This window comes from Paucimonas lemoignei (assembly GCF_004342585.1).
In the GTDB taxonomy this organism is placed as follows: domain Bacteria; phylum Pseudomonadota; class Gammaproteobacteria; order Burkholderiales; family Burkholderiaceae_D; genus Paucimonas; species Paucimonas lemoignei.
On record NZ_SLZQ01000013.1, the window covers coordinates 1 to 57,671 of the forward strand.

The window sequence follows — 57,671 nt, forward strand, 5'->3', positions numbered from 1 at the left end:
TACAACGGTGAAAGCATCAATGTCTCGCTCGACAAGAATGGCGTTACCCGCTCCGCTCCTTGGGATCTCGGTATCTACAACTACTAATTAAATAGCGATGTTGGCCGCATGACCTGAAAATCCAACCAGGTCATGCGGCAATAACAAAGCAACTGGGAAGCTTCCGGCTGAATGCTGGCACCAATTGATCGGTGTCCACCAAGCCGAAGCTTCCCAGTTTTTTATTTTCGTTCCAGTTTATTGCGCGGCGTTCCACCGCCGGCGTGCCTGCTTAGCCATCTTTCGATTTCAGATCGGCTGCATCCACCGCGACAGCTTTTTTACCGAAGTAGCGTGGCAATGCGGACATGTCAGCCAGCTCGGCGAGTTTCGGATCGACATACACCGATCCTGGAGAAGTCGACACCGAGGGATTGGAAATGATGCGCCCGGCGAATCTGCCGCTTATGCTTCCACGCAAGGCGATGTTTTCCCAGACACGCGTGGTTTTTTCCTGCACACGGCTCGTTTCATGGTCGAACAGGAAAAGATTCGGTTTGTCGCTGACATTGACGACATTGATCGTCGCATCGATATTGCGCATGCTGCCGGCAGCTTCCGGACCCTGGTGGTAAAAATGCACATAGCCGCTGTAAATACCCGCGCCGGATGCCTTCACCCTGACTTTGACATTTTCCACGTTTCCCGCCCCAGCCCCACCGCATACCAGCGCGATCAGGCCATTACTTCCCGGCCAATTCTCGGTGCTTGAGACGGTCACATCGATATCCGCATTCTTCAACGCATAGGCGATGAACGCCCGTCGCACGTTATGGCAAGTCAGCTTTACCTGGACTTGTTCGCGGACATAGCTGGCCCCTACTCCATAATAAGCGCCGCAGATTTCGCCCTGGATGTCGAGGTCGGAGATTAATTTTCTGGTGGCGGCATTGTTATTCGTGCTGAAAAGCCCCAGCACGTTTTCCGCGCGACAGTCGACAAGCCGGAAGCCTTTGCTCGGATTGTCTGCCTGTATGCCGACGCAATACATGCCTTTCCAGTCCACCCATGGCGTAAAGCCCGGATCGGTGAAGCGCGCGCCCGCGATGGTCAGATTGTGGAAATCCACGAAATAGAACAGGTGCGGCATCACCTTTGCCGTCGTATTGGCCTTGAACGTCGCACCGTATGCGGAGATGGCGATATCTCTTAAGCCGCGTGCCAGAACGATGTATTCGCTCTCTGAATAGGAACCGAAGTCGTATAAGCCAGGCGGCACGACAAGCGTCCCGCCGCCCTTTTGCATCAATGCTGCAAACGCTTTGCTGAAAGACTGGCGCAAGACCGACGGGCTGGCACCAGGGACGCCGCCGAAATCGGCCAGGCTGACACGATGAGCCGGAACGGCTGCGCCGCCATTGCCGCCCAAGTCTTTCGCGGGAATGGCCTCAGCCAATTCCGGTTTCGAACCACGGCACCCCAGTTGCAGCAAACCTGCCACACTGGCAGTCAATCCTCCCAGCAACAATTTTCGCCGCCTGAAATCGATTGCGGGTTGGGGAGCTGGGGACATGGTTGGATTCCTTATACCGAAGTAATGCTTGAGACTGTGGGCAGTCAAGAGATATTCGACTTTGCCTGGAGCTGGTGGGATTTCATGCGTTCGGAAAGCGCCTTGCCAAAATCGGTACAGGGCTTTTCAATCAGATGATAGGCCAGGAAAGAAAGCGCGCCTGTTCCCACGAAAAAGACTATCCACGAGATGACCGCCGGTTGCTTGTGAAGAAAATGAAAGGAAAAATTAATCATCGGCACATGTGTGAGATAAATACCGAAGGAGTAACGTGCGACGATTTCGCCGAGCTTCGCCAGTTTGACCGATTCGATCTCGCGGCAATACGGGATCATGATTCCAAGCGCCAGGCAAATCGGCCAGGAAAGCATTGTCGCTTTTACTCCATGCCCGACTATCCATGGATAGGCGATGGCCATCGTGCCGACAAAGGCGAACAGCAATCCGGGCGCCAGCTGCTTTGTTGCATCTCGCAAGCTATACGCCAGCACACCCGGAATAAAGCATGGGAAGAACATGATGAGACTGTAATCCCATCCCAGTCGCCAAACCGCCAGGATCACCACGACCATGCCAATCCAGAGCAAACCGATGCCATAGCGCGCAAACCTGCCGCTCATACTGACAAACAGGTACAGCGTCGGCAGAAACAGGTACATCTGCAGCTCGAACGGCAGGCTCCACAAGACCGGAGGCACAGACTCATGGCCAGTAATATTCTGGATCAGCAGAAGGTTGCTCAGCACCGCCCAGCCGCCGTGATGTCCGCTGGCGCTGGCCCAATCGATGAATACCACGACGGAAACCACCACGATGCTCAGCGGATAAATGCGGAATGCCCGTGCCACTAGGAATGGTATGGTTCCCGGATCTTGCCGGTCCTTCATGGCCTGGCGCTCCAGAGACAGCATCAAGACCAGGCAAGTGTGAACAAAGAAAATCAGCACGCCCAGCGTGCCGAGAATTTGGGTGGAATAGATGCCCTCACCGTGACCAACATGCTCGATCAGTAAGTGGCTGATAACGACCAATGAAACTGCGATTGAACGAAGAACATCAAGGTTTGCCGATCCATGCCGCATATTTCCAATTCCTTCTGAGGAAAGCCGCTCTCGTACACAAAAACCATATAAGACATGCGCTCGAGACAAACGGATTGCCGCCTGTTTCAAGCACAGTTCAACCCATTCGCCTCGCACACTGCCGATGCGCAAATCTGCCGACTCCGAACTTCATTCAACGCCACACAACCAGGCCGGCACACTTTATTTATTTCTTAAGTTCTTCCAGAAATAAAACGAGTTGAAAATCATTTTTGCGAACGCCTTATCCTGATTTTCATGTAACCACACCTTTACACGCCTCAGGTAACCGTTAAAGGCAGTGCTTGCCACCTTGTCGAAATTGAGCAGCAAACTGCCATAAGACCGGTAGATTTCGATTCGATCCATATGCAGTTGCACGCCGAGCATGCGGCTTTTGAAATCGAAACGCCCGCCGCCAAGATAGAAATTCCTGGCACCTCTGGCGATGCTTTCACAGATCGTCAGGTAGAGCGCCACTTTGCCGACGCCGGACTTTTCATATTCAGTGTCGTAGCCGATGACGTCGCCGAAGATACTGTCGCCGATGCGGTAATTCACCGTTCCGGCGCAAATGCGGCCATCGATGGTAATGACGCTGACGTAGCCGCATGTTTTGGCAAGATCGAGGATGCGCCTGTCGTCATGGGAAAACTTGTAGGCCTTGCTCGTGATCCGTTCTTCATTGAACTTGATGATTTCCCGGACATGCTCTTCCTGAATCTCGTCCTTGACATAAAAGCTTGAAGTGAACGAGGGATAGTCGCGCACGATCTTGTTCAGTTGATGGCGCAGCGTCGACCGGGTCGACTTCCCCAGTTTTGCCGTATATTCCTCCGCCGTGGCAGGCAGGGAAATCATATAGGTATCCTTCGCATTACTACGCTGCATCGGCAATCCGAGCGCATCCGTATCGGCTTTCAAGGCCTTGAAGCTGATGACGCCGGCATCCGGGAATGCCTTGAATACGTGACGTACGAAGCGGCGCAATTCTTCCTGCTCCAGCTCCAGCATCTCATTGAGCACTTCGATGCGGCCGTTATTCACATGAAAAACCAGAATGGCGATGGGCAGACCGTCGCGCCGTGCGACATAGCAGCTGGCATTGCTGATCGATCTAAAAACCCTGAAGTACTGCAGCGAAGAATGCAGTGAACCATATAGCCTGGCCAGTTCGGATTCCACGAATGCCGGAATCTCGTTCACATAGCATGTGACGGTAACATCCTCCTCCACTACTGCCGTATCCGTCATTACCACTGCTGCATCCATGTTATGCCCCTGTTGAAATATTTTGCATGTCCTTGCTTAGTGCTGCCGATGGACCGAGTCCGCTCCCAGCCAACTCGGCTTCATCGATGAAGCCGCACTCTTTTAGTGCAGCACCCGACTCTTTGCCGGGTACGCCTTTGAAGTATATGGAGCGCGCCGCCTGATCGTCTTTTACCTCCGACAAAACCTGCGCAAGAAACTGCTGGATAAACCTGCTGTCTGCGCAGTCCTTGTGCACATACAAGTCGAATAGCACGATTGCCCCGGCTGACTTATTCTCTTTCTGTGCTGCTTCCTGCTGCGCAGTTGCTGGCTGCTCCTGCCGCACCCAGCAGGATGCGGCCAGCTTGCCACCGCGAACGTAACTGTAGACATCGACCGAACGTTCCATGCGCTCCATGGCGATCCTGAAGAATTCCCATCTCGTCATGGAAGCGCCGTTCGAATCGAACGCCATCAGATCGCGCAAGTTGTTCTTGGCAATGTGGAATGGCGCTCCGGCTGCCGGCGCCCTTTCCGGGTAATAGCGGAAGGTCTTGTCCGCCGCATTCGTTTGCTTGAAAAAACTGCCTACGACGCCGCGCAAGCCAAGCTGCCTCCACTTGGTTATCTTGCCGATCGCAGCCCAGGCATCCGCTGTGCTCCATCCGGCCTTCTGCATTCTCTGCTTCAGCTTGCGCTTCGCTGCAAATGCTGCTTCCTGTCTCCAGCGCCGCGCCAGACTGCCATAGACGATCAGTTCATGAACGGTGTCATGTTCGGTCGCGAAATTCTCCTTGTAGCCATCGCCGCCGGGAGTGAGATCGAGCGCCTGCATGTTCTCTTCCACGAGCTGCACGCCCAGCATGGCCAACAGCAGGTTGCCGGGAGAATGCGCCGCCAGGGCCGGCGCATGCGTATTGATCCCCAGATGCACCGCGCTTCCCTTGCTGACCACGCCTGAATGGGATGCGGCGATCTGGTCGCCGACATTCAATATGCTCGTGTGCAGCATGCCGCGCTTATGCAATTCGAGATAAAACGGCCTCTTCGCCGGATCGCTTGAGAACGGCATGTAGTGATGCAGCGCGCCCTGCCTGAAATCGTATTGCATCCACAGTTCTTCGACGACGCGTTGAAAATGTCCGTGGTCGGCCACTCGCTCGAACGTCACTTCACCGGATCTGTTTAAGCGGTTGAAGTTTTGCCGGTGATTTTTTTTGCGCCGTTGCCGCTCCATGTTCTCGGCTTCGATCCGCATGACGGGGCGCCGATAGGGTCGCAGGCAGAAAAGGCTACGCTTGCTCTCGGCGCTCTTGGCCCAGTCCAGGGGGATATCCGCCGGCAGATATTTCATGCACAGGTCGACGCCTGGAAAATGACCATGCAGTTTGCCGACGGCGGCACGAATGAATGCGCTGCCCGAATCGGCCCTCTCCAGCCAGGCATGGTATTCGGCCTGGCGCTCGCCGGCGCCGACAAGCTTGTGTTCGCCGTCATGCAAGCCAAGGGTCAGCAAGCCGGTAAGCGTGCCATTGTCGTCACGCCCGGCCACGATAACCGGCAGGAATCGATCGCCATACAGTTTGAACCAAGGCATGACGAAATCCGGATGCTGAAAGCCGGTCGCCCAGGGGCAGGCTTCGTACAGCGCCAGCCATTGCGACAGGAACTCGTCCGCTGCCGCAAGGGAGACGGCTTGTTTACCAGTGTATATTGCAAGATTCATGCGGTCTCACTTTGCTATGCCAGAATTGCGCCGAGCCAGCGCAACCTGAAAGTCCAGAAATCACGTCGGAAGTAGCAACGAAAAGAAAACGCCAGTGATGTCGTTCAATCGACTCGATGACCGGTTCATCACTAGCAAATCAACGGTGTTTGAGCTTGCGTGCAAATCAAGTCGACACTGCCTTGGGGTTCTCCCTTCCTTTCACCCGTGCAGCGGAAATCGCGCCGATCATGTCCAGATATTTCAGGATCACGATCCGTTCATCGAATTCCGATATGACCTTACGCCGGCCTGCCATGCCCATTGCGTAGCGCTCCATCGCAGATGATTGATACATTTGCAACATTTTGGCCGCAAGATCTTGCGGGTCCTTGACGTCGCAAAGCAAGCCATTCAGTTCGTGTTCGACGATATCCCGGCAGCCGGCGACGTTCGTGGCGATAATCGGGCGTGCCATCGCGGCGGCTTCCAGCAGGGAATGCGGCACGCCTTCCCGGTACGAAGGCAGGACAATGCAGTCTGCTTGTGCCATGTAGGGACGGACGTCGTCGGTCTTGCCGAAGTAACGCACCAGCCCATTCTTTTCCCACAATTGAATGCGTTCCAGGGAAATGGCATCGGGATTGGCTTTATCGACAAAGCCCAGCATCTGGAATTCGATATTGGGAAATTGCTGGCGCGCGATGGACGCGGCGGCGACATACTCTTCCACGCCTTTGGCCTTCAGCATGCGCGCCACCAGCAAGAATCGGAAAGGCCGGTTTTCCAGAGGCGGAACAGGCTCAGGCAGATAGTGCGTCAAATCGATTCCCGAACCGGGCAACAGATCCGCGACATGGTGTCGAACCAGGCCAGCCTCCATGAACAGGCGCTGGTCGTCCGCATTCTGGAAAAACACCTTCCTGGAACGGCGCAAGGAAAACCGATACAGCTCCTTCACCACATGCGTCACCAGGCTCTTGTTGATAAAGGCGGTACCCAGCCCGGCAATATTATTAATTACGGGAATGCCGAGCACATGCGCGGCAATCGAGCCGTACACGTTAGGCTTGATGGTATACCCCAGAAAAGCCAGCGGCCGGATGTCGCGCAGCACCCGTAGGTAGCGCATCAGAAGTGCAAAGTCGCGCCCAGGGTGGGTGCCGTTGTTATCCATCGGCATGTGGATAAAGCGGCACCCGAGCGCCGTAAGACGCGAGGCATAGTCGTCTTCCGGGGCGACGACCACCACTTCATAACCATTGCCGATCAAACTCTTGATCAGTCCAGCACGGAAGTTATAGACATTCCATGCAGTATTCACCGAAATCACCACTGTCTGGTTCATCATCGCGCATCCATGTCTTGTGCATCCCATCGAAAATGCCGATGACACGCAACCTCAACGATCTGACCAGCGATCATTCATTGCAAGAATCATCGGCGTCGTATTATTGCTGACGCCAGTTTCCACTTACCGCATCGGCATCTCATGATGCGCTTGCGGCGTACCGATGCGTTTCATCCGAAAATCTGTCCTGCGTCAGGTATGAGCTGCTGCCCGCGTTGCCGTCGCGTTGTTCGAGCCACGACTGGAACATCAGCACATCCCAGATGTGGTACTGCCAGTTGCGGCGGCCGGAAAGATGCTCTTCCCACTTCTTGCGCACGCCGGCAGGACGGAAAAAGCCTTCGTTATGCAAACGGGTCTCGTCGAGCAGCGCTTCCGCCCAGTCGCGCAAGGGGCCGCGCAACCACTCGCCGATCGGCACGCCGAATCCCATCTTCGGCCGTTCGATCAGGGCTTTGGGAACGTGCCGGTACAGGACCTGGCGCAATACCCATTTGCTGACGCCGTCACGCAGCTTGACCGACTGCGGCAGGCGCCACGCGAATTCGACGACGCGGTGATCGAGGAAAGGCACGCGGGTTTCCAGCGACACGCTCATGGCCGCGCGATCGACCTTGACCAGGATATCGTCCGGCAGGTAGGTCAGCATATCAAGCGCCATCATCCGTTCGATGCCGCTCAGCCTCGACGAGAACTGATCCTTATCCGTCAGCAGGGTGGCCGGCTCATGCCCGCCGATGACGACCGCAGCCGGATCGTCCCAGTGGGACACCAGGCCGAGGTAAAGCGCCTCGAGCGACTCGCTCGACATGACCCCCGCTCCCTTGTGAAGCTTGTCGCCGGGATTGGCCAGCTTCATCGACGACGGCAGGAAGGATTCCAGGTCGCCGGCAAGCTTGTTCCACTTCCCTACCGGGACGCCGGTAATTCCCTTGGCAGCAAGGCGGCGAATCGGCAGCGGCGCCATGCTCAGCTTGTTCCACAGCCGTGCCGTCATCTGGTAGCGGTTATAGCCGCAGAACAGTTCGTCGCCGGCGTCGCCCGAAAGCGAGACAGTCACATGCTTTTTTGCCAGCTGCGATACCAGGAAGGTCGGAATCTGCGAGGAATCCGAGAATGGCTCGTCATATATCGATTGCAACTGCGGGATAACCGACATAGCCTGCGCCGCTGTGACGTAAAGCTCGGTGTGGTCGGTTCCCAAATGCTGGGCCACGGCCTTTGCATACTCGGCTTCGTTGAAGCCCTTTTCGTGAAAACCGATCGAGAAGGTTTTCACCGGCCGGGAAGACTGCGCCTGCATCAGTGCCACGACGGTGGAGGAATCCACGCCGCCGGACAGGAATGCGCCCAGCGGCACATCGGCCATCATCTGCGCGCGCACCGCATCCTTGAGCAGGCTCTCCAGCTCATCGACAGCCTGTTCCGGCGTCCATTTGAACGGGTTTTCCGAACCGTATTCGGCCTGCTGCAATCCGGACCAGTAACTCCAGACCTTGGGCTCGCGCTGCCGGCTGGAGACCGTCAGCATGCACCCGGGCGGCAGCTTGGAAATCCCTTTATAGATCGAATACGGCGCGGGGATATAGTTATGCCGTAACTGCAGGCTGAGCGCGCCACGGTCGATGACATCCTCGAAGGCAGGATGTACCCGCAAAGCCTTCAATTCCGAACCGAACAGGAATACCGCATTGCTGCCGCTTCCCTGCCATCCGTAATACAGCGGCTTTTCGCCGATACGATCGCGGGCGAGCGTCAGCGTATGGGTTTCGCGGTCCCAGACGGCAATCGCAAACATGCCGATTGCCCGTTCGATGGTGCCCTGAATACCCCATACGTCGAATCCGGCCAGCAAAGTCTCGGTATCCGAATGGCCGCGCCAGGCCGGCGCGCGCTCATCGCATTCCAGTTGCCGGCGCAGCAGCAGATGGTTGTATATCTCGCCATTGAAGACGATGGCATAACGGCCGGATGCCGCATGCATCGGCTGGTGCCCCGCAGGCGACAAGTCGATGATGGACAAGCGCCGGTGCCCGAGTCCCACCCCATGTTCGCTATCGCACCAGTGCCCCGCGTCGTCCGGACCACGCGTCACTATCGTGTCGGTCATGCGTTTGAGAAGAACCGGTTGTTCTTCTTTCGAGTGGAGCTGGTTTGCCCCCAAAAATCCCGCAATTCCACACATTACATTCCCCTTCCTGCAATCAGATTTGCATAGATATTTTCAAAGCGCATTCGTGTGCTCTCCATGCTGTATTTTTCATGGATGCGCGTCCTTGCCCGCCGGCCCAGACTTTGCCTTCCGCCGGTCCCCAATTCCAGGAGCCGCGTGACGCCGTCGGCGAGCGCTGCAGAATTCATTTTCGGCACCAGCACGCCGTCATCCCCCATCACTGCGGCGACGTCACCGACATCGGTGGCAACGCAAGGCAGACCGGTCGCCATGGCTTCACCCAGCGCATTCGGGAATGCCTCGGTCCTGGAAGGCAGGCAGAAAATGTCCATGGCTGCCAGACAAACCGGGACATCGGCACGTTCGCCCAGCAAAACAAACTGGTCGGAAGCGCCCGTCTCGCCGATCCATTGCATGAGCTCGCTGTTATTGCGATCCAGATTTCTCCCTACCATTAAAAACCGCAGATTCCTGTCGCGCTTTGCGAGAATCCCGGCTGCACGCACGAAATTGGCATGATCCTTATCAGCATTGAATCTCCCGACGGTGCCGATGACAACGGCGTCTTCGGTGAATCCGCATTGCGTGCGAATTTGCATGCGCTGTTCGGCCGGCACGGAAAACCGCGAGAGATCGAAACCATTGCCGACCACGACCATGCGCGCCGCGTCGTAGCCGATGAGCGCATGTGCACGGCGTGCAGCCTCGGCCACGCAGACGATCGTGCGGGGAATCCAGCGCGAGATGGCGGCACATGCCCGCCGTACCAGGGCTGTCGGGCGTGCGCATCCGATATTCACGTCGGTCGTTCGGATGCCCCAAATTACATTGCGGATGCCGGCCAGTCGTGCGGCCAGCCCGCCCAGGAGATCGGCGTGGTACAGCCAGGTTTGCACGATGTCCGGGCGCAATTGCCGCATCAGGCGGTACAAGTGAAAAAATTCCGAGATCGGGCGCTTGCGGACATTCAGGACGATCAGTTTGATTCCTGCTTCTGCAAAACGCTCCCGCATCCCTCCTTCCGGCGTCAATGCAATCACGGTATGGGTATAGCCAGCCCCTTGCGACTGCTGTATCAGGCGATAGAGCGCCATTTCGGCGCCGCCGACAACAAGTCCGGTAATCACGTGCAGCACATGGCGTGTCATGGCAGTACCCCTCTATAGGTCTTGCCACCTGCAAGCGGAGTAACACCGACTGGCAGCTTGTTGTCAGAGTCGAAGGCGGGTTGGGCAAATGCCGCGAAATCCCCCATGCAGCTGGATTGCATGCCGTACTTGTCGGCCAGCTTCCGATAGTGCTTCAGCAGCGCCTCCAGCAAGGCAAGATTCTGTTCCGTGTTGATGCCGAAGTTATGCGGATGCCACCATAGATGGCAAATGCCATCGGTAATCGCCGCCTCGGTCATGCATTGCTTCATCCGGTACAAGCGCAGCGGCGCCAGAGCCTTTTGTTTTTCCGACCAGGGATACAGGAACAGGCTGGCCGGCACATTCACCAGCGAGCCGCTTCCTCCCATGCGCTCGACGCGCTTTCCGCTCAATGGCAGGCATGAATCCGCAACCCGCATTACCCTGCCGGCCAGTCCGCCGACCACGGCATCGCCGTTCTTGTATAGCCAGTGCTCGGGATTGCCGCGATAGACTTCGATGCCTGCGCGCGGCAGTTCTTTCAAGTAGCTATCAACTATCTGATTGCGCGGCAAGACGATGCTTCGGAAACGCACGCCCATCTCGTCGCCGATCATCCGCGCGCATTCCAGGTCGGCGGCGAACTGATCCGGCGTCGCCCCTTCCTCGCCGCAGTAATAATGGCTATAGGTATGTGTTGCCAGTTCCTGCCCCGGCGTTTCCAGGATCTGTTCCACGAGCGGGCGCCCGAAGAACAGGTCCGGGTACTGCCGGCACAAGGCGTCCATGGAATAGGAAGAGAGTTCGGCACGCCGGAATGCGGGCATGACCGACGGCCGGATGGCGCGCCACTGGGCGTAATCCCGGCACATCAACATCCCGACCGTCGCCCAGCTCACCCGCACGCCATACCGGCGGAACAGGGCCAGCATTTTCGGAATGGCCTGCCATTCGCCTTTTACATTCCGCCCATACCTGGAAATGGAGTGGGCGGCTCCGACGCCCCAGAAAAGCTCGAAATCCAGTGAAATGACAAGTTTGGACATAGCTAGCCGCCCGCAATCATTGAATAAATTTGTAGCTTGAAATAACAATACATTTCATCGCATTGCACCGACCTGCTTGAACAACTGATCCCACTGCGCCATGACTTGCGCATGGCTGAAACGGCCATACACCGAATCACGAGCCTGCGCGCCAAGATCAGAACGCAACTGCTCATTCCCCATCAATGTCGTCAATGCCCCGCGCAAGCCTTCATAATCATTCAAGGGCACCAGCAACGCATCCTTGCCGTCGCGGGTGATTTCCCTGGGCCCGGTCGGGCAGTCGAACACGGCGCATGGCAATCCGATTCCCATCGCTTCAAGCAAGGCATTGGGAAAGCCTTCGTATTGCGACACCATGACAAAGGCATCGGCACCCGCCATGACTTCCCATGGCTTGGAGGTCGGCCCTTTCAGGAAGGCCCGTGACTGCAAGCCGGCATCGCGAATCTGCTGATCCAGCGAAGATTTCATGGGCCCATCGCCATATATATGCAAATCCCAATCCGGGAACATGGGCGCGATCAAGGAAAACGTATTCAACAACTTGTCCAGTTGCTTTTCTGGCGCAAGCCGTCCCAGACTGAGCAGAATCTTTCTCTCGCTCATAGACGATTTTTTATACGTCGCAATTTCCTCAGGCAAGGCATTGGGGATTGTGCGCACTGCTTTCAGGCCGGGATAGTGCTTCCTGAACTTATCCGCGATGCTGTCGGTTTGCACGGTCAGCATGTCGGCATAGCGATAAGTCCGCTTGCGCAGCACGTTCAGTATGTGAAACCTTGGTATTACCAGGGGATAGGACCTCTCACAAATAATGAGCGGAGTCTTCAAGAATGCGGACGAAATGATCGTCGACACATTCACGTTCGGCAAGAAAGAAACGATGACGTCGGCGTCCCTTTCCACAAGCAGGCGCCGCAACGCATAGAGCCTCTGTGCATAGGTCAGCACGCCGAGATTTTTTACGCCGACCACATCCGCAAGGTTGATCAGTTCTGTGCGTTCGGATAGCGGGTAAAACAGTTTGGCGCCGCCGGAATAGGTCAAGATCAGCGTCACGTCGTCGCCACGCGCAGCCCATTCATTACACAGGCTGGCGACGACGCGCTCGGTTCCGCCCAGAGCAAGCGAACTCGTCAGGATGATGATTTTCATGCCATCTCCCTGTATCGCATGCCTGCTCCATCCCTCCTCAACGAAGCCAGGGCGAAAGTCGCAAGCCAGTACGACGCCGAATCAAGCATCAGGTGAGTAAACATGGACATGAAAACGTAGAGAAAAAAGATCGCCAGCTGTAATCCGCGATGCTCGAAAAAGCGACCTTTCCACAGGATGATCGCCAGCCAGCCCCAGAGGACGATGCCCAGCAAACCGTATTCGACTGCCATCAGCAGTAACTGATTATGCGTACTGGCGCGCAGCGACCAGAACTGGGTTGCGCCGGCACCGGCGCCGAACACCGGGTTTTGCAAAAAGACTTCCCAGCCAGCCCTGATGACCGCGGCGCGCTCGAGCGAACTGTCGTCCGTCAGCTCCGCGCTGGAGAAGAAATTCAGACGAGCCTGGACGTTTTCGATGGCGCCTCCGAGGTCTTGCCTGTTTCCCAGGTAAGCCTCGAAAGCGCCGAATGACATAACGCCCAGCACAAGAAGAATTGCGCTGATCAAGATGGTCGACCTGGGCAAAATCCGCTTGTAGACGAATGCCACCCACAGGAATGCCATCGCGATAATCGCCGAACGTGTAAACGTCACCAGGATGCCGGCCGCCATCAGCACAAAAAGGAATAGACGATACTTCGGACTGACGACCGCGCAGGCGAAGATGAAGACCAGGAGCGCCGCTTCCGCCGCCGTCGTGGGATTGATGAACATGGCAGCTGCACGCCCAAGCACGGCGCCGCTCGTGTCGATGGGATACAGCAGCCCCGGACTGGCGAAGTCCACCATGATCGCAATCGGAATGGCAATCGCGAGGAGGACGAATACGCGGAGATACGATGTGCGATTGCACGAATAAACCGCAAACCCGAACAGCAGCGCAAATACGACATACTGAATGCGGGTCAGGATGAAGTCGCTCCTGCCGTTGAGCTGGGTATTGATAAAGGGCGCCGCACTAGTCGCGGCATCGGCGGAAAAGCTCGACAGATGAATGACATTCAGGACGATCAGCAGCAATGCCCATAAACAGAATGGCGACAAGAGATATGAGCGCAACGTGTGAAACTTCACGATCAGGAGCGGCGCCAGCAAGGCAAAGAGGCCGAAAAAGAAGTATTTCGGCAGCAACTCCGGAAGCAGGATATAGCTATAGATCGGCAGGTTCGAAAAAAGAATGATGAGCGACGCCGCAATCGCGACCGAGTGATACCAGCGCAGGAAGGCCACCGATGGACGAATGGTCCAGGTAACCATGACATCCCTTTTGGGGAGCAGTGAAGTGCTGGTGAAGACATCCGTGTTCATGAACTCACTCCCTCTCGCGCGGCAGGCGCAGGTCGGCCATCCGTACCAAGCCTTGCCGCTGTGCGACCTTCGATAAATAACTGTTCCCACATACGCGCCACTTTTTCAATCGAAAAGCGCTCCCTTGCATCGCTAGCCCGCGCTGCCAGCGCGGCTCTGGCATCACCATCTTTCATCAACCTGTCCAATGCTCCGAGGAGTTCCGCTTCGCTGCCGAGAGAAACCAGCAAGCCGTCCACCTCGTGCCGAATAATGTCCCTGGGCCCGGTATCGCAATCGAAGCTCACTGCCGGCAGCCCATGCGCAAGCGCCTCGGCTAGCGCATTGGGAAAACCTTCATAAAGCGAACTCATGGCAAACAAATCGGCACGGGAATACCACTCGCCCACATTGCCCGCGATTCCGGGCATTAGGACTTTCGATCCGAGTGCAGATTCATCGATCTGCTTTTGCAGCCCTGCCCTTTCGGGACCTTCGCCGAGGATGACCAGATTCCAGTCGTCATGCCTGGCTGCCAGCTTCGAAAAGGCGTTGATCAATATGCCGAATCCTTTTTCACGACTCAGCCTTCCTACTGCCAACAATACCTTTTTTTCCGGATCACACAGTTTGCCTGGATCAATTCTTGGCGCATTGTTCGGCATTGGCCAAACCACGGGATTGGGAATAACAGGAATATGGCGCGCATTGGAATGGGACTTGATCCATTTGGCGCTTTCCTGGGTCAGGGCCACGACGGCATGCAAGCGGCCATACATTCGCTGGCGCAGGACATGCCACATTTTCGCGAGCGGGAAATGAGGCGGATAGCAGCGCTCGGAACCAACCGCGCATATGGAGGAAATGCCCCAGGATGCGAATGCCAGAAGAACGTTAGGAGTGCTCATCATCGCCATGACCGCATCAGGCCGGTGTTGGCGGATCAGCTTGCGCAAGGCGAAGACGCGGCGAAAATTCTGCAACAGGCCATCCAGCACATTGGCGCTGTCTCCGGCCATATCCATCGCAATTCTCTTCACAGCAGGGTCCAGCGCATAAAAATCTTCACTCTGCGGCGCAAGCGTCACGATCGTTACGTCCCACTGCGCGCGGGCCCAGTAATTGGCGAGCGTCGCCGTGACCCGCTCGGCGCCACCGCCGGCCAGGCTATTGATAAAAATAAAGATTTTCAATTGGTTGGCTCCGTCATATCGGCAGCGACCACAGTCGCTGCCAGACCTGCATGGTCATTGCAAGCGCTTGCGCAGCGCGATCCAGAAAAACAGCGCATTGGCGCCGTACACACAAAGGGATGCCAGCGAAATACCATTAATACCGAGCGCCGGCACAAGAAAGATGTTGCCGGCCACTTTTCCGATAAAGCCAATGACGCCAGACCAGAAAATCAGGGAAAAGCGTCGCTCGCTCAGTGCATAGCTGACCAGGACCATGGAAGAAAAATAGAATGGCAGCTGCGGCAGTCCATATCGCAGAACCTCCGCCACTGTCATGGTATCGGCAGAAGTGAACGCGCCGCGTTCGAACAGCAGCTTGACTGCCCAGGGCGCCAGCCAGTAGCCGATCACCACCGTGACAAGCCCACCGAGGAACATCAAGCACGCCCAGTACATCACGACATCATGCATTTTCGTCGCGCTGTTCAGCCGCGCCTGGGCAAATACCGGCAATGTCGCGCGCGAGACGGCGGTCGCCGCAAGGCTCATGATGAGCGACAGGATCCGGTTGGCGTAACCCAGCGTGGCAATCGAACCGGTTCCAAGATCGACTGCAAAGAATTGATCGACGATGACGGTCAGACTTAATAATGCCTGCCCGCCAAGCATGATGCCAAATCCCTGCCAGAACCACGTCCATTGTTCAGAACGATAGGCAAAGCTGGGGGCCTCGAATTCATGGCGGCGAACCATGGGAATGATCAGGCAGAGAAAGTGCATGGCGCTGCCGACCAGTGTTCCCCACACGAGCGGCCCCATGCCGCCATGGGCGAACAACAGTACCGCGCCGCCGATAAAGAGCGTCGGCACGCTGTCCAGCAAGGTATTGACATGACGGCCCGCCGACAGCATCCACGCAGACTGAAGCGTAATCAGAATCCCCAGCGGCAGCAATAGAATCATGCCGGGCAGCGCTTCCGCCGCCAGTCTTGTCGTGGTGGCGGGCAAGCCGCCCCAACCTTGAACGAGCATGAGCTTGATCCCGCACCAGCCAAGCACCGCCAGCACGAGGCTCAGGAGCAATGCGAACCCCAGCAATTCCGAGCGAAAGCGCGGCAACTTTTCAGCCTCGGTTTGCCGGACGCGAACGGCGAGCGGCACAAGCACTGCCGTCAGCACACTTGCCCAAACCCCGATCGGCCAGCTGATAAGGTTATAGATGAACTGATAGGCGTCGACCTCTGCGCCCAGACCATACCGATAGGCGACCACTACTTCTTTGGCCGCACTGATCAGCTTCCCCAGCAGTACAAAGAGCGCTACAGTCGCCATCCCCTTGAAGATGGCGGAATGATGCGGGTCAGCAGCTTTAAAGCGATTACCTATAGCAATAAATAAATTCACAAACGCCTCGCATTCACAACAATCTCAGCAGGCGCAAGATCGACATCTACCGCCAACATCCAGAACCGCCTCAAAGCCGAAACACCTGTCATTATTTACATATCCATCGTTGCCGATGTTTCGTTTCGTTGAGAGAGTTCGTCAGACTTGTCCTGGCGCGATTTGCTATGCTCGATATACCATGGCATGGCAGCTTCGAGACCGGCATAGATGCGGAACTGAGGCGCGTATCCGAGATTGCGGGTTGCCTTGCCAATGTCGGCTTGCGAGTGCATCACATCCCCGCGGCGGAAATCTCCATACACCGGTTCCTTATTGAAATCGAAGCCGTTTGCACTAAGGATTTCTTTTAGATAGCGGAACAACTGGTTCAATGAGGTGTTGTCACCGACAGCAACGTTATAGACCTCATTCCTGCTTTCTTCCTGAGCCATTGCCGCGAGCAGGTTGGCCTGCACGGCATTTTCAACATAGCAAAAATCACGGCTCGTAGTTCCATCACCGTTGATCGTGATGGAGCGATCGTCGAGCATCGCAGAGATCCACTTCGGGATAACGGCGGCATAGGCACCATCCGGGTCCTGGCGCTTGCCGAATACATTGAAGTACCGAAGACCGATGGTTTTAAAGTCATAGCTGCGCGCAAACACCTGCGCATACAGCTCGTTGACGTATTTGGTGACGGCGTAGGGAGACAGCGGCTTGCCGATACGGTCTTCCACTTTCGGCAAGCCCGGATGGTCGCCATATGTCGAACTCGAAGCTGCATAGACAAAGGACTTCACCTTTGCATCCTTCGATGCGACCAGCATGTTGAGAAAGCCGGTGACATTCGCCTCATTGGATGTAATCGGATCTGCCAGCGACCTCGGAACGGAGCCTAGCGCAGCCTGATGCAGCACATGATCGACGCCTTCAACTGCATTGCGGCATGCATCGATGTCGCGGATGTCGCCCTTGATGAATCGGAAGCCCGCCCACTGCTTTGCGCTGACAAGCCCACGCACCTCGTCCAGATTGCGCTGGTAGCCGGTGGCGAAATTATCGAGCCCGACAACTTCCTGGTCGAGCTTGAGCAGCGTCTCGAGCAGATTGGAGCCGATGAATCCGGCACAGCCGGTCACTAGCCATTTTCTTGGATGGCTACGTAGTTGAGCCTGGATATTTTCAAAGTGGTTCACGAGCCGAATCCTTTCCCATTCAATTCACAGAGCACATTGCAGTTGAAGCGTCAATCAGGACGGTGTTACAGCCGCATATCGACTTCTTCTTTCGGCAGCACGTATTTCAGGTCGAACAGCACGTGCTCTTTCTTGCCGAACCGGCGAATGCCTTCCACGCCAAGCTCACGGAACTCGTTATGACCCACAGCCAACAAAATCGCGTCGTAGTGGCCGCTCTTCGGATAATCGATAGGAGTAATGCCATACTCATGTTTGGCTGCCTCGACATCAACCCAAGGATCGAACACGTCGACGTTGACGTTGTACTTCTTCAAGGAGTTGATGCTGTCCATTACCTTGGTATTACGGATGTCCGGGCAGTTTTCCTTGAAGGTCAAGCCCATCACCAGGACGTTGGCGTTATCGATTTGAATGCGATGCTTCAGCATTTTCTTGATGAGCTGTCCTACCACGTAGCCGCCCATATTGTCGTTAATGCGGCGGCCGGCGAGAATCACCTGCGGGTGATAACCGAGTTCTTCAGCCTTGTGCGTCAGGTAGTAGGGATCCACGCCGATGCAGTGTCCACCAACCAGGCCGGGAACAAACGGGAGGAAGTTCCACTTCGTTCCGGCTGCCTTGAGGACGTCTTCCGTGTCGATGCCGATCTTCTTGAAAATGATGGCCAGCTCATTCATGAGAGCGACGTTCAGATCGCGCTGAGTGTTTTCGATCACCTTGGCGGCTTCAGCCACCTTGATCGACGATGCCTTATGCGTTCCGGCCTGGATGATGCTGCCATAGAGGTTGTCGATGAACTCGGCTGCTTCCGGCGTCGAGCCGGAGGTCACTTTGCGAATGTTGACCAGGCGATGTTGCTTGTCACCCGGATTGATGCGCTCGGGGCTATATCCGACGTAGAAGTCGGCATTGAACTTCAGGCCGGACACCTGCTCGATCACCGGCACGCAGTACTCTTCCGTCGCCCCCGGATAAACCGTCGACTCATACACGACGACGTCGCCTTGCTTGATGACTTTACCGAGCGTTTCGGAAGCGCTCTTCAGCGGCGTCAGGTCAGGCCGGCGATGCTGATCGACCGGCGTGGGCACGGTCACGATAAAGACATTCGCCGCACGCAGGTCATTGATGTCGGTTGAATAGCTAAGCTGCGTAGCCGCAGCCAGCTCTTCCGATTCGGTTTCCTTGGTGCTGTCGATCCCTTCGCGCAGCTCGGCGACCCGATGCCGGTTGATGTCAAATCCGATTGTCGGATATTTTTTACCGAACTCGACTGCCAGCGGCAAACCAACATACCCGAGTCCGATAATCGCTATGCGGGTATTATTTGAAATCTTCATAATGATCCTCAGAATTTAAAAGTGTTATCACTTAAGGAGCCACTGCTGCGGAAGCTGCACTTCCCATCGGCGCAAAAATCTCATACAGCAAAATGGACTACTCGCTTGCCGACGTTTATTGAATGCTTGATCAAATTCGCCCATGTGCCGCGATATCGTCTGCCCCCTGCCGGAACACAAAAATGAAGCGCATTCCGTTAGCGCCAGACAAGCAAAGAAGCGATAAAGACGCACACTCAAGATGAGTGATTGAATTTTGATAGATAGAGATTTACGTGTTTTGCAGCGTATCAATCGGGCTGCCTGTCAACGTCGCGTATCTTCCACAATTTGAAGAAAAGCGCAGATCGTTTTTACACTCGCACGCCGCCCTGACGTCTCGCACGCCAACCAAACATCGTGCAAAATATTTGAAGATTAAAGTTCCTCAAAAATCGTGCATGAAGTTGAGACAAATTGAGAAAATATTGAATTAATTTTCGACTTTCGATTGCAAGGAATTCAGTGCCATGCAATCGAAAGTGCCGTCACCCTTTAAAGGAGTGACGGCCACTCATTCACGTCACAAGCCGTTTGAATCGGCACATCTCAGATTGGCCTGCCCTTGGGCTCGGGCCGCCAGCCGAAAATCACTGCCGGATTCAGGCAACGTCCCCAGTGACCGCGAATCAAGCGTGTGTAATAAGCCATGTACAACAGCGCCTGGATCAGCACCAGTGCAATGGCCGCCGGCACCGTATCGCCAAAGCTGAGCGCCACGAATGTCGCGACCACAATCCAGGTCGATACGAAGCACGCCACCGCCGCATTGCGCATCCATGGATAGGACACGTTACGGGAGATTTTTTGGCAGGCCACACGACGATAGAACAGGGAGTGCATATGCAGGCGATCTGGTGCACCCACTTCAGCCTTTCTGACTATCTTGCGGCGATACATGCTGAACACCACTTCAATGACCGGGTAGGCATAAATTGCCATCACTTGCCAGGCAGTGACGCCTGGATTCCGGACAATGGTCAGGACGGCGATTTCCGCGGCCCAGAAACCGAGAAGGTAGGCGCCGCCGTCGCCCATGAAAATTCTGCCGGTTGGATAGTTCAGCGCCAGAAAACCAAGGGCGGCGCCGACTCCTGCGAGAGCAAGTTGCATGACAAACGTGTCGCCGACATGCCAGGCGAGGAAAGCCATTCCGGAAAGAATGACGACGATAGCGCCACCAGCCACACCGTTGAATCCGTCGATGATATTGACGGAATTCGTCACGCCCGCCACGGCAAATGCGGTTACGGCCAGGGATAGCGGCAGGAATTCAAGCATGGCGTCCATACCCCAGATATCGAGCCTAGGCAGGTTTGCACCCAAGAGCCAGGCCGCCAATAACGCGCTGCAGAAAGTTGCCAGTAGCCTTGCCTTGACCGAAACACATTTCGTCATGTCTTCGACCAACCCGGCAAACAGCGCAGGCGCCCCAGCCACGAGCAGCTTGAAGACGCCGTAGGCGTCAACCCTGGTCGGATCGCCAGGCTCCGCAAACAGCACAAGCATCGAGGCACTGAAGATACCGATCGCAACGGCAAGTCCGCCGGTTCTGGGAACAGGATTCTTATGAACTTTCTGAATACCGTTCACATCTTTATCAAACGAATAGCGACCGTGCCAACGTTCGGTAAGAACAATCAGCACACTCACGGTAAGACTTACGAAAAATGCTGCGAAGACAATTTCGAGAACTTCAGTACTCGTTAAACCAATTCCGGTGCTACCAAAGGTACGGGTAAACCATCCTTCTGTTGAAATCATTGCCAGCTCCATTGTGGGGTGCAAACAATTCAAGGAGAACATCACCATAAGATGTTCGCCTCAGTGCATCAGGTAACGGGATTCTTGACGCTCAAATGAGCGGTATGGGATCAAGACATTCGACATGTGTGCGATTTGTTTTCTACTTCGCCACTTTAGCGAATCGCTCGTTATTAATAAAATATGAAATTTCGATAACTTGATGGCCATTCGTCGCTCTTCAATTTACTTTCTAGATTAGTTTTCACTGAACTTTTCAGCAGTCAGTTTCATAGTTAAGTAAAGAATAAAAATGCAATGCTGGGTATGCGTTTACTCATGTCGGCAAAGGAGAAAACGCAAAGGCATCGATACCTTCGTTTAGTCGTCACCACTGTCAACGCCGACACGCGATGCATCAACAAAAACCCGGGAAACTTGACTTGAAAATTTGGCGACCTGCCAAGGACATGACGCGACTTCGCTGACATTGCATGCGCGTCGCGGGAAGAGGCAATGACAGCTGAATCAGCGTGTCAGATGCAATCGATCAGATGACTTGTACGGAGACTGTGCGTAGCAACAGAATCTTCGTTAGTGGCGAAGATTGCAGCCCAAGTAGAATCGGCGGCGCTATCCATTAGCTCCGCCAATCAAACAAACTAAATTTTAGTTTACTTACATATGTCCACTGCCAGCAATGCATACAGCCTGGCAGGGACAATTCGCTGATAGATCAACTCCTGAGCAGTTGGATTCTTTCCGTTTCCCGGCCGTGGTACTCTAGGCTCGGAGTAAAGGTGCGGTAACGCGAAGCGCCATAACTGTAACGACTGGAGTTCGGCATGACATCGTTAACTATCACCCCGGTCACCGTGAGGCCGGCGCGGCTTAAGCGCTTCACCGCCTCCTCCGCTTCGATGATGCTGCTGACGCCTTCGCGAACCACATTGAATATTGCCTGGGCATGGGTGCCGACAATCAATGCATCGGTAAAATCGAGCACAGGCGCGGTATCGATCAGAATGTAGTCATATTGTGTGGACAGCATCCTCAACAGCTTGCCGAAATTGGCGTGCGCCAGTAATTCCGCGGGCTTATGCGGAAAATTCCCGGTCGAGATGAAATCCACATTCTCGGCCACATCCTTGTGGATGAAGGACTCGATATTGGTCATGGTGACGAGCATGTCCGACAATCCATTGGTGCGATCCAGGCCGAAATAGCGATGCAGGTAACCGGTGCGCATATCGGCATCGATAAGCAGGACTTTTTTACCGATGGAGGCGAGCACTGCCGCGAAATTCGCCGAGATGAAGGACTTCCCTACTTCGGGCGTCGGTCCGGTCATCATGATGATATTCCGCTCCGATTCGCGCATCAGGAATTGCAGCGTGCTACGGAGAATCCGCAGGCTTTCGATCGCCCCTTCGGATGGCTTATCCATCGGAAGCAGCATGACTTCCTTGGCATTGCGGCGAATCTTCTTATACATCCTCTTTTGGCTTTCGCTGTGAGGAATGACAGCACTGACCATCAAGCCAAGGGAGTTTTCGATTTCGCGCGGATCATGGATTTTTCCGGCAAACAGGCCACGCAGGAATGCGACGACAATTCCCAGCATGATGCCGCCCAGCCAAGCCACGGCGATCATTGTCGAGCGCTTCATGTTCAGGGATTCGAACGGTGCTTCTGCGCGATCCAGGATGCGTGAATTGGCGATCCGGCTTGGCTCGACCATGCCGAGCTGCTTGCCCATATTGAGCAGGCCGGCATACATTTCCGCATTCAACTGGCGGTCGCGGTTGACGCCGACCAGCTCCTGGTCGACATTCGGCAGGGCCTTCATTTTTGCCTTGATATTGCCCAGCTCGTTGTTCAATTCCTGTATCTGCCTGGTCAGCAGTACGACGGAGGGATGCTCGTCACGATAGCGAACAAGCAGTTCCGCTTTTTTCTGCCGGAGTTCGACCAGCCTGGATTGCACGACGACCGACTGCTGCATCAAGTTCCTGGCCTCTTCATTGACATCAAAGGTGCCATTCCGGGAACGCAGATCCGCCACTTTCGCTTCGGAGTTTTCCAGATTTTTCTTGGCATCAGCGAGTTGCTGCTTGAAGAAAGAGAGTGCCTTTTCCGCTTCAGCAGCCTTCGCGCTCACGTTCTGCTTAATGTATTCGTCGCCGACTTGATTCAGCACCTTGCTGATTTGCTCTGGCTTCGAACCGCGCAGTGACACGGCGATGATATTGGACTGCCGTCCTCGTTCCGAGATGGACAGCGACTTTTGCAATTGCTCGACTGCCTGGGCCTTGGGGATGCGACTGACTTTGAATTCAGCGCCAGGATTCGCAGCAAGCTTTTCAACCAGGATTTCAATATCGCCGGCATCGGTACGAGCGCGTGTAACTTGACCGGCCTGGCCGTTCAGCTCAATGCCGAGTTCTTTCTGTACCAAGCGGAAGCCGTTGTTGTCTTCCACTGTGAGGGCAAATGATTTTCCGAGCAAAGAATCGGGCAGATTCAGGGTGGCGATTTCAATTTTCTCGGCACCCCATACATAGCCGCCCTGTCCGAGTATGCCCGGGTTGGAAATATTCTTGCTGCCGCGGGCAATCGATGCGCCGATAAGCGGAAAGTATTTCGGCTCGACGACGATATCGAGCTTGGTTGCCTCCACGACGCGGGAAAGCACCGTCCTGGAACGGATGACTTCGACTTCCGTCGAGGTCTGGGTTTTCAAATCCAGCGCTGCCGGCAAGTTACCAGGCACGTCGGCAGTTTGCGGCGAGCTTTCTTTAACCTGGATCAAAAGGTTGGATTCGTAGACGGGGCTCACCGACAGGGCATAGATTGTCCCGAGCAATGCGGTAACGAGCGCGATAATCGCGATCATCCATCGATGCTCAACAATATTACGCAGGATAAAAGCGAGGCTCAAAGCGCTTTCCCCCATTTCATCGCGAGGATGCAACCGTGGTAGATAGTGGTTCATTGGTTCAGTCGAAAAAGGTTTTTGCACTTGGAAGGATCCCAGTTCATTGACGTAACAGACGCAACTTCGCCCGCATCTGCAACCTAATGATCGAACTCTTCCATCCTTTTCTTTACTGATGAACACATTGATCAACAACGTACGGCTTGCATATTCGCCCGGCGCTCGTCGCCTACTGAACTAGACAAGCCACCATGAGCTGCTTGGTAATGCCGTTCAAGTCTACTCAATAGTTCGCAAAGAATAAGTATGGAAATTCGATTTCTTCACACTTAATGTCACCCATTAAATCAGCTAAATTGATAAATCGGTTTAACCTATAGCAATTCAGCAGCATTCAAGGGAAACCGTGAGTTATTGAGAGGATTCGCTGGCTGCCAGATTGCTTAATTCATCGGCGAATCTTTTGGCTCCCGACTTTGGCGCAACCCCATGACCAAGCACGAGATACAAAGTCGATTTATACGCGGAGCCCTTGTCTAGCGGAAGAATGGCAATCTGATCTTCATCAAGCCACTTTTGCACCCGGCACCTTGGCAGCCAGGCGTAGCCAAGCCCATGGCGAAGCGCATCAATGGCGGTATCGATTCCGCTCACTCTCCAAAAACGCGAATAGCGGGACAAGCGATAATTAGACTGCTCACCCGCCTGATCGCCGCCGGAAATAACGATCTGCACCTGCTTCTCCAGATCGTCAGTAGTAATTTCCCGATTCAAGGAGAAGAGTGAATGATCGGGATGGGCAACGGCGATATGTTCGACTTCGATCAATTCGCTTCCCATGAAGCCCATCGGCACTTCGGTGCTGACAGCAAGATCGGCAGCCCGTTCATGAAGTGCTTTTCTTGCTTCGCTTAGGGATGCCTCTTCCACGCTCAATCTCACGTTCTGTGAAAATGGTGAAAGCTTGCGCAAGGTTTTCATCAGGAGTTGAGGCGGAAAACTCGGATCGGTCACAATCCTTATTTCCGGCCCCCAGCCGTTTCGCAGGTTTTCCGCCAGCGCCTCCAGTTCAACAGCATTGCGAACCAGCTCTCGTGAGCGGTCCAGCAAAATCTTTCCCTCTTCGGTGATCTGGGCCTTGCGCCCTTCTATCTTTAAAAGAGATACGCCCAACTGCTCCTGGAGCTTGGCGAGGGTATAACTGATCGCCGACTGGCTGATATGCAGATGGCTTGCGGCACCGGTGAAGCCATCGAAATCAACGACGGCGTGGAACATTTTCCATTGCTTCAGGCTGATGCGAAAATTTCGTACGTTTGATGGACGAAATTCCCCTGCGAGTCTAGCTCTGCGGAATGCCAGCGGCTCCGTCAGATGCAACGCGGTGTCCGCTGATTCACTGATTTTCATTTTTTGTTCCATTGAAACTTATAGTCTAGAGTGCGGAAGACGACGGCTTTCGCCGTGCGCACAGGTTGCACTTCCACGCAAACAATCCGGTTGTCTTGATAAAGTGCACCGCCTTGTAAACCATGAATGTCATAAAAATTTCCGCTTGTCTCTAAAACCCATTTTCGATGGTTTTCATTTTACGAGCGCATATGCTTTAACTCTTAATAATCCTCATTGCCGAAGCATCTTTTTGGCACATAAACTTTCACGCAACAGTTAAGAGAGATACCGCACGCAAGCAGCAGCTGAATAATGTTTGCAATTGTTTTTGCCTGGAGTACATCGGTATAGAGCAAACATCAAACAAGACACACCATCATGATTCGCTTACCGAGTTTATCGATCAGTTATCTCTGCATAGATTGCTCATGCGCAAGAAGTCGATGGGCTTCAAAGAGAACGTTTCCCCAATGAATGAGTGGCCAATTTCCAATTCCGATAAAGACCTAATCTTTTAGGCTTGAGAAGACAAATTCGGAGGAAGAATCTCTAATCTTGCACAAGGTCTATACGGAACAATGCATGCAGCATCTAGCCACTTGAAATTTTCACGCTCTCATATTTTTCTATTAGTAAAGGAGACGCAATGAGACTTTGGAGTGATTCATTCAGAGATGGGATGCCGATTCCCCCTGAATTTTCCTTGTGCGCCATTGATCCGATCAAGCGGGTCGCTTTTTCGGACAATAAAAATCCCAGCCTCACATGGAGCGACGTTCCGAGCAGTACCCGATCGTTTGCACTGATTTGCTACGACGAGTCCGCGCCTTCGGTAGCCGACGACGTGAACCAGGATGGAAAGCGGGTGCGCAAGGTTTTGCCGCGGGCAGAATTCTTCCATTGGGTATTGATCGATATGCCGCCTGACATGCATGCCATTGGCGCCGGTCAGTTCAGTGCTACCTTGACTGCACGCGGCAAGCCTGGCCCTGAAGTACCGGGCGCTCCGCCCATGCGTCATGGTGTCAACGACTACACGCAATGGTTCAAGGGCGATCCAGACATGGAAGGAAGCTATTGCGGCTACGATGGACCCTGCCCGCCCTGGAATGACGACCTGGTCCATCGCTATATCTTTACGCTGTATGCGCTGGATGTCGACCGCTTGCCTGTCGAAGGCAAATTTACTGGCCAGCAGGCACGTGCCGCGATGCAGGGACATATTCTGGCAGAAGCCAGGCTGACGGGGACTTACACGCTTGATCCTGGGCTAGGGGCACATTCACAGTCCTCATGAACCGATGGCCGTGAACTGTGACAGCAATGCATTGTTCTACCGATCAGTAGCGGGAAATAAAAAAGGACTTGATCCGGTTGAATCAAGTCCTTCTTGGAATCTGGAGGCGGGGGTCGGAATTGAACCGGCGTCTACGGCTTTGCAGGCCGCTGCATAACCACTTTGCTACCCCGCCATGGGTGCGTATTGTAACCGCGAATCGGAAACCCTGCTGCACAGAGAAAATGGAGCGGGAGAAGAGTCTCGAACTCTCGACCTCAACCTTGGCAAGGTTGCGCTCTACCAACTGAGCTACTCCCGCATCTTTACTGCGCAATCTATCGCCGCATAACCAATGAGTACCACCTCAATGGTCTTGAATGAAAAAGGGAAGCGTGGTTAGCTTCCCTTCTAATTCTGGAGCGGGAGAAGAGTCTCGAACTCTCGACCTCAACCTTGGCAAGGTTGCGCTCTACCAACTGAGCTACTCCCGCTTTGCGTGCATCGCAGCGCGACGACAGGGATGAATTATAGAGTATTGGAGAAAGTTGTCAAGCATCTTCCCTTACTTAACATCAACTCCGTTCCTTCATCAAAGGCCAGGCCTTGCGCAAATAATAAAACATGGACCAGACCGTCAGGACGGCAGCGACATAAAGCAAGACCGTTCCCCAGACATAGGTGTCGATGAGACCAAAGAGCGTGCCCTTGAACAGCAACATCGGGATCGCGATCATTTGCGCCGTAGTCTTGATTTTGCCTATCGAACTCACGGCCACCGACTTGGACGCACCGATTTGGGCCATCCATTCACGCAATGCGGAAATGGTGATTTCCCGCCCGATGATAATGAAGGCCACCACGGCGTTGACCTCGTTGAACTGGACCAGCACCAGCAAGGCGCCGGCCACCATCAGCTTATCCGCTACCGGGTCAAGAAAGGCGCCGAAGGCCGAAGTCTGATTCCAGCGCCGTGCCAGGAAACCATCAAACCAGTCGGTAACCGCGGCAATGATGAATACTGCTGTAGACGCCACTCCCTTATCGAAAGTGGAAAGCCAGGTATCTGGAAGGTAAAAAACGCCGACTACCAGCGGAATCAGCGCCACGCGCAACCAGGTCAGCAGAATGGGAACATTGAGAGGCATAAGCCGAATTGTAATTGGATTTCGCTGCCTATGGTCAATGCAGTTGCCGGTAAATATCCTCTGCCAATTGACGTGAGATGCCTTCCACCGATGCCAGCTCTTCGACGCTGGCATCGATCACCCCGCGCAGCCCGCCGAAACGCGCCAGCAGCTTTTGCCGGCGCTTGGCGCCGATGCCCTCGATCTCCTCCAGGCGCGACGTTTGCCGCGCCTTGGCGCGCTTGGCACGCATGCCGGTGATGGCAAAGCGGTGCGCCTCATCGCGGATCTGCGCCACCAGCATCAAGGCCGCCGATTCCTTGCCCAGGACTTGCGGCTCGCGGCCGTCGGCGAAGATCAGGGTTTCCAGGCCAACCTTGCGCCCCTCCCCCTTGGCGACGCCGACCAGCAGGCTGATATCCAGTCCCAGTTCGGAAAACACCTGGCGCGCCATCTCGACCTGGCCCTTGCCGCCGTCGATCAGCACGATGTCCGGCATGATGCCGTCGCCATTGGCGAGCTTTTCATACCGCCGCATCAGCACCTGACGCATGGCGGCATAATCGTCGCCGGGCGTGATGTCGTTGATGTTGTAACGCCGGTATTCGCCATTTTGCATGACATGGTGATGGAATACCACGCAGGATGCCTGCGTGGCCTCGCCCTGGGTATGGCTGATGTCGAAACATTCCACCCGCAGGTTTTCCAGGTCGTCGCGCTCGATGTTCAAGGCGTCGGCCAGGGCGCGGGTACGTGCCTGTTGCGAGCCCTGCTCCGACAACAGCCGTGCCAATGCGATTTCCGCGCCCTTTTGCGCCATCTCCAGCCACTGGCGGCGTTGGCCCTGCGGCTGGAACACCAGGTTGATGCGATGGCCGCATTGCTCCATCAGCGCCACCATCAACTCCGGCTGGTCGAATTCGATATTGATGATCAGGGTACCGGGGATGAAGGAATCGATGTAGTGCTGGGCCAGAAATGCCTTCAGCACCTCGGCTTCGACACTTTCCTCGCCAACCGCCAGTGCGCCTTCCACTTGCGTCGGGAAGTAGGCGCGGTCGCCCAGATGGCGGCCGCCACGCACCATCGCCAGATTGACACAGGCACGTCCGCCCTGGACCACCACGGCGATGATGTCGATATCGGCGTCGCCGATGGTTTCCATGCTTTGCTGATGCAGGACGCGCGACAAGGCGCTGATCTGATTGCGCACCACCGCTGCCTGCTCGAACTTCAGCTCTGCGGCGAAGGCCTGCATCTTTTCCTGCAAGGCTTCCAGCACCTCGGACTGGCGCCCGCGCAGAAACTGGGCCGCATGCTCCACGTCGGCATCGTAGGCTTCCTTGCTGATGTAATTCACGCAGGGTGCGCTGCAGCGCTGGATCTGGTGCAGCAGGCATGGGCGGGTACGGTTGGCAAATACGCTATCTTCGCAGGTGCGCAGCAGGAAAACCTTTTGCAGGATCTGCATGGATTCCTTGACCGCCCAGGCGCTGGGAAATGGCCCGAAATACTGGCTTTTCTTGTCGACCGCGCCACGGTAGTAGGCCATGCGCGGATATTCGTGCGCCGACAGCTTCAGGTAGGGATAGGACTTATCGTCGCGGAACAGAATGTTGTAACGCGGCTGCTGGGTCTTGATGAGGTTATTTTCGAGCAGCAGCGCTTCCGCTTCGCTGCGCGTGACCGTCGTTTCCAGGCGCACGATTTTCTCGACCATCAAGGCCGTGCGCGGACTGGCGAGATTTTTCTGGAAATAGCTGGAGACGCGTTTTTTCAGGTCGCGCGCCTTGCCGACATAGAGCAGCTTGTTCTCGGCATCGAAATAGCGGTAAACGCCAGGCAGGTGGGGCAAGGCGGCGACCGCGTCCAGCAGCGCGGCGCGAGGATCAGGCGCCTGAGCTTCATCCATTATGGTCACTGCCTTTTCTCATCAGTACCTTTTTCCGTCACAACTTTCCCGTCATTGACGCGTCCGGTCTTCGCTGTCCACGGGCGCATCACGGCAACTGGCGGCTCGCTGCTTACACCAGCGACTGCGCCAGTTTTTTTGCTGCGCGATAGCGTGCGTCATTTTGCAGCGCTTCCCAATCCATGGCGGCGGCAGTCGGCACCAGGGCAGCAATACGTGCCGCCGATTGCTCGGTGCTCTTGCCTTCCTTGAGCTGCAAGCCTTCCAGCAGCATATCGGCCTTGTCCGGCGAATTGCAGATCAGGACCATGTCGCAGCCGGCCGCCAGTGCCGCATGGGCGCCATCGACCACGCTACCGGCCACGCTTGCGCCTTCCATGCTCAGGTCGTCGCTGAAGATCACGCCCTCGAAGCCCATATCCTTGCGCAGCAGCTTCAGCCATTTTTTCGAGAAGCCGGCCGGATGCTTGTCCACTTTCGGATAAATCACATGCGCCGGCATTACGCCCGCCAAGCCCATGCCAAGCCAGCCATAGGGCGCGGCATCCTGCTCGACGATTTCCTCGAAGCTGCGCTCATCGACCGGCACGGCCACATGCGAATCGGCTTCGGCAAAACCATGACCGGGGAAGTGCTTGCCGCAATTGGCCATGCCGGCCAGCGCCAGGCCATGGTTCAAGCTCTTGGCCAGCAGCGTCACCACGCGCGGATCACTGTGAAAGGCGCGGTCCCCGATCACGCCGGATTGGCCATAATCGAGATCGAGCACAGGAGTGAAAGACAAGTCCACGCCACAGGCACGCAATTCCGCCGCCAGCACGAATCCGACCGCAGTCGCCGCCTTGGTGGCTTCCAGCACGTCGCGTTCCCACAATTCACCCAGGCGGCGCATGGCCGGCAGCTTGGTGAAGCCATCTGTCTTGAAGCGCTGCACGCGGCCGCCTTCATGGTCCACGGCGATCAGCACGCCCGGGCGCTCGGCATGGATGGCTGCCGTCAGTTCGGTCAATTGCTTGCGGTCGGTGTAATTGCGCGCAAACAGGATCACGCCCCCGGTCAATGGATGACGGATGCGGCGGATATCGTCGGCGTCGAGCGTCGTGCCAACCACGTCGAGCATGACCGGGCCCAATGCCCCTGCCTGCAATGGGGAAGCGGACTGGCCGCCGGCGAAAGAATCTCTTGTCATTTTTTCTCCACTATAACGAACGCGACCGCGTAATCGGCTTCATCAGTAATTGTGACTTGCGCACTCAAACCGTTTTGTTCCATAAATTCCTGCAAGGCGCCGCTGGCGACCACGATGGGTTTGCCGCTCGGCGCATTCAGCGTCTGCATCGACCGCCAGGTCATCGGCATGCGCATCCCCAGCCCGATCGCCTTGGAAAACGCCTCCTTGGCAGCAAATCGCGTGGCAAGAAAGCGTAATCCCCGCACAGGCACCTTGGCTTTGCGGCGATGGTATTTTTCCAGCTCCTGCGGCCCCAGGACCTTTTCAGCGAAGCGGTCGCCATGGCGCGCGACCGCCGCCTCGACACGCGAAATCTGGATGATATCGGTACCGATGCCGTAAATCATTTTACCGTGCCCAGCCGTGCCTGCAGCATGATCGCCTTCATGTCCGAGACCGCCTTGCGCCAGCCATCGAACACAGCCTGCGCGACGATGGCGTGACCGATGTTCAGCTCGGCGATATTGGGGATCGCGGCGATCGCCTGCACGTTGGTGTAATGCAGTCCATGGCCGGCATTGACCTTGAGGCCGCGCGCCACGCCTGCCCGCACGCCGCTCCGGATGCGCTCCAACTCGTCCTGGAGTTCCTGCGGAGCGACAGCCTCGGCATAACGTCCGGTATGCAATTCAATCACCGGCGCACCGGCTTCTGCCGCCGCCTGGATCTGGGCTTCATCCGGATCGATGAACAGACTCACGCGGATACCCGCTTGCTGCAATTGCGCCACAGCCGCCTTCACGACTGCAAAATTACCCGCCACGTCCAGCCCGCCTTCAGTCGTGACTTCGGCACGCCGCTCCGGCACCAGGCACACATCCTGCGGCTTGATCTCGCAGGCGAAATCCAGCATTTCCGTTGTTACCGCCGACTCCAGGTTCATGCGCGTCTTCAGGAGCGGGCGCATCGCGCGCACGTCGGCATCCTTGATATGGCGCCGGTCTTCGCGCAGATGCAGGGTGATCGCGTCAGCCCCAGACTCCTCCGCCAGCAGCGCCGCCTGGATCGGGTCGGGATAAGTCGTGCCGCGCGCATTGCGCAAGGTAGCGACATGGTCGATGTTGACGCCCAGTTCGATAGTCGGGCCGGCGGGATGAAGATAGCTCATGAGATTGGTCGATTGTCGTTGCGGGTAATGGCCCGTATCTTACAACTGCATCAGGTCGATGAGGATCTGGCGCGTATTCAACTGGGTGCCGCCGAGGTGATGCGACAACAGGTGCCGCATGAGGAACTTGCTCTGCGTTTGCGTGACCGCATCGGAATAATCTTCCTTCTCCATGTCGATCAGCGTTTTGCCGGCAACCTGAGGCCAGGCATCGGCCGGCACGGCGGGACGGGGCCCACGCTCGGGATCGACCACATAAGTCTTTTGCGGCACAACTGTTTCGCCGGTGCTGGTGCAGCGCGTGAAATCGCCTGAAAAGCCGGTTTCCTTCAAGAGCGCACGCTCGAATTTGCGCAACACTATGGGCGCCGGTTCACCATGCCCCAATTCGTTCAGCGTCGAGACATAATGCTGAAACAACGCAGGATGCGAATCGTCGCGGGCGAGGAACTTGATCAGCAATTCGTTGAGATAGAAGCCGCACAACAACGCATCTTTTTCCAGCGGCAGCAAGCCCCCCACCCATTCGGCGCCGGTCAGGGTGCGCAATTCGCCCTTGCCGCTCCACGACAGCGACAACGGCTGGAAAGTCTGCAGCACGCCGCGCAATTGCGAATGCGGACGCTTGGCGCCCTTTGCCACCAACGCGATGCGGCCATGATCGCGCGTCAGCACGTCGATGATAAGACTGGTTTCCTTGTAGGGATAGCTGTGCAGGACGAAGCCGGGCTGCTGATTCACCCGGTGTTCCTTTTCAGCCGGCGCGCGCAGGCGCCGTTCGGCGGCGATCAGATCCATCGCAGGGATGTCAGGCTTCCTTATTCGTAACCGTAGGCACGCAAGCGGGCTTCGTTATCCGCCCAGCCGGATTTCACCTTGACCCAGACTTCCAGATACACCGGGCCACCAAACAATTTTTCCATGTCCAGGCGGGACTGCGTCGAGATTTCCTTCAGCTTGGCTCCCTTCTGTCCGATCACCATGGCCTTGTGGCTATCGCGCTCGACCAGGACGGCGGCGAAGATGCGCCGCAAATTGCCTTCCTGTTCAAATTTCTCGATCACGACCGTGCTGGTGTAAGGCAGTTCGTCGCCAGCCAGGCGGAAAATCTTTTCACGAACGATTTCCGCCGCCAGGAATTTTTCACTGCGGTCAGTGATATCGTCCTCGGCGAAGATCGGCGGATTCTCCGGCAAGATTTTGCGGATCTCTTCCTGCAAACCGTCCAGCTGAAAATTCTGTTTGGCCGATACCGGCACTACGGCGGCAAAATCGCGTTGCCCTGCGACTTTTTGCGCGAACGGCATGAGCACGGCCTTATCCTTCATGCGATCGGCCTTGTTGATCACCAGAATGCATGCCACGTTCTTCGGGATCAGATTCAGCACTTGCTCATCGGCCTGGCCAAAGGTCCCGGCTTCCACGACGAACAGCACGACATCGGCCGCAGTCAGGGTATTGGTGACCGTCTTGTTCAGCGTCTTGTTCAGGGCATTCGAATGGCGGGTTTGAAAACCCGGTGTATCGACGTACACGAATTGCGCATCGTCGATGGTCTGGATACCCGTGATGCGGTGCCGCGTGGTTTGCGCCTTGCGCGAAGTGATGCTGACCTTGGCGCCGATCAGTTTGTTCATCAGGGTCGACTTACCGACATTCGGGCGGCCAACGATGGCGATATATCCGCAGCGAAATCCAGCGGGTGCAGCAGTAGAGGTCATGCAGTTTTAGGTTGGGTGGTGCCGGCAGGCTTGGGCGGTTCGATACCGGTTTCAGGCATGGTGTCGGAAGCCGGCTGGCTTGTCTCCGGCACCATGCCAGTATCAGGTTGGACTGTAACTTTGTCAGCAGGTTTCTGCGCGGATTTCGGCTCTTTCGCGGCTGCTTTTGCCGGCTTAGGTTCCGGCTTGCTTTCCGGTTTGGACTCAGGCTGCTTATTTTCCGGATTATTTTCCGGCGCAATGGAAGTATCCGCATTCGGCGCATCCGGCTGAATCGTGGCGATTCCCGCCAGCTTCAGCTGTGCTGCGCGCGGCCGCGTCTTGCGCGCGGCGGACGGCGTTTTCGCTAATGCAGCCTGTACGGCTTCCAGCGCCAGCTTGGCCGCGGCTTGCTCGCCAGCACGCCGGCTGCCTCCACTGCCAAATACTTGGATATCCAGCTTCGGCACCAGGCATTCGATTTCGAATTCCTGGTTATGGGCCGCGCCATGGGTTGCGACTACATTGTATTGCGGCAAGGCGATTTTTTTACCCTGCAGAAATTCCTGCAGCAGGGTTTTGGCATCCTTGCCAAGGGTTTTGGGATCGACCGTATCCAGGATGGGAATGTAAAGCGAACGGATGACCTTGCGGGCGGTTTCAAATCCGCCATCCAGAAAGATCGCGCCGAACAAGGCTTCGAGGGTATCGGCAAGGATAGATGGACGCCGGAATCCACCCGATTTCAACTCTCCCTCGCCCAACCTCAGGAACTGGGAGAGCTCTAGGCGCTGCGCGATTTCGTACAGCGATTGCTGCTTGACGAGATTGGCGCGCAGCCGCGACAAATCGCCCTCGTCGATCTTGCTATAGCGTTCGAACAGCAAGGAAGCAACGACGCAATTGAGGACCGAATCGCCGAGGAATTCCAGGCGCTCGTTATGCAAACTGCTGTGGCTACGATGGGTCAAGGCTTGCTGCAGCAAAGCAGCGTCCTTGAACGTATGCCCCAGCCGATTTTGCAATAACGTCAAATCCATATCTCTCTATTTCGCTCTCTTGAGGCTTAGGCGCCGCCATCCTTTGCAGGTTTCTTACCCTTTTGCTTTTCTGTCGTACCCTCGTATTCAATCAAGAGGCTGGCGGGACCAACTAAGGGGATTTTCTTATCGTAAGCGAAACTGACCTCCAGCCCATTACCATTATTGTAGACTTCCAGGTCTTTGCCGGTAATCGAAGTGATATAAGCCACATCAGCCTGCTTGTCGAAACTATTGCGAATTTCCGCTGGGGTCGAGCCATCGGTCTTTGCCTTGGCGATGGCTTTATTGATGGCCATGTATTCGGTCACGGTTGGAACGACTTTCATTCCGAGTACGGCCAACGCTCCCAGAATTGCCAGTACAACGATCAGTCCGACCAGTGAAATGCCTTGTTGCTTGCATGTGAATAGTTGTTTTTGCATGCTCCCCTCCCCCTGTTTAGTTACTGGAAACTGCCAATCCGTTTCAGGTTACTGAAATTCATCCAGATAAAAAATGCCTTGCCGACAATATTCTGGTCCGGGACAAAGCCCCAGTAACGGCTGTCGAGACTATTGTCGCGGTTATCGCCCATCATAAAGTAGTTCCCAGGCGGCACGGTACAAGAGAAATCGCCACCGTTGAAACTGCAGTTTTCATGACCAGGGAAACTTCTTTCGTTCGTGGCATATGCTGGCGCGCCTTCATCATTGAGAATGCGATGCGCTACGCCATTCAGGTTTTCCTTATACTGCTTCGAGTATGTCAGCCGATCCTCGTCCAGGTAATCCGGTAGCTCTTCATAAGAAAGCGCTTGATCATTGATCGTTAAACGCTTGTTTTTATACACTATTTTATCACCAGGCACACCAACTACGCGCTTAATGTAGTCAAGCGAAGGATCTTCCGGATACTTGAAAACCATGACATCGCCGCGCTTCGGGTCATTAACTTCAATGATCTTCTTGTTAATTACAGGCAAACGGACACCATAGGTGTATTTGTTCACCAAAATCAGATCGCCGACCAAGAGGGTCGGAACCATCGAACTGGATGGAATCTTGAACGGCTCATACAAGAAAGAGCGCAGAAAAAACACCAGGGCGATAACCGGGAAAAAGCTGCCGGAATACTCGATCCATGTCGGCTGGCGCAAAATCCCGGCCTCCAGGGCTGCCCTGCTATTGGAATCCGGCTTGATTCCTTCCGCCGCCAGCTTCGCATTGCGAGCGTCATATTCCGCAAGTGCGGCATCGGCATGCGCCCGGCGTTTTTTTGCCAGATAAAACACATCCAGAAACCAGATAACGCCGGTTACGATCGTCAAAACAAACAGAATCAGGGCAAAATTGCCAAGAATTGACTGCACGCTCATTTTTCATCCACTTGTAAAATTGCCAAGAAGGCCTCTTGAGGAATTTCCACAGAGCCAACTTGTTTCATGCGCTTTTTACCTGCCTTTTGCTTTTCCAGCAACTTACGCTTACGGCTAATGTCACCGCCATAGCATTTTGCCAAAACGTTTTTACGCAGGGCTTTGACGTTCTCGCGCGAAATAATGTTGGAGCCGATTGCGGCCTGAATCGCCACATCGAACATCTGACGCGGGATGATTTCACGCATCTTGGCTGCCACCGCACGGCCGCGGTACTGGCTGTTTGCGCGGTGCACGATGATCGCCAGCGCATCGACCTTCTCGCCATTGATCAGCATGTCGACCTTGACGACGTCGGAGGCACGGTATTCCTTGAACTCGTAATCCATCGAGGCATAGCCGCGCGAAGTGGATTTCAGCTTGTCGAAGAAATCCAGCACGATCTCGGCCATCGGCATTTCATAGGTCAGCTTGACCTGCTTGCCGTGGTAGCTCATGTCCATCTGGACGCCGCGCTTTTGCGTACACAATGTGATGACGGAGCCGACATATTCCTGCGGCATGTACAGGTTGACCGTGACGATCGGCTCGCGGATTTCCTCGATCTTGGAGGGGTCCGGCATCTTGGACGGGTTATCCACCTGCAGCACGGTACCGTCGCGCATTACCACCTCGTACACCACGGTCGGCGCGGTGGTAATCAGGTCCATGTCGAATTCGCGCTCGAGGCGTTCCTGCACGATTTCCATGTGCAAGAGGCCCAAGAAGCCGCAGCGGAAGCCGAAACCCAGCGCCTGCGAAACTTCCGGCTCGAACATCAGGGCGGCGTCATTGAGCTTCAATTTTTCCAGAGAGTCGCGCAAGGCATCGTACTGGTTCGCCTCGACCGGGAAGAGACCCGCAAACACCTGCGGCTGCACTTCCTTGAAACCGGGCAGCGGCTCGGCGGCGGGTTTGGCGGCCAGCGTGACGGTATCGCCGACCTTGGCAGCCTTCAGTTCCTTGATGCCGGCGATGATGAAACCCACTTGCCCGGCCGACAAAGTCTCGCGCGCCACTGACTTGGGCGTGAAGACACCGACGCTTTCCACCAGGTGCTGCGCACCAGTGGCCATCAGCAGGATCTTGTCTTTCGGGCGCAGCGTGCCGTTGATGATACGGACCAGCATCACCACGCCAACGTAATTATCGAACCAGGAATCGACGATCAGCGCCTGCAATGGCGCGTCCGGGTCGCCCTTGGGCGGCGGCACCTTCGCAATCAGCGATTCCAGCACGTCTTGCACGCCCAGGCCAGTCTTGGCGGAACAATGCACCGCATCGCCGGCCTCGATGCCGATGACTTCTTCGATTTCCGAAATCGCGCTTTCCGGATTGGCCGAGGGCAGGTCGATCTTGTTCAGCACCGGCACCACTTCCACGCCCAGCTCGATCGCGGTATAGCAGTTCGCCACGGTTTGCGCTTCCACACCCTGCGAGGCATCCACCACCAGCAAGGCGCCTTCGCAAGCGGAAAGCGAGCGACTGACTTCATAGCTGAAGTCGACGTGGCCCGGCGTATCGATCAGGTTAAGGTTGTACACCTTGCCATCGCGTGCCTTGTAGCTCAGCGCCGCGGTCTGCGCCTTGATGGTGATGCCGCGCTCGCGCTCCAGGTCCATCGAATCGAGCACCTGGGCTTCCATTTCACGGTCGGACAAGCCGCCGCACAACTGGATGATGCGGTCGGCCAGGGTGGATTTACCGTGATCGATGTGGGCAATGATGGAGAAATTGCGGATATTGTTCATTTAACCAGTCGAGGACAAAACGGTGCAGCACTTGATTTCGCCCTGCATCCAAATCAGTCGGAAGCAGAATGCCGCGTACAGGCCCTGTCCCGCAATAGCAAAAAATACGTAAAAAAGGCGCTCAATGCAGGGGAACCTCCCCGGGCGAGCGCCTTTTGAGACTTCCACGTATGGAATATGGCAGCATTTTACCGGATTTCAGAGTGAAAATCCTGAAAAACTCGTATCAGGCAGCTGTTGCGCTTCCGTTGGAAAGATAGTTGCGGACCATGCCTTCATCAAGGAAATAATGGCAAAGACGCGTCGCTTCGCCGTTTCGCCAGCCTATCAGCACCGGCACCAACTCATCGTACAGCGCGACGAGCGCCGGGTCCGCATCGACATCCCGGACCTCGATTGCAAAGGAAAATTCGCCCTGCAAAGCCTGCAGTGCAATCAACATGTCGTCGCAAAGATGGCAATAGGTGCGCGAGTAAAGAATGAATTTGACCGGCATGACCAACACGTTACATAAATAAAAGGCTGCAAGCCTGACAGCCTGCAGCCTTGATACTGATTATCGAAGCTTACAATAACAGAAGCTTACTGAGCATTCGGCCGAATCGGCACGAATTGCGAGGAATCGCCTCGACGTACCAAAAGCACCGCCATTTTCTTTGGATCCAGCTTGGCAATCAGGCTGTTGAATTGAGCGGCATCCTTGATGTCGGTATTATTCAGGCGCAGAATCACGTCGCCAGCACGCAAGCCGGCACGAGCGCTGACACCTTCCGCGGCGTCAACCAGCACACCGCCATCCAGATTCAATTCCCGCTTCTGTGCCTCAGTCAGATTGGTTACCGACAGGCCCAAGGCATTCGGCGTGCGTTCCGGTTTGGTCTTGCCGTTTTCCTTCTTCGCAGTTTTTTCCGGCTCCATCTCTGCGATAGTCAATTGCAGGTCGCGGGTAGCGCCCTTGCGCCAGACGGAGATGGTTGCGCGCGAACCCGGCTTCGTATTCCCCACCAGGCGCGGCAAATCGCTGGAACGCTCGATGTTGGTGCCGTTGTACTTCAGGATGATATCGCCGGTTTCCACGCCGCCCTTCTCTGCCGGCGAACCAGGCTCGACGCGCTGCACCTGCGCGCCCTGCGCACGGCTCAACCCGAGCGATTCGGCCACATCCTTGGTGACTTCGCCGATCTGCACGCCGATCCGCCCGCGCGTCACCTTGCCCGTCGTCTTCAGCTGCTCAGCCACGCGCATCGCTTCGTCGATCGGCACGGCGAAGGAGATCCCCATGTAACCGCCGGAACGGCTATAGATTTGCGAGTTGATACCGACCACTTCACCGCGCATATTGATCAGCGGGCCGCCGGAATTGCCAGGGTTGACCGCGACGTCAGTCTGGATCAATTGCAGGTAATCTCCGGTATCGCGTGCCTTCGAAGAGACAATCCCGGCGGTCACGGTGTTATCCAGTCCGAACGGGGAGCCGATGGCGACCACCCATTCACCGGCGCGCAGCTTGGCCGAATCGCCGATCGGCAGGCGCGGCAGATTGCCGCCTTCGATTTTTACGACAGCCACATCGGTACGCTTGTCGCTGCCAATCACCTTTGCCTTGAATTCGCGCTTGTCGGATAGCGTGACGTAGACGTCGTCAGCTCCCTCGATCACATGCGCATTGGTCATGATGAAACCATCGGCGGAAACTATGAAGCCGGAACCGACGCCACGGGGCACTTCCTCTTCCTGCTGCGGCTGGGATTTACCGTTGCCGCGCGGCGTGCGCTCAGGCTGGCGCGGCATCGGCACACCGAAAAAGCGCCGGAAAAATTCCTGCATTTCCTCGTCTTCGGACATCGCGCCATTTGGATTGGAACGCATCTTGGCCGTCGTGCGGATATTGACCACTGCCGGCCCGGCCTTCTCGACCATATCGGTGAAGTCCGGCAAACCAGCAACGGAAGGAGCAGCGATTGCCGGAGAGACGATACCCATGCCACCGGCGAAAAGTGCGCTGGCGACACCAAGAACTAATGTAGAGAGAAATTTACGAGCAGGAATTCCAGTATTCATAGAGTCCTTTTATCTTCTAGTAGTCTTGAATTCAATTGAATTGGCGACCTGCCGGATTGCCACAGCAGGCACCTCACCCACTATGGTAAGCCAAAATTCCCCCTGACGCTTGCCTGCAATATTCATTGCCCCCTGTTGCATGAATCCCTCGGTGCGACTGGCGCTGCCAGGCTCAATGAAAATCGAGATGGCAGCCAATCCGTCCGAGTACACCATTTGCGCCATTTCGCGCGATTGCGGTGTCTGATTTCCGGCACGGGCGTTGGCGGCCCCGTTCGTCACCAGGCGCTTGACCTCGCGAATCTTGCGGAACCCCGGCGGCATGGCCTTGACGCTCCAGCCTGAAAGATTGGCCGACTCCATTGCTGCCCGCTCGATATGCCAGCCTTGAGTATTGGCGATGCTGCTGCGCGTACGGCTCGGGTCGATCTTGCCGATTTCGATCTGCGTGAAGGAAATCTGCTCGACCACGTCACCCTTCTCGTTCAAGGTTTGAGCGCGCAACAGCAAACCCGTTTTCTTGTCAGCCCAGAGCTTGTAACCGTAACGGAGATTGTCGAGCGGTTCGAGCAGAATGGTCTGCGCTGCATATCCCGCCACGCGGCCGGAACCACCCATCTTTAAACGATAGTAATCCCCGAGCTTTGCCGGGTTCGCATTCGGCAAGGCAGGAAACACTTCCTGGGTGACGCGCTTTTCCACCAGCAGAGTTTTGCTGTCCGGGACATAGCAGATGATTTCGTCGTTGGTGCGAATATATTCGCGCGGCTTGCCATCGAGGACTTCGAGCTTTTCATACTCATTTTTCCCGCTCTTCACGTGGGTGATGCGGGAAGTCCTGAATTGTTCGCCCTGCTGATAAACGAAAGTCCCGGAGTAACTGAATTTGACAGCGGCAGCCTGGATCTTTTTCAGCCAGGACTGCGCCTCACGCTTGTCCGTCGTAAGGCCAGCACCTTGCGCCTGCACTGAAACTGCGATGAAGGATAGGAGAAGAAATGTAAAAAATTTCGATAAACCCGGGGTTTGCCGCATACAGATTATTTACCCGCTTCGTTTGCGAATGTCGCTGAGCGCGCATATTGCGCCGAACTATAAACGGAAGGAGAAAAACGCTGATGCGCCATCAGGTACTCGTCGATGCGCGGATCGCGCAACACCTCTCCCTGGTCAGCCACGGCGACCTCCCGTTCCTCGGTGGCAGCAACGCCTACTACGGCAGGCACTGCAACGACCGCCGGCGCCGGCTTGGCGGCGACCATGGCCACTGCCGGGCTATTGTCACTGCCGGATTCCTTTTTTGCCACCAGCATGTGCGGTGCCGTCATGAACACTGCAGTCGCCACTGCTGCCGCTGCCATGCCCGGCATGGCCAGGCGCCGGACACGCTCGACCAGGGCAGGATGGCCGGAAGCGGCAGCCACGTTGGGCGCTGCTTGCGGTGCCAGGATCACAGGCTCCGCTTCCAGGCGTGCGGCCATGCGCGCGGAAAAACCATCGCTCAGGGTAACAGCCATGTCGTCCGAGCGCAGGATATCGCCGATCTGGTGATACAACTCCCAATCGGCGCGCGCGTCGGGATCGCGCAATGCGGCCAGCGCGACCTCGATCTGACTGTCACTGAGTTCATCATCGGCCAATGCCGAGATCTGTTCCTGGGTTTTCTCTCTCGTTTCCATAGCAGTCCGCGGTTTGCGGCCTCACTTACATTTGATAAATATTGATTTCCTTACCACCGCTTGTCAATGGCAGTGCCAAGCAATGGCCTCAATTTTTCCGCAATCGCTTCACGCGCACGGAATATCCGGCTACGCACGGTGCCTATTGGGCATCCCATGGCCTCGGCGATTTCGTCGTAGCTCAATCCTTCAATTTCGCGCAGCGTGATCGCCATGCGTAACTCTTCCGGCAGCGCATTCATCGCCACGTTCACCGTTTCCGCAATCTGCTTGGTTGCAAGCATTGACTCGGGCGTATTGATGTCCCGCAGGTGCTCACCATCATCGAAGGTTTCTGCCTCCTCCGCATCCGCGTCGGTCGAAGTCGGCGCACGGCGGCCTTGCGTCACCAGATAATTCTTGGCCGTGTTTATCCCTATCCTGTATAGCCAGGTATAGAAGGCCGAATCTCCACGGAACTGAGGCAGGGCACGATAAGCCTTGATAAAGGCTTCCTGCACTACATCCTCGGCTTCCGCCTGGTCACGCACGAGCCGTGACACCAGCCTCATCAGCTTTCTCTGGTATTTGACCACCAGCAGTTCGAACGCCCTTTTATCACCACGCTGGACGCGTTCGACTAATACCTGGTCAATATCGCGTTCTGTCGTCAACACCCGGTCCCTTGTCTTTCACAACATGCGCGAATTAAAGTTATTGACTACTGGAAATTCCAGAAGTTCAATCCCTACCGCGACGTTACAAAATTTAACGTTTTGCCTGACCATTGTGCGCGGCTATCCAGCGGCACGCAACCGACAAGCTGCGAAATTCTTCGGCACTTACACTGTCACGCAGGATCAGGATATTTCTGATCCTTCGATCCTCGGCTTGAAGTCGCAACAACAGCAAATGCGGCCAGATAGTCGAGTCGTGCCTCAGCGTGACAACTGCAGTGCCGTTCTGGTCCTGCTGCGGCGGCTTGTCAGTACCGGCCTGGCCGCGATGAACAGTACACGTCTTATCTTCTGTCACCGTGATTTGTCCGTGCTCGGAAATATCAATCCGCAGCGATTTTCCGCGCCAAATCAGAGCATGACTTGCCCAAACCGAAATCACGGCAAGGATCAACGCCAGTGCAACACGCCAAGCGAGAGATAGATGAATGGTCGGCGAAATCACCAGATAGGCCGCGACGGCCACCAAGCCCAGGCAAAAGCTCCCTTGCACGATGGCAAGCCGCCTGGAAGGCATTACCACGGTAGACACCGCGATGGACATTAGGAAAGGAAAGAAATTCCGCAACTTTCAAAAAGAAAGTTGCGGAGAGGCGAAATTAGATTTTGCCGAACACCAGGGAACCGTTGGTTCCACCGAAGCCGAAGGAGTTTTTGACAGCGATATCGATCGCCATCGGTCGTGCAGCATTGGCGCAGTAATCCAGATCGCAGTTTGGATCCTGGTTGAAGATGTTGATGGTCGGCGGCGAGATTTGCTTGTTCACGGCCAGAACGGTGAAGACCGATTCCAGGCCGCCTGCGCCACCCAGCAAGTGACCCGTCATCGACTTCGTCGAATTGACTACCACCTTCTTGGCATGATCTCCCAGCGCGCGCTTGATTGCGACCGTTTCAGCGATATCGCCCAGCGGCGTAGATGTGCCGTGTGCATTGATATAGTTGACTTGATCCGGATTAATGCCAGCGTTTTTCATTGCGGCAATCATGCAGCGGCGCGCACCATCGCCATCTTCCAACGGCGCTGTCATGTGATGCGCATCGGCGCTCATGCCGTAACCAAGCAATTCGGCATAGATCTTGGCGCCGCGTGCCTTGGCATGCTCATACTCTTCCAGCACCATGACACCCGCACCTTCGCCGAGCACAAAGCCGTCGCGATCCTTATCCCATGGACGGGATGCGGTCGCGGGGTCATCGTTACGCGATGACAAGGCACGGGCTGCGGCAAAGCCACCCACGCCCAACGGCGAAATGGTGGATTCGGCGCCGCCGGCGATCATGACATCGGCGTCACCATATTCAATCAGCCGTCCTGCTTCACCGATGCAGTGCAAACCGGTGGTGCAGGCCGTCACGATCGCCAGATTCGGGCCCTTCAGTCCATATTTAATGGACAGGTGACCCGAGATCATATTGATGATCGACGCGGGAACAAAGAAAGGAGAGACGCGGCGCGGACCACGCTTTTCCAGCTCGGCGTGAGTTTCCTCGATCATCGGCAAGCCGCCGATACCGGAACCGACGATCACGCCGATGCGCTCGGCATTGGCTTCCGTGACTTCCAGGCCACTGTCCTGGAAAGCCTGGATGCCAGCCGCCATGCCGTAGTGGATAAACGTATCCATCGTGCGGGCTTCCTTGCTCGACAAATACTCGTCGACATTGAATCCCTTCACTTCTCCGGCAAACGTGGTGGAAAAAGGCGTGGCGTCAAACCGAGTGATGGGGGCGATGCCAGACTTACCTTCAATCAATGCACTCCACGCATCGGTAATGGTATTACCAACGGGGGAAATGCAACCCAAGCCGGTGATGACTACCCGACGGCGTTGACGCGAGCTGCTCAAGCGTTTCTCCTTGCGATACAAATGTCGATTTAGGCCTTGACGTGCGCCTTGGCGTAATCGATCGCTTGTTGAACGGTGGTGATCTTCTCGGCTTGCTCGTCCGGGATTTCCATTTCGAATTCGTCTTCGAGTGCCATCACCAGTTCCACGGTGTCGAGCGAATCAGCGCCGAGGTCGTCGACGAACGAGGACTCGGTTTTGATGTCGGCTTCAGCGACGCCCAGTTGTTCAGCGACGATTTTCTTAACGCGTTGTTCGATATCGGACATGTTATGGCTCCAAGTGTTTACAGAAAGTGCGCGCATTTTATCAGGTTTGCGCTTTGAAAAATCACTTTTAGTTATTTTCTCGATCATTCAAGAAAATCTGCTAAAAGCACCAAAAATTCATTAACTCATGTACATGCCGCCATTCACGTGCAGCGTCGCGCCCGTGATGTAGCCGGCTTGTGGCGATGCCAGGAAGCTCACAGCAGCAGCGATATCTTCCGGCGTACCAAAACGGCCCAGAGGAATCTGCTGCTGCAAAGCGGCAATCTGCTGCTCGCTCAAGGCTTTTGTCATGTCGGTATCAATGAAACCCGGCGCAATGCAATTGACCGTGATGTTGCGGCTGCCGATCTCGCGCGCCAGGGCGCGGCTCATGCCCGCCACGCCGGCCTTTGCAGCAGCATAGTTCATTTGACCGGGATTGCCGGCCGAACCGACGACCGACGTAATATTAATGATGCGTCCCTGCTTGGCTTTCATCATGCCGCGCAGTACAGTGCGCGACAGACGGCCGACAGCGGTCAGGTTAGTGGCGATGACGGCATCCCACTCTTCATCCTTCATGCGCATCGCCAGTTGATCCTGGGTGATGCCGGCATTGTTGACGAGAATCGTGACTGCGCCAAATTCTTTTTGGATGTCGTCGATGAGAGCGACACTAGCGGCAGCGTCGTTCACGTTCAGGACTGCACCTTTCCCGGCTTCCTGACCAATTTCAGCAAGATAGGCGGATATCGCCTCTGCACCAGATTCGGAAGTTGCGGTACCGATGACTTTTGCGCCCTGGCGTGCCAGTTCGCGAGCGATTGCCCGGCCGATGCCACGCGAGGCACCTGTCACCAGCGCGACTTGATTATTCAGGTTCTGTGCAGTCACTTTAGGGTCTCCAATACTTTTTCCAGGCTTGCCTGGTCAAACACGGCTTCGCCGACCAGGTTGCCATCGATTCGCTTGGTCAGACCTGCGAGCACCTTGCCGGGGCCGCATTCGACCACGTGCGTGATGCCGCTGGCAGCAATTTTCTGCACGGTTTCCACCCAGCGCACCGGGCTGGCAGCCTGGCGCACCAGTGCATCCTTGATCGAAGCAGGCTCAGTGACGATCGCCACATCGACGTTGTTGATCACCGGGATTTGCGGAGCCGAGAAAGTCACGCCTGCCATGTACTCGCGCAAGCGGTCCGAAGCCGGCTTCAGCAGCGAAGAATGGAATGGCGCCGACACTGGCAGCGGCAAGGCGCGCTTGGCACCCTTGTCCTTGGCGGCCTGGCAGGCACGCTCAACGGCCTCCTTATGACCGGCGATCACGACTTGGGCCGGTGCATTGAAGTTCACCGGCTCGACGATCTGACCTTGCGCAGCTTCAGCACAGGCGGCGCGCACGTCTTCATCCGACAGGCCGAGAATCGCCGCCATACCGCCCTGCCCGACAGGCACGGCTTCCTGCATGGCTTGCGCACGGAAGCGCACCAGCGGTACGGCATCCTTGAATGCGATCACGCCTGCGGCAACCAATGCTGAGTACTCGCCCAGACTATGGCCGGCGACTACTGCAGGGGCAGGGCCGCCCGCAGCAATCCAGGCACGATAGGTTGCCACCGCTGCGGTCAGCATCACCGGCTGGGTATTAGTCGTCAGGTCGAGGTCTTCCTTCGGACCTTCGGCAATCAGCTTGCCAAGATCGAATTGCAAGGCGTCGGACGCTTCGGCGATGGTTTGCTCTACTGCCGCATTGCCGGCAAAACCATTCAGCATGCCGACTGCTTGCGAGCCCTGGCCGGGAAACACAAAAGCGAATTTATTCATGTGAGTTAAGCAGGATCAGAATACCAATTCAGTCAAACACGAAACGATGCCATTACATTCGCGCCAGCACCGCACCCCAGGTAAAGCCGCCGCCGACGCCTTCCATCATCACGTTCTGGCCGGGTCTGATGCGACCATCGCGCACCGCCTGATCCAGCGCCAGCGGGATTGAAGCCGCAGAGGTATTACCATGCTGGTCGACTGTGACGACCATTTTTTCCATTGGCAAGCCGAGCTTCTTGGCTGTGCTTTGCATGATGCGGACATTCGCCTGGTGCGGCACCAGCCAGTCGAGCTGCGAGGAATCCATGCCGGCGATTTCCAGCGCCTCGTGAGCGACTTTTTCCAGGACCGATACGGCCAGCTTGAAGACAGCCTGGCCATCCATGACCAGGAAGGCGCTGCCTTCCAGCATGCCGCCGCTGGGCTTGCCAGGGACGCACAGGATTTCCGAGTGGCGGCCGTCGGCATGCAGCCTGGTGGCCAGGATGCCCGGCTCATTCGAAGCGCTCAACACCACAGCGCCAGCACCGTCACCGAAGAGCACGCAGGTGGTGCGATCATCGAAATTCAGGATGCGCGAAAATACTTCCGCGCCGATCACCAGCACCTTCTTGTGAGCGCCGGCCTTGATGAAATTGTCGGCGATCGTCATCGCATACGCGAATCCGGTGCAGACGGCTTGCACATCGAATGCAGGGCAGCCATTGGTGATGCCCAGCTTGCGCTGCACCACGCAGGCCGTGCTGGGAAAACCGCCGAAATGATCCGGCGTCGAAGTCGCCATGACGATCAGGTCGATCTCATCCGGCTGCAGGCCGGCGGCATCCAGGGCGCGCTTCGCCGCTTCCACTGCCAGGTCGCTGGACTGTACGCCGGTATCGGCAAAATGGCGCGCAGCGATGCCGCTGCGGGATACGATCCACTCGTCTGAGGTTTCGATTCCCTTTTCCGCCAGTTGCGCTGCCAGATCATGATTGGTAATGCGCCGCGGAGGCAGATAGCTGCCAGTGCCAATGATTTTGCTATACAGGCTCATGGTGGTTTTATTGGATGGGTGCAGGAAGGACGCTGGGGTCGGCGGAGGCCGCTTGTGCTTCGGCTTGCGGCATCAATTCAGCGATGCTGGCGGAAATACGTGCGATCAGATCGTGGGTCGCCGCATCATATGCGCGGCGAATCGCCCATTCGTATGCGTAGGCATCGGCGCCGCCATGGCTCTTGAAAACCAGTCCGCGCAGACCCAGCAGACTTGCGCCATTATAACGTGAGGGATTCAAGCGCCGCGAGATGGCTTTGAGCGCGCCGCGGGCAATCAAGGCCCCCAGCATATTCAGCGGATTACTCTTGAATTCCGCCGTCACGGCAGCCTTGAAAAAACGGCCCAGGCCTTCGGACGCCTTCAGGGCGACATTACCGACAAAACCGTCGCATACGACGATATCGGTCGTGCCTTTGAAAATATCGTCGCCTTCGACATTGCCGTAAAAATTCAGCACGCCCTTTTCGTGATCGGCGCGCAGCAACTTTGCCGTCTGCTTGACGACCTCATTGCCCTTGATGTCTTCCTCGCCGATGTTGAGCAAGCCGACGCTCGGCTTTGCCTTCCCTTCGCTGCTTGCCACCAGCGCCGAACCCATCAGCGCAAACTGATGCAAGTGATGCGGCTCGCAATCGACATTGGCGCCGAGATCCAGCATGTAAGTCGGCTTGTCTTTCTGGTTCGGGATCAGCGTGCAGATGGCCGGACGGTCGACGCCAGGCAGGGTTTTCAGCACGTAGCGGGAAATGGCCATCAGCGCGCCGGTATTACCTGCGGAGACGCTGGCCTGGGCACGCCCATCCTTGACCAGACTTACTGCGACGCGCATCGATGAATCCTTCTTGCGACGCAAGGCAACTTCCACCGGATCATCCATGGTCACAACTTCTTCGGCATGAAGAATGGACAGGCGGGGATGATCGAGGGCACGATGCTTTTTCAGCTCGGCACGAATTGCCTCTTCGCGCCCGACCAGGATCAATTCCGCATCCTGCTGGCGATTGACAAACGAAACGGCCGCAGGGACTGTGACCGCACAGCCGTGGTCTCCCCCCATGCAGTCGATGGATATTTTAATTGTCATTGCTTTGATTCTGGCGCCACGTCTCAGATAGACCAGATGCTACGCAGCGCAAAATGACGCAATCTATCAGAAACACAAAAAGCGGCGTCGCTCTACTACGCATCACGCCGCTTTTTCATCCAAAAACAACAATGGATTATTCGTCGTTCTTGGTCTTCAGGACCTTGCGACCACGATAGTAGCCATTCGGGCTGATGTGGTGACGCAGATGGGTTTCACCGGTAGTCGGCTCGACTGCTAGGTTCGGCGCGGTCAGGTGATCGTGCGAACGGTGCATGCCGCGCTTGGATGGGGATTTCTTATTTTGCTGAACAGCCATGATTACTCCTAAACCTAAGATTCCAAAATTTTAACACAACTCAACGCAAACCCGCCCAAACTTGCATATGGCAAATCCGCATATTCTTATCTACTGCTTAACGCTTCCAATCTTTCAGCACACTGAAAGGCGAAGCTGCTTTTTCGACTTGCGCTTCCGGCTTTTCTGCCGTTTTTCCTGGACAGACATCATGCCTTGGAGATACCGGCAAGGCCAGCAATGCTTCATCTTCAATCAGGTTTGCAACATTAAACTGTAGCGAACCCGCAATGACTTCAAGCGAATCATCGTCCAGCGCCTCTTCCAGCTCATCGGCGCCCGCCTCATCCTGAGCAAGCACCAGGATTGAATTCGATTCGACACCGAATTCGAATGGCGTTAGACAACGCTGGCACATCAACTGCACTGAACCACTTACGTTCAGCGTCAGCTGCGGATATCCCTGAGCATGCTTGCCGCCCGTAAGCGACCAGCGAATCACCCCTGCGGGAGTGAAGGCTTCCGCAGCCAACCTGGGCAATTCAGCCACAGCGAATTCGCCCTCGAGCGCCTCTCCGAGACGGCAGAATTCAAATGCATCGATCAGAATAGCTTCCATGCGCCTGACGAGTCCGGAAAACCTGCGATAATAACAGGCTTTTCCTTTATTCGTCAAAGCCTTAGCGCATTGCGAGCTTACATGCATTCAATTTGTTAAGCTCTTAAGCGCATTCATCTTGCCACCATGACAAACTCAACCAATAAGCCGGTGCTGCCACGCCTGATTTTGGGCTCAAGTTCCAAATATCGCCAGGAACTACTGGCGCGACTAGGATTGCCATTCGAGGTATGCAAACCGGATATCGACGAAGCTCCACGCAATGGCGAAACGCCTGAGGCGACCGCCTTGCGCCTGGCATTGGAAAAAGCGCAAGCGGTTGCCCGGCAAAACCCTGGCGCATTGGTAATCGGTTCCGACCAGGTGGCCACGCTGGATGGGGCACAGATCGGCAAACCCGGAACGCAAGAAAAAGCTTTGCAGCAATTGCAAACCATGCGCGGCCGCCAGGTGATATTTCATACGGCACTCTGCCTGTGGGATGACCGGAAAAGCGCGGAACGGGATGCCGCCCAAGTCGAGTGCGTGCCATCCTACGTCACTTTCCGCAATCTGCCGGATGAAGAGCTCGATGCCTATCTGCGGATCGAACAGCCTTATGATTGCGCCGGCAGCGCCAAAAATGAAGGATTGGGCATCGCCCTGCTGGAAAAAATCGAAAGCACCGACCCGACGGCCCTTACTGGCCTGCCGCTGATTGCATTAACCACCATGCTGCGCCGTGCCGGCGTGCCTTTTTTTCGTACATGACCATGGCTGGCACACTTTATTTGATACCCAATACGCTCGGCCCCGCTGATGCCGGCGCCGCCGATCCTCTGCGCGCACTGATTCCGGACGAAGTGCAAGCCATTACGGCCGGACTGGATTGCTTTATCGCGGAAAATGCCAAGACGACGCGCGCCTTTCTCAAACTGGTCGCACTTCAGCACCCGCTGGCCAAGCCGCTGCAGGAAATTCAGATCAACGAATTGAATGTCAATACGCCCGAAGCCATGCTGCCGCAATTGCTGCAGCCGCTGCTGGAGGGCCGAAATGCCGGGCTGATCTCGGAGGCCGGCGTGCCGGCGGTGGCGGATCCGGGCGCCAACCTGGTCAGACTGGCTCATGCCCAAGGTATCCAGGTTCGCCCGCTGGTCGGCCCCTCTTCCCTGCTACTGGCAGTCATGGCCAGCGGCCTGAATGGCCAGAGCTTCGCCTTCAATGGCTATCTGCCGGTCGATGCCGCGCAGCGCGGCAAACAGATCAAGATGCTCGAAGAGCGCTCACGGAAGGAAAAGCAGACCCAGATTTTTATTGAAACGCCCTATCGCAATGCCGCCCTGCTGGAAACATTGGCGAATACCTGTCAGCCGGGCACATTGATCTGTATTGCAACGGATTTGAGCCTCGCCTCGGAATCCATCGTGACCCGCACTGCAGCGGTCTGGAAAAAGCAATTGGCCGCAGGCAAGGCACCGGACTTGCACAAGCGGCCAACCGTATTTTTATTTCTGGGCCAATAACAAGGCTTTTGACACCAGCCGTAAAATCAGCTGGCGCCAGGATGGATCAACGCAGGCTCGGACGAGCGTGGCTGCCGCTCCACATCGATTGCCATGCGCCGGCACCGACTGATGCGCCGAATTTTTTCAGGAAGCGCTCGGACAGGTTTTCATGCTCGGTATAGTCGACGATTTCCTCGACTTTCAGCTCGTTGCGCGCCACGCTATCCACCGTACCAAAACCATCGGCCAAGCCCATTTCCACTGCCTTGCTGCCGGTCCAGAACAGGCCCGAAAACGTTTCCGGCGTTTCCTTCAAGCGTTTGCCGCGCCCTTCGCGCACCACCTGAATGAACTGCTGATGGATTTCTTCCAGCATTTCCTTGGCATAGACTTTTTGGGATTCGCTTTGCGGACTGAACGGGTCGAGAAAGCCCTTGTTTTCCCCGGCAGTAAGCAAACGGCGCTCGACACCCACCTTGTCCATCAGGCCGGTAAAACCGAAGCCATCCATCAATACGCCGATCGATCCGACGATGCTGGCCTTGTTGACAAAAATTTTGGTCGCCGCAGCAGCAATGTAATATCCGCCGGAAGCGCACATTTCATCCACCACCACATACAGGGGTTTTTTCGGATATTCGGCACGTAAGCGCTTGATCTCGTCATTGATCATGCCAGCCTGGACAGGACTGCCGCCCGGACTGTTGATGCGCAGAATCACACCAACCGAGCCCGAATCGGAAAAGGCACGGTTCAGCGCAGGAATCACCGAATCGGCGTCGCCACTGCCGCCACCGGAAGAAATCTGCCCGTCGATCTCGATCAGGGCAGTATGCGTGGTCGAGACTTCCGATGCCGCATTACCCAGCCCCAGTACGCGCCACAAGACGATACATGCGAGGGCGAGAAACGCGAGCTTGAAGAAAATGCTCCAGCGGCGCCTGGCCCGCTGTTCACGCAAAGCCTCCAGGGCCAGTTTTTCCAGCACGTCGCGCTCCCAATTGCCTGTGCGGCCCGCCGCCATGACCCCGGCTGCCGGCGCGCGGGCTCCATCCGGCGCTCCCGGGCTTTCCGGCCCGATCGGCGGGGTATTTTCCATATCCTTATCCATAAACCTTCCCTGTCATATGAGATTCACGCTCTTACCGGCGTAAGATAATCGTCCGGTTGCCAGAATACCATCCCATCCGCCTCCACCACCGTGATCGGGCGCAGCTTCCCGCCGCGACACGGGCCGCCGGCGCAATGCCCGGATTCGGGCAGATAGACAGCGCCATGCGTGGAGCACATCAGATACAAGCCGGTGGAATCGAAGAATTCTCCCTCGTTCCAGTCCAGCTCGATCGGCACATGCGCACAACGGTTCAGATAAGCGCGCGCCACGCCGTCATAGCGCACCGCGAAGCCGGTCGCGTCCTCGCCGCCAGCCGTCAGGGAAAAACGCACGCCCCTGCCGCCTTCGGACAGATCTCCGGACGGGCAGATCGGGATCAGTTCACTCATGGATTCACGCATGTTCGGCAAGCCAGGCATGCAGCTCCGGCACGGATTCGGCGGCATAAACGGGCGCCAGCGCGCGCAACTGGTGCGCCGGATGGGCGCCGTAATGCACGGCGATTCCCGCGGCACCGGCGTTGACCGCCATCTGCAAGTCGTGGGTGGTATCGCCGATCATCACGGTGCGCCCCATGTCCTGTCCCAGTTCGCGCGTAAGTTCGTTGAGCATGGCCGGATGAGGCTTGGAAAAAGTCTCATCGGCGCAGCGCGTGGCATCGAAAAAGGACATCAAGCCGGCCGCATGCAACGCCCGGGTCAGGCCGACGCGGCTCTTGCCGGTGGCAACAGCCAGGAAATAACCTTTTTGCGACAGGTCCTGCAGCATCTCGCGCGTCCCCTCGAACAGCGTCAGTTCATGGTCCTGACTGAGGTAATGGTAACGATAACGCTCCACCATGCGCGGATAATGCTCAGGGTCGAGCCCGGGCACCGCTTTTTGCAAGGCTTCCTGAAGTCCCAAGCCAATCACGTGCGCCGCCATGTCGCGGTCCGGCGCCGGGACGCCAAGGTCGCGCGCGGCCGCCTGGATGCACTTGACGATGGCTGTAGTGCTATCCATCAGAGTACCGTCCCAGTCGAAGACGATCAGGTCAAACTGTTTTCTTGCCATGTTTTTAATCGCGTTACCGCTTACCCTTTTGCTTGAGCCAAGTCATCATCTCGCACCGGTCCCGCCTGCTGTTCCAGACTGCTTAAAAAATTAAGGCATTCGGCTGGGAGCGGCGCATTCAGACGAACTTCCTTGCCGGTATGCGGATGCGTGAATGTAATTTGATGCGCATGCAGGAACATGCGTTTCAGCGCCCGGCGTCCGCCCTCAGTCTTCTGCAAAGCCTTATTAAGCGTGAAATCGCCATATTTATCGTCACCCAGAATTGGAAAACCGTTCGATGCCAGATGCACGCGGATTTGGTGGGTGCGCCCGGTTTTCAACTCCGCCTCGAGCAAGGTATACGGACCATATTTTCTCAAAAGCTGGAAAATCGTGTGCGACGGCATGCCGTCGGCCTGCACCCTTACCCGGCGCTCGCCATCCGGCGTCGTATACTTAAATAGAGGCAGCTTGACGTGCTGACGGCGGTTTTGCCAATCGCCGGCAACCAAGGTCAGGTAACGCTTATCAAATGCTCCCTCGCGCATCTGCTCGTGCAGATTCGTCAGGGCCGAACGTTTCTTTGCCAGCAATAGAATCCCGGACGTTTCACGGTCGAGCCGGTGCACCAGTTCCAGGAATTTCGCCTGCGGACGCGCCGCCCTTAACTGTTCGATCACACCGTAACTGACGCCGGAACCGCCATGCACGGCCACACCGGCTGGCTTGTCGATCACCAGCATGTGCTCGTCTTCCATCAGAATGGCGAATTCGGCCGCCGGTGCAGTTTGCGCCGGCTTTTCCGCCAATCTCAGCGGCGGAATACGGACTACGTCGCCATCTTCGAGACGATAGGTCTGGTCGATCCGCCCCTTGTTGACTCGCACTTCACCGGAGCGTAAGACCCGGTAAATATGGCTCTTCGGCACGCCCTTACAAGTTCTTATCAGGAAATTATCGATGCGCTGGCCGGCTTCTTCGGAAGAAATCGTCACAAGTTGAACTTGCGGCAAGACTTGCGATGGCTGGGATTGCGCAGGTTTTTTTGCACTTCCCTCTGAATATCTCGCTAAGTCCTTCATTTTGAATATATAATCGTTGCGCGATGGGCATAACCCAAAGCAAGTGTGAGAATAAAAAGAGCATTCTACACAGAGGCGTGACCATCGGCCTCGCTGAATTGCAAATTCGATGGAAAAGCAGTGTATGCACATCGCCGTGCGTACCGGGGTCGCACCGCAGTTGCGATCAGGTGGCGCGCTACGATGATGGATATGAATGCCCGGATAGATAAGATAATGCCGGCGAGCCCGTTCACAAGGGCAGGCTCGCTGGTCGGTAGTGTTGCAGCCGGTTGGCCGTTTGCGAACCGGTGCGTTGCTGGTAATGCGTTTGCCAGGCCTTGGGGTGCGTGTATTTTGTGCCTGTATTGTGCCCGTATTTCGATACGCCCATACCTGGCCCGGCCCGCGTCCGGCAAACCTTGCAACACCCTGCGCCCTGTTGCGGTGCGCGCTTGATTCCTGCGCGGCCGCACGCCAAGGCAATTCTCTCCCCCGGGTGCTCCATCCTTGCGTACATCCCTGTACTTGTGGCTGCATGTGAGCGGCTTGCGTCGTCAATTAGAGAAATATAAAGGCAGGTCATGAAACCGTCGGCTGTTCCCCACTCTGGCATCGGCGCTCCGCGCAGAACATGCCGGCAGTGCACACGGGCCGCACCCTGTCGCTGTTTCTGAAAGCTGACTACGCTCGCTGGCTGCAGCCCTGACATGGCCTTCGGGTCAGGAGCATAACAACATGAAACGGATGTTATTCAACGCCACGCAGCAGGAAGAACTGCGTGTGGCGATCGTCGATGGGCAAAAGCTGATCGACATCGACATCGAAACCGCTGGCCGAGAACAGCGCAAATCGAATATCTACAAGGGTGTCATCACCCGCATCGAACCCTCGCTGGAAGCCTGCTTCGTCAATTACGGCGAAGACCGTCATGGCTTTTTGCCTTTCAAGGAAGTGGCGCGCAGCTATTTCAAGGAAGGCGTCGATGTGCGCAATTGCTCCATCAAGGAAGCGCTGCGCGAAGGCCAGGAAATCATGGTCCAGGTCGAAAAGGAAGAGCGCGGCAACAAGGGCGCCGCCCTGACCTCCTTCATTTCGCTAGCTGGCCGTTACCTGGTGCTGATGCCGAATAATCCGCGCGGCGGCGGCGTCTCGCGCCGTGTCGAAGGCGAAGATCGCCAGGAATTGCGCGAAACCATGGACAAGCTCGATCTGCCTTCCGGCATGTCGGTGATTGCCCGCACTGCCGGCATCGGCCGCAGCGTCGAAGAACTGCAGTGGGACTTGAACTACCTGATGCAACTGTGGCGCGCCATCGAAGGCGCAGGTCAGTCCGCACCGGGTGCGTTCCTGATTTACCAGGAATCCTCGCTGGTCATCCGCGCCATCCGCGATTATTTCCAGCCTGATATCGGCGAAATCCTGATCGATACCGACGATATCTATGAGCAGGCGCACCAGTTCATGGCGCACGTGATGCCGGACATGATCCACCGCGTCAAGCGTTACCGTGACGATGTGCCGCTGTTCTCGCGCTTCCAGATCGAACACCAGATCGAAACCGCGTATTCCCGCACCGTGCCGCTGCCTTCCGGCGGCGCTATTGTTATTGATCATACCGAAGCGCTGGTATCGATCGACGTCAACTCGGCGCGCGCCACCCGTGGCAGCGACATCGAGACGACCGCATTCAATACCAATCTTGAAGCTGCCGATGAAGTGGCCCGCCAGTTGCGCCTGCGCGACCTGGGCGGCCTGATCGTGATCGACTTCATCGACATGGAGAATTCCAAGAACCAGCGTGAAGTCGAAAACCGCCTGAAAGATGCGCTGCACTATGACCGTGCGCGGGTCCAGATGGGCAAGATTTCCCGCTTCGGCCTGATGGAATTGTCGCGCCAGCGCCTGCGTCCGTCGCTGTCCGAGGGCAGCCACGTGACATGCCCGCGCTGCAACGGCACCGGCCATATCCGCGATACAGAATCCTCCGCCCTGCAGGTGCTGCGCATCATCCAGGAAGAAGCGATGAAGGAAAATTCGGCGCTGATCCACATCCAGGTGCCGGTCGATGTGGCCGCCTTCCTGTTGAATGAAAAGCGCGGCGAGATCCTGAAGATCGAAACACGCCATCGCGTGACCGTGATCCTGATCCCGAACAAGCATCTGGAAACGCCGCATTACCGCATGGAGCGCATCAAGCACGACGATCCGCGCCTGGAAGACATGCAAGCCAGCTATACGCTGGCAGAAGAAGCCGAAACCGATCTCGGCTTCAGCAAGCGCCAGAAGGATGAAGCCGCCAAGCCGCGCCAGGAAGCCGTGGTCAAGGGCATCACCCCGGCGCAACCGGCACCGATTATCGAACGCAAGGCAGCCGAGGAAGCGGCTCCTGCGGCAGCACCGGCCATTCTTTCCGGCGAACCTGGCTTCCTGAGCAAGTTGTTCGGCTTCTTCTTCAAGAAACCGGAACCGGCTCCTGCCCCGGTTGCTCCAGTAGAAGTGAAACCCGAACAAACGCGCGAACGCAATGGCGAACGCGGTGGCCGCAACCAGCGCAACCGCAATCGCAATGGCCGTGGCCAGCGCGAGGACCGAGAAGGAACACGCGGCGAACAACGCCAGGAAGCAGCGGCCAAGCCCGCCCTGACCGAAACAGCCGGCGCACCAACTGGCCGTCAGCCGCGCCAGCAGCGCGATCCGCAGGAAGGACGTCGCGAGCGCACGGAACGTCCGGAGCGTGGCGAACGAACCGAACGCGCCGAAAGGCCGGAGCGTGCCGAGCGCCAGCAGCGTAATCGTGAAGAACGCAAGGAAGTGCAAGTCAAGGCGGAGGAATCCACGGTTGAGACTGCAGCAATGCCGCTTGCCACCGGCGTACCGGCATTGACAACCGCAAGTGTGAGCATCGCTGAGATCGCTTCGGAACAAGCCGAAGCCCAGGTGGAAGGCACCGCAACCGAATCTGAAACCGGCGAGCAAGGTGAGGAACAGCGCCGCCGCCGCCGTCGTCGTGGTGGCCGTAACCGTAACCGCCGTGAGCGCGAAGGTGCCGAAGCACTGGCCGAAGGCGAAAGCGCGGCTGAGGTAGCGGACGAGACGGACATCGAGTCAGCCGACGCTGCAGAAGCGCCACAAGCAGTCAATGCAGTCGAAACAGCCGGCGCTGATGCTGAAAATGCCGCTCCTGCGATCAAAGCGGAAGAGCAGCCGGCTGTGGAAGCTGAGGCAGACAAGCCAGCCGCAGAATTCGTCGCGGTGCAAGCCAACGTCGTAACGGAACCGGTTGCAGCGCCGACGGTTCCTGTTGCCCCTGCAGTTACCGTTGCAGAACAGGCTTCCCTGCCGCTGGAGCCGGCTGTTGAAGAGGCGCCTGCGCCAGCGCCAGCCCCGACTGCAGCAGCGCCGGAAACTGCGCCTGTGGCCGCCGAAGCTCCGGTTGAGACACCTGCCGCTCCTGCTGCTCAAGCGGAAGTCGCGCCGGTTGCTTCACAACCTCAGGCAGCTGCTGAAGAAAATCAGCGCGTTGTTGCTGCGCCGATGCCGCTGGATGAATTGCGCAGCGTCCTCAGTGCCGCTGGCCTGACGCTGGCGAGCACCGATCCCGAGAAGCTGCGCGCTGCCCAAGAAGCAGCGGCCCGTATCGTGCCGCCGGTGCGCGTGCCGCGCGAGCGCAAGCCGTTGCCGCCGCTGTCGACTGAACCGCTGGTGCAGGTCGAAACGCGCCGTTAATCGCATTAGGCAATCGTCAGAAAGAGGAGCTTCGGCTCCTCTTTTTTTATCCCTGTCCCGCATTCCAGTCCCCTGTACCCCATCCTCCACATGGCGCTGATACATGACCTCCCGTTTCAAGAACATCCGCGATAAAAACGCCCCCTATCTTAGTCATTCCTTAATGACAAGCAATAAGCGGGGCGCTAACATGCCTGCCACCGACCACGACAAGCTTGAATATCAACATGTTCACGACCAGCCTGCGGCATAATGTATCCTTTACAGAAGCCCTGCTTTACTGGCTCAAGCTTGGCTTTATCAGTTTTGGCGGTCCGGCAGGC

At 56.3% G+C, this 57,671-nt stretch carries 51 protein-coding genes and 3 tRNA genes (1 of these 54 running past the window's edge); 5 read left to right on the top strand and 49 right to left on the bottom strand.

Going from position 1 to position 57,671, the window contains the following annotated elements; all coding sequences use genetic code 11:
- Positions 1–271: 271 nt before the first annotated feature.
- The 17 genes from EDC30_RS16105 to EDC30_RS16185 form a co-directional block, all read right to left on the bottom strand.
- Positions 272–1,552 carry a glycoside hydrolase family protein gene (locus EDC30_RS16105; protein WP_132259886.1) on the bottom strand — a complete coding sequence of 427 codons (1,281 nt, stop codon included), beginning with the start codon at positions 1,550–1,552 and terminating at the stop codon, positions 272–274.
- 44 nt (positions 1,553–1,596) lie between these two features.
- Entirely contained in the window at positions 1,597–2,766 is a 1,170-nt protein-coding gene (locus EDC30_RS16110) for an acyltransferase family protein (protein WP_132259887.1), read from the bottom strand.
- 51 nt (positions 2,767–2,817) lie between these two features.
- Complete coding sequence (locus tag EDC30_RS16115; RefSeq protein WP_132259888.1) at positions 2,818–3,906, bottom strand: GNAT family N-acetyltransferase; 1,089 nt, start codon at positions 3,904–3,906, stop codon at positions 2,818–2,820.
- Between the two features lies 1 nt (position 3,907).
- Complete coding sequence (locus EDC30_RS16120) at positions 3,908–5,614, bottom strand: GNAT family N-acetyltransferase (RefSeq protein ID WP_132259889.1); 1,707 nt, start codon at positions 5,612–5,614, stop codon at positions 3,908–3,910.
- 166 nt (positions 5,615–5,780) lie between these two features.
- Complete coding sequence (locus EDC30_RS16125) at positions 5,781–6,944, bottom strand: glycosyltransferase family 4 protein (RefSeq protein ID WP_207907308.1); 1,164 nt, start codon at positions 6,942–6,944, stop codon at positions 5,781–5,783.
- A 139-nt stretch (positions 6,945–7,083) separates the two neighbouring features.
- Entirely contained in the window at positions 7,084–9,129 is a 2,046-nt protein-coding gene (gene asnB, locus EDC30_RS16130; RefSeq protein ID WP_132259890.1) for an asparagine synthase (glutamine-hydrolyzing), read from the bottom strand.
- Positions 9,129–10,265: a glycosyltransferase family 4 protein gene (locus EDC30_RS16135; RefSeq protein ID WP_132259891.1), complete on the bottom strand. Its 1,137-nt coding sequence runs from the start codon at positions 10,263–10,265 to the stop codon at positions 9,129–9,131. The genes asnB and EDC30_RS16135 overlap by 1 nt, the downstream gene beginning before the upstream one ends.
- Positions 10,262–11,293: a polysaccharide deacetylase family protein gene (locus EDC30_RS16140; protein WP_132259892.1), complete on the bottom strand. Its 1,032-nt coding sequence runs from the start codon at positions 11,291–11,293 to the stop codon at positions 10,262–10,264. The genes EDC30_RS16135 and EDC30_RS16140 overlap by 4 nt, the downstream gene beginning before the upstream one ends.
- Positions 11,294–11,347: 54 nt before the next feature.
- Positions 11,348–12,451 carry a glycosyltransferase family 4 protein gene (locus tag EDC30_RS16145; RefSeq protein ID WP_132259893.1) on the bottom strand — a complete coding sequence of 368 codons (1,104 nt, stop codon included), beginning with the start codon at positions 12,449–12,451 and terminating at the stop codon, positions 11,348–11,350.
- The gene (locus tag EDC30_RS16150) at positions 12,448–13,764 is read right to left on the bottom strand and encodes an O-antigen ligase family protein (protein ID WP_132259894.1); all 1,317 of its coding nucleotides are present in this window, start codon (positions 13,762–13,764) and stop codon (positions 12,448–12,450) included. The genes EDC30_RS16145 and EDC30_RS16150 overlap by 4 nt, the downstream gene beginning before the upstream one ends.
- A complete protein-coding gene (locus EDC30_RS16155) occupies positions 13,761–14,936 on the bottom strand; it encodes a glycosyltransferase family 4 protein (protein WP_132259895.1) in 1,176 nt (391 codons plus the stop codon). Before EDC30_RS16155 ends, EDC30_RS16150 begins: the two co-directional genes overlap by 4 nt.
- Before the next feature lie 54 nt (positions 14,937–14,990).
- Entirely contained in the window at positions 14,991–16,322 is a 1,332-nt protein-coding gene (locus tag EDC30_RS16160; protein ID WP_132259896.1) for a lipid II flippase MurJ, read from the bottom strand.
- Positions 16,323–16,417: 95 nt separating this feature from the next.
- Positions 16,418–17,512 (bottom strand): SDR family oxidoreductase, encoded by a 1,095-nt coding sequence (locus EDC30_RS16165; protein WP_279389770.1) that lies wholly within the window; start codon positions 17,510–17,512, stop codon positions 16,418–16,420.
- A gap of 56 nt (positions 17,513–17,568) precedes the next feature.
- Complete coding sequence (gene tviB, locus EDC30_RS16170) at positions 17,569–18,846, bottom strand: Vi polysaccharide biosynthesis UDP-N-acetylglucosamine C-6 dehydrogenase TviB (RefSeq protein ID WP_132259898.1); 1,278 nt, start codon at positions 18,844–18,846, stop codon at positions 17,569–17,571.
- Positions 18,847–19,434: 588 nt separating this feature from the next.
- Positions 19,435–20,649, bottom strand: coding sequence for an MraY family glycosyltransferase (locus tag EDC30_RS16175; protein WP_165973857.1), 1,215 nt, complete (start codon positions 20,647–20,649; stop codon positions 19,435–19,437).
- Between the two features lie 715 nt (positions 20,650–21,364).
- The gene (locus EDC30_RS16180) at positions 21,365–23,623 is read right to left on the bottom strand and encodes a polysaccharide biosynthesis tyrosine autokinase (protein ID WP_132259900.1); all 2,259 of its coding nucleotides are present in this window, start codon (positions 23,621–23,623) and stop codon (positions 21,365–21,367) included.
- A 354-nt stretch (positions 23,624–23,977) separates the two neighbouring features.
- Positions 23,978–24,976 carry a LysR family transcriptional regulator gene (locus tag EDC30_RS16185; protein WP_165973859.1) on the bottom strand — a complete coding sequence of 333 codons (999 nt, stop codon included), beginning with the start codon at positions 24,974–24,976 and terminating at the stop codon, positions 23,978–23,980.
- 628 nt (positions 24,977–25,604) lie between these two features.
- On the opposite strand from EDC30_RS16185, the gene EDC30_RS16190 reads away from it, so the two are divergent.
- On the top strand, positions 25,605–26,255 hold the full coding sequence (locus EDC30_RS16190) for a YbhB/YbcL family Raf kinase inhibitor-like protein (protein ID WP_132259902.1): 651 nt from the start codon (positions 25,605–25,607) through the stop codon (positions 26,253–26,255).
- Between the two features lie 101 nt (positions 26,256–26,356).
- On the opposite strand, the gene EDC30_RS16195 is transcribed toward EDC30_RS16190, so the two are convergent.
- From EDC30_RS16195 to EDC30_RS16330, 28 genes are all read right to left on the bottom strand, one after another.
- Positions 26,357–26,430 (bottom strand) — tRNA-Cys (locus tag EDC30_RS16195).
- A gap of 50 nt (positions 26,431–26,480) precedes the next feature.
- Positions 26,481–26,556 (bottom strand) — tRNA-Gly (locus tag EDC30_RS16200).
- Positions 26,557–26,652: 96 nt separating this feature from the next.
- Positions 26,653–26,728, bottom strand: a tRNA-Gly gene (locus EDC30_RS16205).
- Positions 26,729–26,809: 81 nt separating this feature from the next.
- Entirely contained in the window at positions 26,810–27,382 is a 573-nt protein-coding gene (pgsA, locus tag EDC30_RS16210) for a CDP-diacylglycerol--glycerol-3-phosphate 3-phosphatidyltransferase (protein ID WP_132259903.1), read from the bottom strand.
- A gap of 34 nt (positions 27,383–27,416) precedes the next feature.
- Positions 27,417–29,273: an excinuclease ABC subunit UvrC gene (uvrC, locus tag EDC30_RS16215; RefSeq protein WP_132259904.1), complete on the bottom strand. Its 1,857-nt coding sequence runs from the start codon at positions 29,271–29,273 to the stop codon at positions 27,417–27,419.
- Positions 29,274–29,385: 112 nt separating this feature from the next.
- Entirely contained in the window at positions 29,386–30,462 is a 1,077-nt protein-coding gene (gene nagZ / locus EDC30_RS16220) for a beta-N-acetylhexosaminidase (RefSeq protein WP_243656824.1), read from the bottom strand.
- The gene (acpS, locus tag EDC30_RS16225) at positions 30,459–30,851 is read right to left on the bottom strand and encodes a holo-ACP synthase (RefSeq protein ID WP_132259905.1); all 393 of its coding nucleotides are present in this window, start codon (positions 30,849–30,851) and stop codon (positions 30,459–30,461) included. The genes nagZ and acpS overlap by 4 nt, the downstream gene beginning before the upstream one ends.
- Positions 30,848–31,612, bottom strand: coding sequence for a pyridoxine 5'-phosphate synthase (gene pdxJ, locus EDC30_RS16230; RefSeq protein WP_132259906.1), 765 nt, complete (start codon positions 31,610–31,612; stop codon positions 30,848–30,850). The genes acpS and pdxJ overlap by 4 nt, the downstream gene beginning before the upstream one ends.
- 39 nt (positions 31,613–31,651) lie before the next feature.
- The gene (gene recO, locus EDC30_RS16235; protein WP_132259907.1) at positions 31,652–32,410 is read right to left on the bottom strand and encodes a DNA repair protein RecO; all 759 of its coding nucleotides are present in this window, start codon (positions 32,408–32,410) and stop codon (positions 31,652–31,654) included.
- 20 nt (positions 32,411–32,430) lie between these two features.
- Entirely contained in the window at positions 32,431–33,333 is a 903-nt protein-coding gene (gene era, locus EDC30_RS16240; RefSeq protein ID WP_132259908.1) for a GTPase Era, read from the bottom strand.
- Complete coding sequence (gene rnc / locus EDC30_RS16245; RefSeq protein ID WP_243656825.1) at positions 33,330–34,352, bottom strand: ribonuclease III; 1,023 nt, start codon at positions 34,350–34,352, stop codon at positions 33,330–33,332. The genes era and rnc overlap by 4 nt, the downstream gene beginning before the upstream one ends.
- Before the next feature lie 26 nt (positions 34,353–34,378).
- A complete protein-coding gene (locus EDC30_RS16250) occupies positions 34,379–34,777 on the bottom strand; it encodes a DUF4845 domain-containing protein (RefSeq protein ID WP_132259909.1) in 399 nt (132 codons plus the stop codon).
- A gap of 20 nt (positions 34,778–34,797) precedes the next feature.
- Positions 34,798–35,709 carry a signal peptidase I gene (lepB, locus tag EDC30_RS16255; protein ID WP_132259910.1) on the bottom strand — a complete coding sequence of 304 codons (912 nt, stop codon included), beginning with the start codon at positions 35,707–35,709 and terminating at the stop codon, positions 34,798–34,800.
- A complete protein-coding gene (gene lepA, locus EDC30_RS16260) occupies positions 35,706–37,499 on the bottom strand; it encodes a translation elongation factor 4 (RefSeq protein ID WP_132259911.1) in 1,794 nt (597 codons plus the stop codon). The genes lepB and lepA overlap by 4 nt, the downstream gene beginning before the upstream one ends.
- A 226-nt stretch (positions 37,500–37,725) precedes the next feature.
- Positions 37,726–37,995 carry a glutaredoxin family protein gene (locus EDC30_RS16265; protein ID WP_132259912.1) on the bottom strand — a complete coding sequence of 90 codons (270 nt, stop codon included), beginning with the start codon at positions 37,993–37,995 and terminating at the stop codon, positions 37,726–37,728.
- 86 nt (positions 37,996–38,081) lie between these two features.
- Complete coding sequence (locus tag EDC30_RS16270; RefSeq protein ID WP_132259913.1) at positions 38,082–39,560, bottom strand: DegQ family serine endoprotease; 1,479 nt, start codon at positions 39,558–39,560, stop codon at positions 38,082–38,084.
- A gap of 9 nt (positions 39,561–39,569) precedes the next feature.
- Positions 39,570–40,529 carry a MucB/RseB C-terminal domain-containing protein gene (locus EDC30_RS16275; protein WP_341539875.1) on the bottom strand — a complete coding sequence of 320 codons (960 nt, stop codon included), beginning with the start codon at positions 40,527–40,529 and terminating at the stop codon, positions 39,570–39,572.
- Between the two features lie 71 nt (positions 40,530–40,600).
- On the bottom strand, positions 40,601–41,239 hold the full coding sequence (locus EDC30_RS16280) for a sigma-E factor negative regulatory protein (protein WP_132259915.1): 639 nt from the start codon (positions 41,237–41,239) through the stop codon (positions 40,601–40,603).
- A 50-nt stretch (positions 41,240–41,289) separates the two neighbouring features.
- Positions 41,290–41,892, bottom strand: coding sequence for an RNA polymerase sigma factor RpoE (gene rpoE / locus EDC30_RS16285; RefSeq protein WP_128903442.1), 603 nt, complete (start codon positions 41,890–41,892; stop codon positions 41,290–41,292).
- A gap of 94 nt (positions 41,893–41,986) precedes the next feature.
- Complete coding sequence (locus EDC30_RS16290) at positions 41,987–42,499, bottom strand: protein YgfX (protein ID WP_132259916.1); 513 nt, start codon at positions 42,497–42,499, stop codon at positions 41,987–41,989.
- A gap of 55 nt (positions 42,500–42,554) precedes the next feature.
- Positions 42,555–43,805, bottom strand: coding sequence for a beta-ketoacyl-ACP synthase II (fabF, locus tag EDC30_RS16295; protein ID WP_132259917.1), 1,251 nt, complete (start codon positions 43,803–43,805; stop codon positions 42,555–42,557).
- A 29-nt stretch (positions 43,806–43,834) separates the two neighbouring features.
- Positions 43,835–44,074 (bottom strand): acyl carrier protein, encoded by a 240-nt coding sequence (acpP, locus tag EDC30_RS16300; RefSeq protein WP_007881445.1) that lies wholly within the window; start codon positions 44,072–44,074, stop codon positions 43,835–43,837.
- 120 nt (positions 44,075–44,194) lie between these two features.
- Positions 44,195–44,950, bottom strand: a complete 756-nt coding sequence (fabG, locus tag EDC30_RS16305; RefSeq protein WP_132259918.1) for a 3-oxoacyl-ACP reductase FabG — start codon at positions 44,948–44,950, stop codon at positions 44,195–44,197.
- Entirely contained in the window at positions 44,947–45,879 is a 933-nt protein-coding gene (fabD, locus tag EDC30_RS16310) for an ACP S-malonyltransferase (RefSeq protein WP_132259919.1), read from the bottom strand. The genes fabG and fabD overlap by 4 nt, the downstream gene beginning before the upstream one ends.
- Before the next feature lie 52 nt (positions 45,880–45,931).
- Positions 45,932–46,918 (bottom strand): beta-ketoacyl-ACP synthase III, encoded by a 987-nt coding sequence (locus EDC30_RS16315; RefSeq protein ID WP_132259920.1) that lies wholly within the window; start codon positions 46,916–46,918, stop codon positions 45,932–45,934.
- Between the two features lie 7 nt (positions 46,919–46,925).
- Positions 46,926–48,005 carry a phosphate acyltransferase PlsX gene (gene plsX, locus EDC30_RS16320; RefSeq protein WP_132259921.1) on the bottom strand — a complete coding sequence of 360 codons (1,080 nt, stop codon included), beginning with the start codon at positions 48,003–48,005 and terminating at the stop codon, positions 46,926–46,928.
- 136 nt (positions 48,006–48,141) lie between these two features.
- Complete coding sequence (rpmF, locus tag EDC30_RS16325; RefSeq protein ID WP_132259922.1) at positions 48,142–48,324, bottom strand: 50S ribosomal protein L32; 183 nt, start codon at positions 48,322–48,324, stop codon at positions 48,142–48,144.
- 97 nt (positions 48,325–48,421) lie between these two features.
- On the bottom strand, positions 48,422–48,853 hold the full coding sequence (locus tag EDC30_RS16330) for a YceD family protein (protein ID WP_243656826.1): 432 nt from the start codon (positions 48,851–48,853) through the stop codon (positions 48,422–48,424).
- A 195-nt stretch (positions 48,854–49,048) separates the two neighbouring features.
- Here EDC30_RS16330 and EDC30_RS16335 point away from each other — a divergent pair, with 195 nt between their 5' ends.
- Both EDC30_RS16335 and EDC30_RS16340 read left to right on the top strand, forming a co-directional pair.
- A complete protein-coding gene (locus tag EDC30_RS16335) occupies positions 49,049–49,672 on the top strand; it encodes a Maf-like protein (RefSeq protein WP_132259924.1) in 624 nt (207 codons plus the stop codon).
- Between the two features lie 2 nt (positions 49,673–49,674).
- A complete protein-coding gene (locus EDC30_RS16340) occupies positions 49,675–50,427 on the top strand; it encodes an SAM-dependent methyltransferase (RefSeq protein WP_132259925.1) in 753 nt (250 codons plus the stop codon).
- Positions 50,428–50,473: 46 nt separating this feature from the next.
- On the opposite strand, the gene EDC30_RS16345 is transcribed toward EDC30_RS16340, so the two are convergent.
- Genes EDC30_RS16345 through rluC form a run of 4 tightly spaced genes read right to left on the bottom strand, consistent with a single transcriptional unit; the run spans position 50,474 to position 53,640 of the window.
- On the bottom strand, positions 50,474–51,508 hold the full coding sequence (locus tag EDC30_RS16345) for a S49 family peptidase (protein WP_207907309.1): 1,035 nt from the start codon (positions 51,506–51,508) through the stop codon (positions 50,474–50,476).
- A 35-nt stretch (positions 51,509–51,543) separates the two neighbouring features.
- Positions 51,544–51,912, bottom strand: coding sequence for a Rieske (2Fe-2S) protein (locus tag EDC30_RS16350; RefSeq protein ID WP_132259927.1), 369 nt, complete (start codon positions 51,910–51,912; stop codon positions 51,544–51,546).
- Positions 51,913–51,916: 4 nt separating this feature from the next.
- Complete coding sequence (locus EDC30_RS16355; RefSeq protein ID WP_132259928.1) at positions 51,917–52,576, bottom strand: HAD-IIIA family hydrolase; 660 nt, start codon at positions 52,574–52,576, stop codon at positions 51,917–51,919.
- A gap of 20 nt (positions 52,577–52,596) precedes the next feature.
- Positions 52,597–53,640, bottom strand: coding sequence for a 23S rRNA pseudouridine(955/2504/2580) synthase RluC (gene rluC, locus EDC30_RS16360; protein ID WP_132259962.1), 1,044 nt, complete (start codon positions 53,638–53,640; stop codon positions 52,597–52,599).
- Between the two features lie 717 nt (positions 53,641–54,357).
- Here rluC and EDC30_RS16365 point away from each other — a divergent pair.
- Together EDC30_RS16365 and chrA are read left to right on the top strand one after the other, a co-directional pair.
- Entirely contained in the window at positions 54,358–57,348 is a 2,991-nt protein-coding gene (locus EDC30_RS16365; protein WP_132259929.1) for an Rne/Rng family ribonuclease, read from the top strand.
- Positions 57,349–57,575: 227 nt separating this feature from the next.
- Positions 57,576–57,671: the 5' portion of a chromate efflux transporter gene (chrA, locus tag EDC30_RS16370; RefSeq protein WP_132259930.1), read on the top strand. Its footprint extends 1,245 nt past the window's final position; the window shows 96 of its 1,341 coding nt (coding positions 1–96); the start codon lies at positions 57,576–57,578; the stop codon falls past the right edge of the window.

Coding starts and splice junctions, on each gene's coding strand:
- EDC30_RS16350 (WP_132259927.1), bottom strand. CDS start 51,912: ATGAGTGAACTGATCCCGATCTGCCCGTCCGGAGATCTGTCCGAAGGC.
- EDC30_RS16175 (WP_165973857.1), bottom strand. CDS start 20,649: ATGATTTCAACAGAAGGATGGTTTACCCGTACCTTTGGTAGCACCGGA.
- EDC30_RS16270 (WP_132259913.1), bottom strand. CDS start 39,560: ATGAATACTGGAATTCCTGCTCGTAAATTTCTCTCTACATTAGTTCTT.
- acpP (WP_007881445.1), bottom strand. CDS start 44,074: ATGTCCGATATCGAACAACGCGTTAAGAAAATCGTCGCTGAACAACTG.
- asnB (WP_132259890.1), bottom strand. CDS start 9,129: ATGTGTGGAATTGCGGGATTTTTGGGGGCAAACCAGCTCCACTCGAAA.
- EDC30_RS16140 (WP_132259892.1), bottom strand. CDS start 11,293: ATGTCCAAACTTGTCATTTCACTGGATTTCGAGCTTTTCTGGGGCGTC.
- EDC30_RS16115 (WP_132259888.1), bottom strand. CDS start 3,906: ATGGATGCAGCAGTGGTAATGACGGATACGGCAGTAGTGGAGGAGGAT.
- recO (WP_132259907.1), bottom strand. CDS start 32,410: ATGGATCTGATCGCCGCCGAACGGCGCCTGCGCGCGCCGGCTGAAAAG.
- EDC30_RS16105 (WP_132259886.1), bottom strand. CDS start 1,552: ATGTCCCCAGCTCCCCAACCCGCAATCGATTTCAGGCGGCGAAAATTG.
- EDC30_RS16265 (WP_132259912.1), bottom strand. CDS start 37,995: ATGCCGGTCAAATTCATTCTTTACTCGCGCACCTATTGCCATCTTTGC.
- era (WP_132259908.1), bottom strand. CDS start 33,333: ATGACCTCTACTGCTGCACCCGCTGGATTTCGCTGCGGATATATCGCC.
- EDC30_RS16315 (WP_132259920.1), bottom strand. CDS start 46,918: ATGAGCCTGTATAGCAAAATCATTGGCACTGGCAGCTATCTGCCTCCG.
- EDC30_RS16120 (WP_132259889.1), bottom strand. CDS start 5,614: ATGAATCTTGCAATATACACTGGTAAACAAGCCGTCTCCCTTGCGGCA.
- EDC30_RS16180 (WP_132259900.1), bottom strand. CDS start 23,623: ATGAACCACTATCTACCACGGTTGCATCCTCGCGATGAAATGGGGGAA.
- rpmF (WP_132259922.1), bottom strand. CDS start 48,324: ATGGCTGTTCAGCAAAATAAGAAATCCCCATCCAAGCGCGGCATGCAC.
- EDC30_RS16340 (WP_132259925.1), top strand. CDS start 49,675: ATGGCTGGCACACTTTATTTGATACCCAATACGCTCGGCCCCGCTGAT.
- acpS (WP_132259905.1), bottom strand. CDS start 30,851: ATGATTTACGGCATCGGTACCGATATCATCCAGATTTCGCGTGTCGAG.
- EDC30_RS16150 (WP_132259894.1), bottom strand. CDS start 13,764: ATGAACACGGATGTCTTCACCAGCACTTCACTGCTCCCCAAAAGGGAT.
- EDC30_RS16250 (WP_132259909.1), bottom strand. CDS start 34,777: ATGCAAAAACAACTATTCACATGCAAGCAACAAGGCATTTCACTGGTC.
- EDC30_RS16345 (WP_207907309.1), bottom strand. CDS start 51,508: ATGGAAAATACCCCGCCGATCGGGCCGGAAAGCCCGGGAGCGCCGGAT.
- EDC30_RS16135 (WP_132259891.1), bottom strand. CDS start 10,265: ATGACACGCCATGTGCTGCACGTGATTACCGGACTTGTTGTCGGCGGC.
- pdxJ (WP_132259906.1), bottom strand. CDS start 31,612: ATGAGCTATCTTCATCCCGCCGGCCCGACTATCGAACTGGGCGTCAAC.
- tviB (WP_132259898.1), bottom strand. CDS start 18,846: ATGAAGATTTCAAATAATACCCGCATAGCGATTATCGGACTCGGGTAT.
- EDC30_RS16280 (WP_132259915.1), bottom strand. CDS start 41,239: ATGGAAACGAGAGAGAAAACCCAGGAACAGATCTCGGCATTGGCCGAT.
- rnc (WP_243656825.1), bottom strand. CDS start 34,352: ATGGATTTGACGTTATTGCAAAATCGGCTGGGGCATACGTTCAAGGAC.
- nagZ (WP_243656824.1), bottom strand. CDS start 30,462: ATGACAAGAGATTCTTTCGCCGGCGGCCAGTCCGCTTCCCCATTGCAG.
- EDC30_RS16125 (WP_207907308.1), bottom strand. CDS start 6,944: ATGATGAACCAGACAGTGGTGATTTCGGTGAATACTGCATGGAATGTC.
- lepB (WP_132259910.1), bottom strand. CDS start 35,709: ATGAGCGTGCAGTCAATTCTTGGCAATTTTGCCCTGATTCTGTTTGTT.
- pgsA (WP_132259903.1), bottom strand. CDS start 27,382: ATGCCTCTCAATGTTCCCATTCTGCTGACCTGGTTGCGCGTGGCGCTG.
- lepA (WP_132259911.1), bottom strand. CDS start 37,499: ATGAACAATATCCGCAATTTCTCCATCATTGCCCACATCGATCACGGT.
- plsX (WP_132259921.1), bottom strand. CDS start 48,005: ATGACAATTAAAATATCCATCGACTGCATGGGGGGAGACCACGGCTGT.
- uvrC (WP_132259904.1), bottom strand. CDS start 29,273: ATGGATGAAGCTCAGGCGCCTGATCCTCGCGCCGCGCTGCTGGACGCG.
- EDC30_RS16185 (WP_165973859.1), bottom strand. CDS start 24,976: ATGAAAATCAGTGAATCAGCGGACACCGCGTTGCATCTGACGGAGCCG.
- EDC30_RS16355 (WP_132259928.1), bottom strand. CDS start 52,576: ATGGCAAGAAAACAGTTTGACCTGATCGTCTTCGACTGGGACGGTACT.
- EDC30_RS16190 (WP_132259902.1), top strand. CDS start 25,605: ATGAGACTTTGGAGTGATTCATTCAGAGATGGGATGCCGATTCCCCCT.
- EDC30_RS16290 (WP_132259916.1), bottom strand. CDS start 42,499: ATGTCCATCGCGGTGTCTACCGTGGTAATGCCTTCCAGGCGGCTTGCC.
- fabD (WP_132259919.1), bottom strand. CDS start 45,879: ATGAATAAATTCGCTTTTGTGTTTCCCGGCCAGGGCTCGCAAGCAGTC.
- rluC (WP_132259962.1), bottom strand. CDS start 53,640: ATGAAGGACTTAGCGAGATATTCAGAGGGAAGTGCAAAAAAACCTGCG.
- EDC30_RS16145 (WP_132259893.1), bottom strand. CDS start 12,451: ATGAAAATCATCATCCTGACGAGTTCGCTTGCTCTGGGCGGAACCGAG.
- EDC30_RS16335 (WP_132259924.1), top strand. CDS start 49,049: ATGACAAACTCAACCAATAAGCCGGTGCTGCCACGCCTGATTTTGGGC.
- EDC30_RS16365 (WP_132259929.1), top strand. CDS start 54,358: ATGAAACGGATGTTATTCAACGCCACGCAGCAGGAAGAACTGCGTGTG.